General features: G+C 68.5%; 49 protein-coding genes and 1 CRISPR repeat array (2 of these 50 running past the window's edge). Of the genes, 23 read left to right on the top strand and 26 right to left on the bottom strand.

Going from position 1 to position 56,873, the window contains the following annotated elements; translation table 11 throughout:
- From BEI_RS17525 to BEI_RS17510, 5 genes are all read right to left on the bottom strand, one after another.
- A protein-coding gene (locus BEI_RS17525; RefSeq protein ID WP_097790704.1) for a metal ABC transporter ATP-binding protein crosses the window boundary here: on the bottom strand, nt 1-502 show its 5' portion. Its footprint begins 233 nt before the window's first position; only the first 502 of its 735 coding nucleotides appear in the window; it begins with the start codon at nt 500-502; its stop codon lies beyond the left edge, outside the window.
- Nucleotides 502-651, bottom strand: a complete 150-nt coding sequence (locus tag BEI_RS19180; protein WP_193765130.1) for a hypothetical protein — start codon at nt 649-651, stop codon at nt 502-504. Before BEI_RS19180 ends, BEI_RS17525 begins: the two co-directional genes overlap by 1 nt.
- A gap of 81 nt (nt 652-732) precedes the next feature.
- Nucleotides 733-1,392: a hypothetical protein gene (locus BEI_RS17520; protein WP_097790703.1), complete on the bottom strand. Its 660-nt coding sequence runs from the start codon at nt 1,390-1,392 to the stop codon at nt 733-735.
- Nucleotides 1,393-1,680: 288 nt separating this feature from the next.
- A complete protein-coding gene (locus BEI_RS17515; protein ID WP_227644511.1) occupies nt 1,681-2,295 on the bottom strand; it encodes an SAM-dependent methyltransferase in 615 nt (204 codons plus the stop codon).
- Nucleotides 2,296-2,337: 42 nt separating this feature from the next.
- Nucleotides 2,338-3,207: a WYL domain-containing transcriptional regulator gene (locus BEI_RS17510; protein WP_097790701.1), complete on the bottom strand. Its 870-nt coding sequence runs from the start codon at nt 3,205-3,207 to the stop codon at nt 2,338-2,340.
- A gap of 135 nt (nt 3,208-3,342) precedes the next feature.
- On the opposite strand from BEI_RS17510, the gene BEI_RS17505 reads away from it, so the two are divergent.
- The 9 genes from BEI_RS17505 (at nt 3,343) to BEI_RS17465 (ending at nt 19,604) form a co-directional block, all read left to right on the top strand.
- Complete coding sequence (locus BEI_RS17505) at nt 3,343-6,033, top strand: CRISPR-associated helicase/endonuclease Cas3 (protein WP_097791142.1); 2,691 nt, start codon at nt 3,343-3,345, stop codon at nt 6,031-6,033.
- Between the two features lie 12 nt (nt 6,034-6,045).
- Nucleotides 6,046-7,728: a type I-E CRISPR-associated protein Cse1/CasA gene (casA, locus tag BEI_RS17500; RefSeq protein WP_097790700.1), complete on the top strand. Its 1,683-nt coding sequence runs from the start codon at nt 6,046-6,048 to the stop codon at nt 7,726-7,728.
- On the top strand, nt 7,725-8,378 hold the full coding sequence (gene casB / locus BEI_RS17495) for a type I-E CRISPR-associated protein Cse2/CasB (RefSeq protein ID WP_097790699.1): 654 nt from the start codon (nt 7,725-7,727) through the stop codon (nt 8,376-8,378). The genes casA and casB overlap by 4 nt, the downstream gene beginning before the upstream one ends.
- Before the next feature lie 29 nt (nt 8,379-8,407).
- Complete coding sequence (gene cas7e, locus BEI_RS17490) at nt 8,408-9,481, top strand: type I-E CRISPR-associated protein Cas7/Cse4/CasC (RefSeq protein WP_097790698.1); 1,074 nt, start codon at nt 8,408-8,410, stop codon at nt 9,479-9,481.
- Nucleotides 9,482-9,490: 9 nt separating this feature from the next.
- Nucleotides 9,491-10,246: a type I-E CRISPR-associated protein Cas5/CasD gene (cas5e, locus tag BEI_RS17485; RefSeq protein WP_097790697.1), complete on the top strand. Its 756-nt coding sequence runs from the start codon at nt 9,491-9,493 to the stop codon at nt 10,244-10,246.
- Nucleotides 10,246-10,938 (top strand): type I-E CRISPR-associated protein Cas6/Cse3/CasE, encoded by a 693-nt coding sequence (gene cas6e, locus BEI_RS17480; RefSeq protein ID WP_097790696.1) that lies wholly within the window; start codon nt 10,246-10,248, stop codon nt 10,936-10,938. The genes cas5e and cas6e overlap by 1 nt, the downstream gene beginning before the upstream one ends.
- A gap of 27 nt (nt 10,939-10,965) precedes the next feature.
- Nucleotides 10,966-11,886 carry a type I-E CRISPR-associated endonuclease Cas1e gene (gene cas1e / locus BEI_RS17475; protein ID WP_097790695.1) on the top strand — a complete coding sequence of 307 codons (921 nt, stop codon included), beginning with the start codon at nt 10,966-10,968 and terminating at the stop codon, nt 11,884-11,886.
- A 1-nt stretch (nt 11,887) separates the two neighbouring features.
- Nucleotides 11,888-12,184, top strand: a complete 297-nt coding sequence (gene cas2e, locus BEI_RS17470; RefSeq protein ID WP_097790694.1) for a type I-E CRISPR-associated endoribonuclease Cas2e — start codon at nt 11,888-11,890, stop codon at nt 12,182-12,184.
- A 106-nt stretch (nt 12,185-12,290) separates the two neighbouring features.
- A CRISPR array of direct repeats spans nt 12,291-18,842; the repeat unit is 29 nt; unit sequence CCGATCCCCGCAGGCGCGGGGATAACCCG.
- 171 nt (nt 18,843-19,013) lie between these two features.
- Nucleotides 19,014-19,604 (top strand): DUF4202 domain-containing protein, encoded by a 591-nt coding sequence (locus tag BEI_RS17465; RefSeq protein ID WP_097790693.1) that lies wholly within the window; start codon nt 19,014-19,016, stop codon nt 19,602-19,604.
- Between the two features lie 99 nt (nt 19,605-19,703).
- Here BEI_RS17465 and BEI_RS17460 read toward each other — a convergent pair whose 3' ends face one another.
- The gene (locus BEI_RS17460; RefSeq protein WP_097790692.1) at nt 19,704-20,072 is read right to left on the bottom strand and encodes a DUF6746 family protein; all 369 of its coding nucleotides are present in this window, start codon (nt 20,070-20,072) and stop codon (nt 19,704-19,706) included.
- Between the two features lie 230 nt (nt 20,073-20,302).
- On the opposite strand from BEI_RS17460, the gene BEI_RS17455 reads away from it, so the two are divergent.
- Nucleotides 20,303-20,557 (top strand): hypothetical protein, encoded by a 255-nt coding sequence (locus BEI_RS17455; protein WP_097790691.1) that lies wholly within the window; start codon nt 20,303-20,305, stop codon nt 20,555-20,557.
- On the opposite strand, the gene BEI_RS17450 is transcribed toward BEI_RS17455, so the two are convergent.
- From BEI_RS17450 to BEI_RS17440, 3 genes are all read right to left on the bottom strand, one after another.
- Nucleotides 20,554-21,630 (bottom strand): C45 family autoproteolytic acyltransferase/hydrolase, encoded by a 1,077-nt coding sequence (locus BEI_RS17450; protein WP_097790690.1) that lies wholly within the window; start codon nt 21,628-21,630, stop codon nt 20,554-20,556. The two genes, BEI_RS17455 and BEI_RS17450, sit on opposite strands and share 4 nt — an antisense overlap.
- Before the next feature lie 83 nt (nt 21,631-21,713).
- Nucleotides 21,714-22,970 carry a dicarboxylate/amino acid:cation symporter gene (locus BEI_RS17445; RefSeq protein WP_097790689.1) on the bottom strand — a complete coding sequence of 419 codons (1,257 nt, stop codon included), beginning with the start codon at nt 22,968-22,970 and terminating at the stop codon, nt 21,714-21,716.
- A gap of 119 nt (nt 22,971-23,089) precedes the next feature.
- Nucleotides 23,090-23,827 (bottom strand): dienelactone hydrolase family protein, encoded by a 738-nt coding sequence (locus tag BEI_RS17440; protein WP_097790688.1) that lies wholly within the window; start codon nt 23,825-23,827, stop codon nt 23,090-23,092.
- Nucleotides 23,828-24,068: 241 nt separating this feature from the next.
- Between BEI_RS17440 and BEI_RS17435 the strand changes: the two genes are divergently transcribed.
- On the top strand, nt 24,069-25,283 hold the full coding sequence (locus BEI_RS17435) for an ABC transporter substrate-binding protein (protein ID WP_097791141.1): 1,215 nt from the start codon (nt 24,069-24,071) through the stop codon (nt 25,281-25,283).
- 257 nt (nt 25,284-25,540) lie between these two features.
- Here the strand turns inward: BEI_RS17435 and BEI_RS17430 are convergent, their stop codons facing one another.
- From BEI_RS17430 to typA, 7 genes are all read right to left on the bottom strand, one after another.
- A complete protein-coding gene (locus tag BEI_RS17430) occupies nt 25,541-26,842 on the bottom strand; it encodes a branched-chain amino acid ABC transporter permease (protein WP_097790687.1) in 1,302 nt (433 codons plus the stop codon).
- Nucleotides 26,842-27,846: a branched-chain amino acid ABC transporter permease gene (locus BEI_RS17425; RefSeq protein WP_097790686.1), complete on the bottom strand. Its 1,005-nt coding sequence runs from the start codon at nt 27,844-27,846 to the stop codon at nt 26,842-26,844. The genes BEI_RS17430 and BEI_RS17425 overlap by 1 nt, the downstream gene beginning before the upstream one ends.
- Before the next feature lie 31 nt (nt 27,847-27,877).
- A complete protein-coding gene (locus BEI_RS17420) occupies nt 27,878-28,582 on the bottom strand; it encodes an ABC transporter ATP-binding protein (protein ID WP_097790685.1) in 705 nt (234 codons plus the stop codon).
- A 94-nt stretch (nt 28,583-28,676) separates the two neighbouring features.
- Entirely contained in the window at nt 28,677-29,447 is a 771-nt protein-coding gene (locus BEI_RS17415; protein WP_097790684.1) for an ABC transporter ATP-binding protein, read from the bottom strand.
- A 43-nt stretch (nt 29,448-29,490) separates the two neighbouring features.
- The gene (locus BEI_RS17410; protein WP_097790683.1) at nt 29,491-30,933 is read right to left on the bottom strand and encodes a sodium-dependent transporter; all 1,443 of its coding nucleotides are present in this window, start codon (nt 30,931-30,933) and stop codon (nt 29,491-29,493) included.
- A 159-nt stretch (nt 30,934-31,092) separates the two neighbouring features.
- Entirely contained in the window at nt 31,093-31,413 is a 321-nt protein-coding gene (locus BEI_RS17405; protein ID WP_097790682.1) for a hypothetical protein, read from the bottom strand.
- A 120-nt stretch (nt 31,414-31,533) separates the two neighbouring features.
- The gene (gene typA / locus BEI_RS17400; protein ID WP_097790681.1) at nt 31,534-33,360 is read right to left on the bottom strand and encodes a translational GTPase TypA; all 1,827 of its coding nucleotides are present in this window, start codon (nt 33,358-33,360) and stop codon (nt 31,534-31,536) included.
- A gap of 506 nt (nt 33,361-33,866) precedes the next feature.
- On the opposite strand from typA, the gene glnA reads away from it, so the two are divergent.
- Nucleotides 33,867-35,273: a glutamate--ammonia ligase gene (gene glnA / locus BEI_RS17395; RefSeq protein ID WP_097790680.1), complete on the top strand. Its 1,407-nt coding sequence runs from the start codon at nt 33,867-33,869 to the stop codon at nt 35,271-35,273.
- Here the strand turns inward: glnA and BEI_RS17390 are convergent.
- Nucleotides 35,261-36,061, bottom strand: coding sequence for a ZIP family metal transporter (locus BEI_RS17390; RefSeq protein ID WP_338035684.1), 801 nt, complete (start codon nt 36,059-36,061; stop codon nt 35,261-35,263). The two genes, glnA and BEI_RS17390, sit on opposite strands and share 13 nt — an antisense overlap.
- Nucleotides 36,062-36,227: 166 nt before the next feature.
- On the opposite strand from BEI_RS17390, the gene BEI_RS17385 reads away from it, so the two are divergent.
- The 3 genes from BEI_RS17385 to glnG all read left to right on the top strand — a co-directional run bounded on the left by BEI_RS17385 (nt 36,228) and on the right by glnG (nt 39,693).
- Nucleotides 36,228-36,809 carry a DUF4124 domain-containing protein gene (locus tag BEI_RS17385; protein WP_097790679.1) on the top strand — a complete coding sequence of 194 codons (582 nt, stop codon included), beginning with the start codon at nt 36,228-36,230 and terminating at the stop codon, nt 36,807-36,809.
- Nucleotides 36,810-37,247: 438 nt separating this feature from the next.
- Nucleotides 37,248-38,294, top strand: a complete 1,047-nt coding sequence (gene glnL / locus BEI_RS17380; protein ID WP_097790678.1) for a nitrogen regulation protein NR(II) — start codon at nt 37,248-37,250, stop codon at nt 38,292-38,294.
- On the top strand, nt 38,287-39,693 hold the full coding sequence (gene glnG, locus BEI_RS17375; protein WP_097790677.1) for a nitrogen regulation protein NR(I): 1,407 nt from the start codon (nt 38,287-38,289) through the stop codon (nt 39,691-39,693). Before glnL ends, glnG begins: the two co-directional genes overlap by 8 nt.
- A gap of 288 nt (nt 39,694-39,981) precedes the next feature.
- Here glnG and BEI_RS17370 read toward each other — a convergent pair whose 3' ends face one another.
- Complete coding sequence (locus BEI_RS17370) at nt 39,982-41,802, bottom strand: aminopeptidase P family protein (protein ID WP_097790676.1); 1,821 nt, start codon at nt 41,800-41,802, stop codon at nt 39,982-39,984.
- A 196-nt stretch (nt 41,803-41,998) separates the two neighbouring features.
- Between BEI_RS17370 and BEI_RS17365 the strand changes: the two genes are divergently transcribed.
- Entirely contained in the window at nt 41,999-43,336 is a 1,338-nt protein-coding gene (locus BEI_RS17365; RefSeq protein ID WP_097790675.1) for a deoxyguanosinetriphosphate triphosphohydrolase, read from the top strand.
- Between the two features lie 6 nt (nt 43,337-43,342).
- On the opposite strand, the gene BEI_RS17360 is transcribed toward BEI_RS17365, so the two are convergent.
- A complete protein-coding gene (locus tag BEI_RS17360; protein WP_097790674.1) occupies nt 43,343-44,152 on the bottom strand; it encodes an ATP-grasp domain-containing protein in 810 nt (269 codons plus the stop codon).
- 70 nt (nt 44,153-44,222) lie between these two features.
- On the opposite strand from BEI_RS17360, the gene BEI_RS17355 reads away from it, so the two are divergent.
- A complete protein-coding gene (locus tag BEI_RS17355) occupies nt 44,223-44,999 on the top strand; it encodes a ribonuclease T2 family protein (protein ID WP_227644510.1) in 777 nt (258 codons plus the stop codon).
- A gap of 12 nt (nt 45,000-45,011) precedes the next feature.
- Here BEI_RS17355 and BEI_RS17350 read toward each other — a convergent pair whose 3' ends face one another.
- Nucleotides 45,012-45,920, bottom strand: coding sequence for a nuclease-related domain-containing protein (locus BEI_RS17350; RefSeq protein ID WP_097790673.1), 909 nt, complete (start codon nt 45,918-45,920; stop codon nt 45,012-45,014).
- Between the two features lie 173 nt (nt 45,921-46,093).
- On the opposite strand from BEI_RS17350, the gene BEI_RS17345 reads away from it, so the two are divergent.
- Nucleotides 46,094-46,987: an NAD-dependent protein deacetylase gene (locus BEI_RS17345; protein WP_097790672.1), complete on the top strand. Its 894-nt coding sequence runs from the start codon at nt 46,094-46,096 to the stop codon at nt 46,985-46,987.
- A 27-nt stretch (nt 46,988-47,014) separates the two neighbouring features.
- Here the strand turns inward: BEI_RS17345 and BEI_RS17340 are convergent, their stop codons facing one another.
- A complete protein-coding gene (locus tag BEI_RS17340) occupies nt 47,015-47,389 on the bottom strand; it encodes a translation initiation factor Sui1 (RefSeq protein ID WP_097790671.1) in 375 nt (124 codons plus the stop codon).
- A 278-nt stretch (nt 47,390-47,667) separates the two neighbouring features.
- On the opposite strand from BEI_RS17340, the gene BEI_RS17335 reads away from it, so the two are divergent.
- Nucleotides 47,668-48,051: a DUF6394 family protein gene (locus tag BEI_RS17335; RefSeq protein WP_097790670.1), complete on the top strand. Its 384-nt coding sequence runs from the start codon at nt 47,668-47,670 to the stop codon at nt 48,049-48,051.
- A 41-nt stretch (nt 48,052-48,092) separates the two neighbouring features.
- On the top strand, nt 48,093-49,826 hold the full coding sequence (locus BEI_RS17330) for an NAD-binding protein (RefSeq protein WP_097790669.1): 1,734 nt from the start codon (nt 48,093-48,095) through the stop codon (nt 49,824-49,826).
- A 93-nt stretch (nt 49,827-49,919) separates the two neighbouring features.
- Here BEI_RS17330 and BEI_RS17325 read toward each other — a convergent pair whose 3' ends face one another.
- From BEI_RS17325 to BEI_RS17305, 5 genes are all read right to left on the bottom strand, one after another.
- A complete protein-coding gene (locus BEI_RS17325) occupies nt 49,920-50,606 on the bottom strand; it encodes an HAD-IA family hydrolase (protein WP_097790668.1) in 687 nt (228 codons plus the stop codon).
- Between the two features lie 178 nt (nt 50,607-50,784).
- The gene (locus BEI_RS17320; RefSeq protein WP_097790667.1) at nt 50,785-51,816 is read right to left on the bottom strand and encodes a sodium:calcium antiporter; all 1,032 of its coding nucleotides are present in this window, start codon (nt 51,814-51,816) and stop codon (nt 50,785-50,787) included.
- 151 nt (nt 51,817-51,967) lie between these two features.
- A complete protein-coding gene (fba, locus tag BEI_RS17315; protein WP_097790666.1) occupies nt 51,968-53,032 on the bottom strand; it encodes a class II fructose-bisphosphate aldolase in 1,065 nt (354 codons plus the stop codon).
- A gap of 69 nt (nt 53,033-53,101) precedes the next feature.
- Nucleotides 53,102-54,265 carry a phosphoglycerate kinase gene (locus BEI_RS17310; RefSeq protein WP_097790665.1) on the bottom strand — a complete coding sequence of 388 codons (1,164 nt, stop codon included), beginning with the start codon at nt 54,263-54,265 and terminating at the stop codon, nt 53,102-53,104.
- Nucleotides 54,266-54,302: 37 nt separating this feature from the next.
- Complete coding sequence (locus tag BEI_RS17305; RefSeq protein WP_097790664.1) at nt 54,303-55,337, bottom strand: type I glyceraldehyde-3-phosphate dehydrogenase; 1,035 nt, start codon at nt 55,335-55,337, stop codon at nt 54,303-54,305.
- 184 nt (nt 55,338-55,521) lie between these two features.
- On the opposite strand from BEI_RS17305, the gene BEI_RS17300 reads away from it, so the two are divergent.
- From BEI_RS17300 to BEI_RS17290, 3 genes are all read left to right on the top strand, one after another.
- Entirely contained in the window at nt 55,522-55,980 is a 459-nt protein-coding gene (locus tag BEI_RS17300; protein ID WP_097790663.1) for an Hsp20/alpha crystallin family protein, read from the top strand.
- A gap of 30 nt (nt 55,981-56,010) precedes the next feature.
- Complete coding sequence (locus tag BEI_RS17295; protein WP_097790662.1) at nt 56,011-56,403, top strand: Hsp20/alpha crystallin family protein; 393 nt, start codon at nt 56,011-56,013, stop codon at nt 56,401-56,403.
- Between the two features lie 117 nt (nt 56,404-56,520).
- Nucleotides 56,521-56,873, top strand: the beginning of a protein-coding gene (locus tag BEI_RS17290; RefSeq protein WP_097790661.1) for a class I fructose-bisphosphate aldolase. 700 nt of this gene lie beyond the right edge of the window; only the first 353 of its 1,053 coding nucleotides appear in the window; its start codon is at nt 56,521-56,523; its stop codon lies beyond the right edge, outside the window.

Raw genomic sequence — 56,873 nt, 5'->3', positions numbered from 1 at the left:
CCACCGTCTCGCTGTCGACGTTGGCGAAGGGCTCGTCGAGCAGCAGCAACTCGGCCTCCTGCATCAGGGTGCGACCGAGCAGGGCGCGCTGGCGCTGGCCGCCGGAGAGCTCGCCGAGCTGGCGGTGAGCCAGGTGGGAGATGCCCAGCCGGGCCATGATCTCGCGGCCGCGGCGGTAGTGGGGGCCGCAGTAGCCCTTGAGGGCGCCATGGCTCGGCCAGGTGCCGGTCATGATCAGCTCCTCCACGCTCATCGGGAAGGAGAGATCCAGGGCCAGCTGCTGGGGCAGCCAGGCGCAGCGCTCCCGGGGCACGGTGCACTCCACCCGGCCGGCCACCGGATGCAGCATGCCCATGATGGCGGCGATCAGGGTGCTCTTGCCGGCGCCGTTGGCGCCGATCAGCGCGGTGATGGCGCCGTCCCGGAAGCTGCCGTCCAGGTGCTCGAGCAGCGTCTGGCCGCCCCGGGCGAGCTGGAGGTCGTGGAGCCGCAGGCGCGCCATCAGTGCCAGCCTCCCGCGGCCCAGGCCACCGCCAGCCAGAGGGCGGCCACCGGCGCCGCGGCCAGCAGCAGGCGGCGGCCCGCCGAGAGCGACATCAGCGAGAAGTGACAGGGCCCCTCGGGGCGGTGGCGATGGGGTCGATGCGCCATGGGGAACGTCTCCGAAAATCTGGCGGAGGTTATAACATAACAATATCAGGGCTCGCCAGCGTCGAGTGAGGCCGGCCGGACTCAGTAGCGGAGTACCACCCCCAACCGTTCGGGGGTGATCACCCAGGCGTATTCGCCCTCGAGCGTGAGGTCGCCCAGCGACAGCCGCGCCGGCTGGAAGCGGTTCACCGCCGCCAGTGCCTGACCCGGTTGGGTGCGCAGCTGCAGTTCCCCGACCAGCATGCCGGTGGCGAAGTTGATCGCGCCGTCCTCGGGGCGGTCGTCGCCGACGCCGATTGCCAGGCCCGCCACGCCGTTGACCGCCAGGGATCCCAACCGCGCGCGCCAGCCACGGCGCCGGCGCTCTTCCTCGGCCACCGCCTGGATCAGCCGGCGGGCGTCATCGAGATCGCCCGCGCCCTCCCGCAGTCGCCGATAGGCCGCCGGATGCGGCTGGCGGTCGAGCAGCAGGCCCCCCAGGGCGATGGCCGATTTCACCGTGCCCACCCGCGCGTCGAAGCGCTCGTCCGCATCATCGCCCTCGCTGGCCTGCCAGGCGTTCCACGCCAGGCTGCCGGCATAGATGCCCGTCCAGCTCAGCTGCCAGAGGTTGGCCTGCCGGGCACCCTGGGACAGGGCCTCCTCGTAGGCCTGCCACTCGGCCGATGGCGACTGAGCGAGGGCCGGAAGGGGCAGGCAGAACAGCAGCGGGGCGAGGGAACGCAGCAGGCGTCGCGGCATCGGCTATCTCCCGACTCGTTGGGCACTGGCATCCTAGCACCGAGGCGCATCGGAATGTCGGCCCCATGGCGGCAAGTGCCGCGTCAGGGACGACCTGACCGAGTCCCTGCCGGGCGCGCTACGCTGCCCGGCCTCCATCCCCGTATCCCGAAAGGAATCGGCTTGCCCGGCAAGACTCATCGGCGTTCCCTGCTCACCGGCCGCCTCGAGGTGGAGCGCCTGGACAGCGACGCCCTGGGCGATCTCGACATGGTCAGCGCCGGGGTGGTCTACCCCTTCTGACGGGGCTCAACGGGGCTTGCGGGCGATGAACTGGACCACCGCCCCGGGCCCGGTGTGCCCCTTGCCTTCCTGCACGTCGCGCTCGATCTCGCGGCTGAGCAGGATCTCGAAGTCGGCGAAGGCGGCGTCCAGCTCGGCGGCGGTCGGGGTGCGGTCCGGGGTGTCCGGGCCGCCGGTGTCGCGGGGCACCTGGTCCGGGGTGTAGGCCTCCAGCATGAGCAGGCCCCCCGGCCGGAGGGTGCGGGCCACCTGGCGGTGCAGGTGCGGCCGTCCGGCCTCGGTCACGTGGCAGAAGATCGACACCACGGCGTCGAAGGCCTCGGCCGGGAAGACATGCTCGGTGAGGTCGGCGTGCAGGAGCTCCAGGGCCACGCCCTTCGCCTCGGCCAGCCGGGCGGCCTTCGCCAGGCCGACCCGGGAGCCGTCCACCGAGGTGACCTCATGGCCCAGCCCGGCCAGGTAGACCCCGTTGCGGCCCTCGCCGTCGGCCAGGCACAGCACCCGTCGGGGCGCCGGGCCGAGCCCCTCGACCTGCTCGCGCAGGAAGTCGTTGGGCTCGGTGCCGTAGAGATAGTCCTCGCGGTCGTAGCGCTCGTCCCACATGGGAGTTTTCCCGTTCATGAACAATTCCCTATTCCTGTATCACTTGGATGGTGCCCCACCTCAGCCCCAGCGGATCCAGGGCGTCAGGGCCTCGCGGTTGGCGATCTCGATCTGCTGGGCACGGGGCTCCGCCTCCACATGGTGCGGGTTCACGCCCAGCTCGCGCAGGGCATAGAGCACCAGGGGCCCGCGGCAGTGCAGCGTCAGCTCGCCGTCGCGCATGCCGTAGTCCCTGGCCAGCATCTCGCGTTCCTCCGGGGGCAGGCGGCGATCGGGGATCAGGCTTACCGCGACCCGCGTCTGCCAGGCCTCGTCCTCCTCTCCGCCATGAGCCCCTAGCATGGGGCCATTATCCTCCGGCAGGCCGCGGAAGCGGCTCAACACGAAGTCCCGATAGTCGCGGTGCTTCTCGCAATAGGCCCGCACATGCCAGCGCCCGGCGGCGAACACCAGGGTGTGGGGCACCAGGATGCGCTCCTCGCCCCCGGGGCTGGTGAAGGAGGCGTAGGTTACCTCCAGCCGGCGGCCCGCCCGGGCCGACTTCACCAGCTCGCGCACCACGCCGGGGTCCACCGCCCGGCTCGGCAGCGGCAGCGATTCGGTATCCGCCGCCCCCAGGCCCAGGCCGGCGAAGGGCGAGTCCAGGTCCCGATGGGCGCCGAGCAGCTGCAGGTACTCCTCTACCCGGCCCCGCGTGAAGCGCGGACGGAACGCCGCCTTAGGCCGGAAGCCGCGGCGCGACTCGTCGTAGGCCAGGTTATCCGGCACCGCCTCGCGATAGCGCCGCAACACCTTCTGCGCCTGCTGTCGGCCGATGCCGAAGGCCGCACCGAGCTGCGAGGCCGCCACACGGCCCTCCCAGAACGCCAGGATCTCGATCAGCCGGTAGCGGGCCAGGGTGTCCCAGGGCAGGGTGACGTGATCGGGCATGAGGTCTCCTTCCTTGGTTGCCGACCCGGATCAGGACCGGGCTGAAAAGTATGGTGGATGCATCCCCAGGTGTGGCGAAGGTGAATGTAGAGTGCTTGTATGGAGGTGCAGGCGCAACGGATCCGGGAGACAGGGATGTCGTATTACCTCTACTGGGGCAAGGCTAAGCCGAGGGACGGGGACGATAGCTGTCATCTGTTGCCGTTTCACAGCCTGGATGTGGCAGCCGTGGGCTGGCTCCTGTTCAAACCGGGGCGGCCCTTGGCTCAACGGCTTTCAACATACCTGGACCTTTCCCCTGATGCCTTGCGGCGCCTCCTCGTCTTCCTGCTGGGGTTGCATGATCTTGGCAAGTTCGCGCGTGCCTTCCAGGGCGTGGCGCGGCCCGAGGACATCCCGCTGGTGCCCCCGATCGAGCGACTGGCCTATACCGAGCGCCACGATCGGCTTGGAGCCCTGCTATGGCAGGCACGTTGGATCGAATGGCTGCGGGACGGCACCTTGCAATGGCCTGGCGACATGCCGCCGCGACGCGAACGCCTCCAACTGAGTGAGACTCTGCGTGCCCTGTTGGCGCCGATGTTCGGTCACCATGGCCAGCCGGTGGAGCCCGGTCGGCTGGAGCTGACGGAGTTCTTCGGCGATGACGATATCGCTTCCGATAGCGAAGCGGCGCGTCGATTCGTCGCCGACTGGGCGGACCTGATCGAGCTCGACTGGCCGGTCGACAAGCTGGTCTCTAAGGAGTGGCGAGAGGCCTTCCTGACAGTGAGCTGGACGGTTGCCGGCTGGGCGATCCTCAGCGACTGGCTGGGCTCGAACCGTGACCGTTTTGCCTACTGCCAGGCGGCGATGCCGCTGGCCGAGTATTGGCCCAAGGCGCTCAGATACGCCGAGCGAGCGTTGGAGGAGGCGGGGTTCGCGCAACCTCCCGAGCCGGTGCCCTATGCCGGGCTGGCCGACTGGTTCGGCGACCAATCGGTCACGCCGACGCCCTTGCAGAAGGAGGCCGAATCCCTGTCGATCGGCGAGGGACCTCAACTCTTCATCCTCGAGGACGTGACCGGCGCCGGGAAGACCGAGGCGGCTTGCATCCTCGCCCAGAGGCTGCTGGCGGCGGGGCATGGCGAAGGGCTCTATTTCGCGTTGCCGACCATGGCGACCTCCAATGCCATGTATGAGCGCCTCGGCCACTTGCACCGGCGCTTCTATACCGAGGCGTCGCGTCCTTCCTGCGTGCTGGCTCACGGTGCTCGGGAACTGAACGACACCTACATGCAGGCCGTGGCCGCGGAGCAGCCGGAAGACCGGGACTACGCCGCCGACGACATGACGGCCACCACCCGCTGCAATCGCTGGCTGGCCGATTCGCGCAAGAAGTCGCTGCTGGCCGATGTGGGAGTCGGCACCGTCGATCAGGCGTTGATGGGGTTGCTCCCCTTTCGCCACCAGTCGCTGCGCCTGTATGGCTTGGCGCGCAAGGTGCTGGTCGTCGATGAGGTACACGCCTACGACCATTACATGCAGACACTGCTCAACCAGCTGTTGGCCCATCACGCCCGTCAGGGCGGTAGCGCCATCCTGCTGACGGCCACCATGCCACGCGCCATGCGTGAGTCCCTGGCTGCGGCATGGCGCGAGGGGTTGGGGCAGGCACCGGCCGCGCTTCAGGAGGAGGACTTCCCGCTGTTGACCCAGGTCGGTCATGACCTGAAGCGGGAGGTTCCGCTGGCCAGCCGTCCCGAAGTGTCGCGTGAGATAGGCATCGACTGGCTCGCCACGGAGGAACAGGCGGTCGATACCGTGATGGCGGCGATCGAGGCGGGGGAGTGCGTTGCCTGGGTGCGCAACACCGTGGACGACGCCATTCGTGCCTACGAGCAGGTATGCCGGCGTCATCCCGATCCCGAGCGCTGCCTGCTGTTCCACAGCCGCTTCGCGATGGTGGATCGTCAGCGGATCGAGTCTGACGTGATCGAGCGGCTGGGCAAGACCTCTACTCCCGACCAGCGACGCGGCCAGGTCCTGATCAGTACCCAGGTCTTCCAGGAATCGCTCGATTGCGATGTTGACCACATGGTCAGCGATCTGGCCCCCATCGACCTGCTGATCCAGCGCGCCGGACGCCTGCAGCGTCATGTACGCAGCCCGCGTCGCGCCCCCGTGCTTTCTGTGCTGGCTCCCGAGTGGAGCGATGAGCCGGATGCCCAGTGGCTGAAACGCACCCTGCCGGGTACCCAGGCCGTCTATCGCGATACGTCCTTGCTCTGGTTGACCCAGCGCGTGTTGCGGGAGCTGGGCGCGATTCGCATGCCCGATCAGGCTCGGACCTTGATCGAGAGCGTGTATGGCGGGGTCGTCGATCTGGTGCCGGATGGCCTGCAGGAGGCGCGCATCGAGCAACACGGCATGAACCGCGTGGCCGGTGCGATGGCGAACTTCAATGCCCTGACCTTGGAGCAGGGTTATCTCCGCCATCCCGAGGCCGATCAGTGGCAGGAGGAGCTGGAGATCGGCACGCGGCTGGTCGACGAGCCGACGCTGAATGTCGTGCTGCTCGAGCGCACGGCCGAGGGCGAGCTGACGCTATGGGCCGAGGGCGAGCGCCACGCCGCGATGCTCAGCCAGGTGAAGCTACGCCAGGGCCAGGCGGAGAAGCTGGCGGGTTTGCCGGGTGGCTATCAGGCCCAGTGGGAAGCCCTCCAGGAGCGCCACAAGGCATTGCGTTTCACGCAGCCTTGGCTGGTCGAAGCCGATACTACCTGTGGCTATGACTCTCACTGGGGGCTGGTCTTCTCGGCGTCTCCTGCAACAACGACAACCTAAAAGGAGGTTTGGGTGAATCTGCTCAATGATCCATGGTTGCCTTTCCGCACCAAGGAAGGTGTCACCATCTATCGGCCGCCCACAGCGATGGCCGATCCCGAGGTCGTCGATCTCGCCCTGCCCCGGGCCGATTTCCAGGGCGCGGCCTACCAGTTCCTGATCGGCCTGCTGCAGACGGCGTTGCCGCCGCAGGATCACGGTGACTGGCTGGATCGCTTTATCGAGCCGCCCGGCGTCGATGAGCTGGCAACCGCCTTCGCCCCCTTCGCCGATGCCTTCGAGCTGGATGGCGATGGGCCTCGCTTCATGCAGGACCTCGATCCGCTCGACGACGTCAAGGACGGCACGGTCAGCGGTCTGCTGATCGATGCGCCTGGGGCCAACGGCATCAAGAACAACACCGACTTCTTCGTCAAGCGTGGGCGCGCCGAGGCGATGTGCGAGGACTGTGCGGCACTGGCCCTGTTCACCATGCAGATCAATGCCCCTGCCGGTGGGGCAGGCATTCGTGTCGGCCTGCGAGGCGGCGGGCCGTTGACTACCCTGGTGCTGCCTGAGGCGGCCGATGCCAACCTGTGGTCCCGCCTGTGGCTGAACGTCATGACCCCCAGGGCGCTGACGCGATCCGGGCAGTCATGGCAAGCGCCTCGCGCAGATGACGACAGCCTGTTCCCGTGGACGGCGCCGACCCGGGTCAGCGACAAGAAAGGGACAGAGGTTTTCCCCGAGGGCATGCATCCGCTGCATCCCTACTGGTCGATGCCGCGCCGTTTCCGGCTGCTTTTCGAGGACGAGGCATGTCGCTGCGATATCTGTGGGCGTGAAGTCGTGCGCATCGTGCGTCGTATCCGCGCCAAGAAGCAGGGAGCCAACTACGGAGGGCCCTGGCTGCACCCGCTGACGCCCTATCGCCGCGACCCCAAGAAACCCCATGAACCACCGCTGTCCACCAAGGGACAGCCCGGTGGCCTGGGCTATCAGCACTGGTCAAACCTGGTGCTTCACGATGCCGACGCCAGCGGCGCCTTGCCTGCCCTGGCGGTGCAGGACTACGTCTCGCAGAAGGTGTTGGCCGTCGATGAAGAACGCCGAGCCGGGGAAGATATCGCGGCGCTGCTCAAGCATGCCCGGCTATGGGCCTTCGGCTATGACATGGACAACATGAAGCCCCGTGGCTGGTACAGCGTCGAGATGCCGCTGGTGGCCGTGCCTCCCGCACAGCAGGAGCGGTTGCGTGGCTGGGTACATAGCTTCACCGATCTGGCTCGTCAGGTTGCCTGGATGGTGCGCACCCAGGTCAAGAATGCCTGGTTCGATCGTCCCTCGGAAGCCAAGGGGGACATGAGCCATATCGATCAAGCATTCTACGACGCCACGCACGGCGCCTTCTTTAGCGCCTTGTTCGGTTTCCAGAAGACACTGGCGGAAGCCGATGACACGCCGCGTTTACCTTCCGAGGTGGCCGAGCAGTGGTATCGCATCCTGAAGCGCGAGGGGATGGCGCTGTTCGAGGAGCAGGCGCTGAGCGGGGCGCTGGAGGCGGCGGACCTGCAGCGTGCGACCGCGGCTCGGCGGCAATTACAGAGCTTTCTGGTCGGGCGCAGCAAGGGCAGCAAGGCCATTCGTCAATTTGCCGAAACCGGCGGCTTCGCCTTGATCGCCGAGCCGGCAACCACCGAAGAGGGCATGTCATGAGTGAAACGGAACTCACACCCGCAGCAGAGGCGCCACCGCGAGTGCCCGAGCGGTTGTATGCCATCGACCGCAGGAAAGCCGATGCCCTGCGGTGCTGGTGGCAGCGTTTGACGCTGTCCGCAGAGGCGTTGAAGGCCTATACGAATGTCCCGCCCTGGCCCAAGGGCATGCGGGCGACGTTGCGTCGCTGCGACACCATCGAGGCGGCCATGCTGACGGAGGCCTTTCGCCATCTATGGAATTTATTGCCGAAAGACGATCTTTCGGAACGGCAGCGCGACCAGCACTTGCAGACCTGGTCCTGTATCGCGCTCGTGGTGGCCGAGCTTCGCGAGGAAGCGCCCAAGATGCCGTTGGGAGCCGGTCTCGGTCGGCAGAAGCGTGAAACCGGTAAGCCGTACATGAGCGAGCTGCGCTTTCAGCAACTGATGACATCTCGCACGCCAGAGGAACTGGTGCAGCGCCTGCGCCGCGCCCTGGCGCTGATCGACAAGCGCGGCGTCAGCGTCGTGCACCTGGCCGACAACATCGCGCTGTGGTGGCGTGAATACCAAGGCGGGATCTCGTCGCAACCTACCCGACGCCTAGGCTTTATCTGGGCCAACGACTACTTCGGTGCCACGGCCGGCTATCGGCAAGACAACCAGTGATCCGTCAACCACGACAGGGAGCCAACCCCATGAGCGACTTCATTCAACTGCACCTGCTGACCGCCTATCCGCCGGCCAATCTCAACCGTGACGACCTGGGCCGCCCCAAGACCGCCATCATGGGTGGCGCCAAGCGCCTGCGTGTCTCGTCGCAGAGCCTCAAGCGGACCTGGCGGACCTCGGCGCTGTTCGAGGAGGCCGTGGGCCAGCATCGCGGCATGCGCACCAAGCAGGTGGGTGTCCAGGCCGCGAAGCGTCTGCAGGAAAAAGGCGTGAAAGAGAAGGACGCCCGTGCCTGGGCCACGGAGATCGCCAAGGTCTTCGGCGATGTGGCCAAGGGAGAGCTGGAAACCAGCCAGCTGGTTCACGTCGGTCCCGAGGAGCAGGCCGCGGTCGATGCCCTGGCCGACCAGCTGGCCGACGAGAATCGGGCGCCGGAGAAGGAAGATCTCGATCTGCTACGCCACAAGCCATCGGCCGTGGATATCGCGCTGTTCGGCCGCATGTTGGCGGCATCTCCGGCCTTCAATGTCGAGGCTGCCTGCCAGGTCGCTCATGCCATTACCGTGCATGCCGCCGAAGTCGAGGACGACTACTTCACGGCGGTGGACGACCTGAATACCGGCGACGAGCATCGCGGGGCGGCGCATGTCGGCGAGGCGGGTTTCGGCGCGGGTCTGTTCTACGGTTATGTCTGCATCGATCGCGGGCAGCTGATCGAGAACCTCGGCGGCGACGAAGCACTGGCCGATCGGGCCATCGCGGCCCTGGCAGAGGCCGCCGTGAAGACCTCGCCCAAGGGCAAGCAGAATAGCTTCGGCTCCCGCGCCCACGCCAGCTACGTGCTGGCCGAGAAGGGCGACCAGCAACCACGCTCGCTCTCGGCGGCCTTCCTGCGGCCCGTCCCCGGCCAGGATCAGGCGCTGGATGCCATCGGCCGGCTGGAGCGCCAGGCTCAGGCGTTCGATGATGCCTACGGGCCGGGCGCCGAACGGCGTTTCATCGTGGCCGCCGACCCTGACTATCGGGAACCGTGCCTGCGGGGAGATGTGGCCATGGGTAGCCTCCCCGAGTTGATCGACTTCCTGTCCAGCGAGCAGTAAGGAGCCGTCATGACGGACTATCTGGTCTTTCGGCTCTATGCGCCGCTTGCCAGCTGGGGCGAGGCGGCGGTGGGGGAGTCACGTCCCACCGCGACCTACCCGGGGCGCAGCGCCATCATCGGGCTGCTCGGTGCGGCATTGGGCGTACACCGGGATGACGATGAGGAGCAGCGCCGGCTGAGCGATAGCGTCGGCATCGCCATCAAGCAGCGCTCTCCCGGCAGCCTGTTGCGTGATTACCACACCGTGCAGGTGCCGGCCTCACAATCGAAGGTGACGTATCGCACCCGGCGGGATGAACTGAGTGCCCCGCGCAAGGTCATCAACACCATTCTCTCCAGCCGCGACTATCGCTGCGATGGACTCTGGACCGTCGCCATCTGGTTGACGCCTCAGGCGGAGCTAACGCTCGAGGACCTGGAAAGGGCGCTCCAGACCCCGTATTTTCCGCTCTATCTGGGGCGCAAGGCATGCCCGCCGGCGGCGCCGCTGGCCCCTCGATTGGAGGCGTTCGTCCAACTGCGAGACGCCCTGGATGCCAGCTTCCCTCCGCTATGCGGGAAGGATCAGGAGGAGGAGCGTAGGGCTCTGAGACTGCCGGAAAACGCGCTCTACGCCTGGGAAGGGAAGGCCGATTCCCTGGATGGCTACGACCAGGGCGTGGAGTCCAGCGAAGTCTGGGATGTGCCGCTCAATCGCCGTCGCTGGCAGTTCGGGCCACGTGCCGAATTCCGGCGCATTGTGCGGGCAAGGGAGGATGGCTGATGTATCTCTCACGCGTACGTGTCGATCTCAATGGCCTTTCCCGGGGAGCTCTGTTCGAGATCATGGGCGGTGGCGCCTACGCCGCCCACCAACTCCTCTGGCGGTTGTTTCCGGAGCATCAAGGCCAGCGGCCGTTCCTGTTTCGCCAGGAAATGGACGAACCCGAGGAAGGGGGAGCGCCAAGGGGCCTGCCGCTGTTCTATGTGCTGTCGGATCGCGAGCCGGTGCCGATCCCGGGACTGCTCGAGGCGCAGTGCAAGCCGTTTTCGCCGACGCTGGAGGCCGGGGAGCGGCTCGCCTTTCGCCTGCGGGCCAACCCCACCGTGGCGAAGTCGGTGGCGGGTAAGCGTGGGCAACGTGCCGATGTGCTGATGGCGGCAAAGTACCCCTTCGAGGCGGGCAAGGAGCGGACCAGCCAGGCCTGCATCGAGGCGATGGACGATGCCGCTCGTCAGTGGCTGGCGGAGCGTGCCGAGTCCTGGGGGTTCCGCTTGCCGGTCGAGCCGGAAGTCGGGGCCTATCGGCAGCATGCCTTGCCGAAGGACAAGGGCCGTCCTATCCGCTTCTCCAGCGTCGACTACGAAGGCTTGCTGGAGGTCGCCGACCCGGGGCGCTTGATAGAGACGCTGGCTCAGGGCATCGGGCGTGCCAAGGCATTCGGCTGTGGCTTGATGCTGATTCGCCGACCATAGCGACACTTCCCAGGCAGGGAGGCCAATATGGGCTTTATTCCGCTCAAGCCGATCCCCGAGAAGGATCGCATGTCGATGATCTTCGTCGGCATGGGACAGATCGATGTGCGAGACGGCGCCTTCGTCGTCATCGACGAGGTGAACGGGGAGCGCATGCATATCCCCGTCGGCTCGGTGGCCTGCCTGCTGCTCGAACCGGGCACCCGCATCTCGCATGCCGCCGTCAAACTGGCATCGGTCGTTGGAACCCTGCTGATCTGGGTCGGTGATGCGGGCGTGCGTCTCTACAGCGCTGGTCAACCGGGAGGTGCCCGCTCCGACAAGCTACTCTATCAAGCCCAGCTGGCGCTGGATGACTCGCTGCGGCTCAAGGTCGTGCGCAAGATGTTCGAGCTGCGCTTCGGCGAGCCGCCCCCCTCGCGACGCAGCGTCGATCAGCTTCGTGGCATGGAAGGCGCCCGGGTACGCAAGACCTATCAGCTGCTCGCCAAGCAGTATGGCGTTAAATGGGAAGGGCGTCGCTATGACCCGACACGCTGGGATGCGTCGGATGTGGCCAACCAGTGCCTGTCCGCCGCGACGGCTTGCCTTTACGGCATCACCGAGGCGGCGATCCTGGCGGCAGGCTATGCGCCGGCCATCGGTTTCCTGCACACCGGCAAGCCCCAGAGCTTCGTCTACGATATCGCGGACATCGTCAAATTCGAGACAGTGGTGCCCGCCGCCTTCCGTGTGGCAGCGCGCAATCCGGTGGCGCCCGAACGCGAGGTACGTATCGCTTGCCGAGATGCCTTCAAGCAAACCAAGCTGCTGCGGCGGCTGATCCCGATGATCGAGGAGGTGTTGGCGGCCGGCGAGATCGAGCCGCCGCCTCCGGCGCCCGAGGCCATGCCGCCGGCCATTCCCGAGCCGGAGTCTGTCGGAGACCAAGGACACCGGAGCAAATGATATGGCGATGTTGGTGGTGGTGACCGAGGCAGTGCCACCGCGCTTGCGTGGTCGGCTCGCCGTGTGGTTGCTGGAGATTCGTGCCGGCGTTTACGTCGGTGATGTTACCAAGCGCGTGCGCGAGATGATCTGGGAGCAGGTCAACGCCCTGGCCGAGGACGGCAATGTCGCCATGGCCTGGGCCAGCAACCATGAATCCGGCTTCGAGTTCCAGACCTATGGCGCCAACCGCCGCGAGCCGGTCGATCATGATGGGCTGCGGCTGGTGCGTTTTCTGCCGCCTCAGCCAACTGACTGATTTTTCAGGATCTTTAACAATGTAGTCTGGTTAAACAGTAAGCAAAATCGCTGGTGGAATTTCCGCCGGCGATTTTCTTCTTTATAAACAATTGACTACAATTAGTCCGATCCCCGCAGGCGCGGGGATAACCCGTCTGCATCGTGTGTCGCTCCTGCGGCTTTCCTCCGATCCCCGCAGGCGCGGGGATAACCCGATTGTCGCCTTTAGTGACTTCGTTAGCAGGAACCGATCCCCGCAGGCGCGGGGATAACCCGGTGCCGGTCAGGGCTCCCTTGGCGAGGTTGCGCCGATCCCCGCAGGCGCGGGGATAACCCGGCCGAGGGGGAGGTGGCCCGCCTGCTGGGCGACCGATCCCCGCAGGCGCGGGGATAACCCGATGCGGTTGATGAGGTCGCCACGCGGCAGGTCCCGATCCCCGCAGGCGCGGGGATAACCCGTCCACGCGCCCCCTCGGCGCGGACCTGTTCGACCGATCCCCGCAGGCGCGGGGATAACCCGATGAGAGCGCGCACAGGATTGACTACACTCTTCCGATCCCCGCAGGCGCGGGGATAACCCGACGAGACCTCCGCTGTCCGAGTGGCGCTTGAACCGATCCCCGCAGGCGCGGGGATAACCCGATCCTGATACTGCCCCCACCGGGGCCGGTGAGCCGATCCCCGCAGGCGCGGGGATAACCCGGGGTATCGTTTTTCAGTTCATTGTCTTGAGGTCCGATCCCCGCAGGCGCGGGGATAACCCGGTCTGAGGCCCGTTTTTCGTGCTCACATGACGCCGATCCCCGCAGGCGCGGGGATAACCCGCCGTCCAGTTCGGTGTGGATCAGGCGCCCACTCCCGATCCCCGCAGGCGCGGGGATAACCCGTGCTTGTTACCACAGGGCCGTGGTGGTCGGGTCCGATCCCCGCAGGCGCGGGGATAACCCGCCCGACAGGCGCGCATACCAGATTCTTGTCCGCCGATCCCCGCAGGCGCGGGGATAACCCGGCCACGGCGTCGATGCCGTCACGGCCGACGTGCCGATCCCCGCAGGCGCGGGGATAACCCGAACAGAACTGGCGGGCGGGCCCGGGCCGTGGCCCGATCCCCGCAGGCGCGGGGATAACCCGGCGAAACCGCCGTCATGGTAGCGCTGGACCCACCGATCCCCGCAGGCGCGGGGATAACCCGGCGTGGCCACCTGGCAGTGGGAAGCCCACCAGCCGATCCCCGCAGGCGCGGGGATAACCCGATTGCCGAGGCCCTGGGGAAGATCGAGGACCCCCGATCCCCGCAGGCGCGGGGATAACCCGGCAGGTGTACCGCTCAGTGAGTACCGAGCGGCCCGATCCCCGCAGGCGCGGGGATAACCCGACTTCATTCTCGGTCGCATTCTGGCCAAACGACCGATCCCCGCAGGCGCGGGGATAACCCGCGCTCCGACTGGATCGATGGCCCCAGTACCGTCCGATCCCCGCAGGCGCGGGGATAACCCGTCAGACATGATCAAGGACGACGAACGGGTCTTCCGATCCCCGCAGGCGCGGGGATAACCCGGGTACGTGTTCTGGTTCCCCGAAGATGACTTCCCGATCCCCGCAGGCGCGGGGATAACCCGCGGGCGAAGCGCCCGTCGCTCGGCGGGCTGGCCCGATCCCCGCAGGCGCGGGGATAACCCGGCGGACATGTCGGCGATCCGCTGGGCCTTGGCCCGATCCCCGCAGGCGCGGGGATAACCCGTCCTGCGCCATCAGGCCAGTGACGCGAGCATCCCGATCCCCGCAGGCGCGGGGATAACCCGGTTTCCTTACAATTAACGTTTAAAATCCTTTACCGATCCCCGCAGGCGCGGGGATAACCCGTACCTCGAGCACGAGATCCAGGACAGCGACGCCCGATCCCCGCAGGCGCGGGGATAACCCGGCGGGGATCATGAGGACGCCTCCTGCCCTTTGCCGATCCCCGCAGGCGCGGGGATAACCCGGCATCCGGCTCGTGGAAGCCCGGCAGGGGCGCCCGATCCCCGCAGGCGCGGGGATAACCCGGCTGTGGCCGATCACCACCCCGGACTGGCACCCCGATCCCCGCAGGCGCGGGGATAACCCGCTGCCGTTCCCGCTGCAGCTCGACATCCTGGTCCGATCCCCGCAGGCGCGGGGATAACCCGACACGTAGACGTTGTCCCCACCGGCCAGGCCCCCGATCCCCGCAGGCGCGGGGATAACCCGCCGTTATCAGAGCGCCCCTTCATCTTGCCGATCCGATCCCCGCAGGCGCGGGGATAACCCGAAATCGACCATTGGTCCCGCGCCGGTCGACACCCGATCCCCGCAGGCGCGGGGATAACCCGGTCTAGGTCGGACAGGATGATGCCTAGGTCTTCCGATCCCCGCAGGCGCGGGGATAACCCGTTTCAGAATTGCCAATATACAGATCGGTTATACCGATCCCCGCAGGCGCGGGGATAACCCGTTCTTTCTGCTCACCGCACCAACCCCGCTTAACCGATCCCCGCAGGCGCGGGGATAACCCGTGAGCCGTAACCCATTTGACAATGGCCGACTGACCGATCCCCGCAGGCGCGGGGATAACCCGACCTGGCTGGGCCAGGGCGGGGCGCTGGACGACCGATCCCCGCAGGCGCGGGGATAACCCGACTCGGGAGCGTTACCCGTCGGACGCACCACACCGATCCCCGCAGGCGCGGGGATAACCCGGGTCGGACGAGCCGCCCCGCCAGGAGCAGACACCGATCCCCGCAGGCGCGGGGATAACCCGCCTGAAGAAGTGATGTAGCGTCCACCGCGCCGCCCGATCCCCGCAGGCGCGGGGATAACCCGGCCATGTGCTGTTCTTCTACAAGCGGCTGGGACCGATCCCCGCAGGCGCGGGGATAACCCGATGGATACCGTCGCTCTGAATGCGCTGGCTGACCGATCCCCGCAGGCGCGGGGATAACCCGGCTTACGCACGCGGCGGGCGCATCAATGCCCCCCGATCCCCGCAGGCGCGGGGATAACCCGATGCCATCATCATCTATCGCGTGGTGCGTGCGCCGATCCCCGCAGGCGCGGGGATAACCCGTCGACAGGTCAATAGGAGGTGTCAAGCAGGCTCCGATCCCCGCAGGCGCGGGGATAACCCAGTGTGGCCTTGACGTCGGCGATGGATGTGAGGCCCGATCCCCGCAGGCGCGGGGATAACCCGATCGCCTCCGAGACGAGGTGAGAGCCCTGATCCCGATCCCCGCAGGCGCGGGGATAACCCGTCAGTGATGTGACCTTGGAAGAGGGACTTGCTCCGATCCCCGCAGGCGCGGGGATAACCCGGCCGATGACCTGACGGTGATCCTCACGGCCAGCCGATCCCCGCAGGCGCGGGGATAACCCGGCGTCGGCTGGGTGACGGGGGAATCAGGCGGCCCGATCCCCGCAGGCGCGGGGATAACCCGGTGACTGATACCGTTGCCGACATCGGGAATCCCCGATCCCCGCAGGCGCGGGGATAACCCGCCCCAGGCGAGAGCCCAGACCGTGAGGGTAGGCCGATCCCCGCAGGCGCGGGGATAACCCGCCGCCGATCGACGACGTGCTGGTGGGGCTGACCCGATCCCCGCAGGCGCGGGGATAACCCGGTCCCCGCGGTCAGCGCAGGACAGGAGACTGACCGATCCCCGCAGGCGCGGGGATAACCCGGCGCCGAGCCGGTGCCGATCAGCCCCAACCGGCCGATCCCCGCAGGCGCGGGGATAACCCGCACCGAACCGCCATAGGTGGGATGGCTGGGTTCCGATCCCCGCAGGCGCGGGGATAACCCGCGCTCAGTGATACACTTGATGGCCTGAGACTCCCGATCCCCGCAGGCGCGGGGATAACCCGCTGTGCCTGTTCTTCGGGTGCCGGACGGGGGACCGATCCCCGCAGGCGCGGGGATAACCCGGATGGCAAACACCACCTCATGGTCGACCAGCACCGATCCCCGCAGGCGCGGGGATAACCCGTCCAGCACCGCCTCCTTGGGGGCGTCATCGTTCCGATCCCCGCAGGCGCGGGGATAACCCGCCCGAGTCGGACATCACCTTCGAGCTGGATAGCCGATCCCCGCAGGCGCGGGGATAACCCGATCGACACCGAGGGTCATGAGTGCCAGGTGATCCGATCCCCGCAGGCGCGGGGATAACCCGCTGGCCCGGGACGGCGGCTGGCGACGCGAGCGCCGATCCCCGCAGGCGCGGGGATAACCCGGACCTCGAGGAGTTCCGCCGTGGCGAGCGCGCCCGATCCCCGCAGGCGTGGGGATAACCCGGACCGTATCAATTCGATGAACGCGGCGTTCTGCCGATCCCCGCAGGCGCGGGGATAACCCAAATCTCTGCCACGCTGAAAGAGGTGGTCAAGACCGATCCCCGCAGGCGCGGGGATAACCCGTCCGGCCTCATCGTGGTGGACCATTATGGTTCCCGATCCCCGCAGGCGCGGGGATAACCCGTCAATACTGATCGTCATGACGGCCTCGCGTGGCCGATCCCCGCAGGCGCGGGGATAACCCGAGCCGAGGGTAGGTCCAACGTATACAGATGGACCGATCCCCGCAGGCGCGGGGATAACCCGACGTGGTAGTCCTCGCCCTGGATCTTGGCGTCCCGATCCCCGCAGGCGCGGGGATAACCCGGCTGCTTACCCCGATAGACCGCCGACGAGGCGCCGATCCCCGCAGGCGCGGGGATAACCCGCCCAGCTTGGGCCACGACCCGCAGCGCCGCGACCGATCCCCGCAGGCGCGGGGATAACCCGCGCGAGAACGCGAGAGCGTCGATAAACCAGCCCCGATCCCCGCAGGCGCGGGGATAACCCGTGTCGCCCAGTAGCCCGACGCCACCACGTCTGCCGATCCCCGCAGGCGCGGGGATAACCCGCAGAGCGAGAAGCCGCCGGAGCGGCGCTATCACCGATCCCCGCAGGCGCGGGGATAACCCGTCGATCTCGATAGTGCTGGCCGAAGCGATCCGCCGATCCCCGCAGGCGCGGGGATAACCCGAGCTCGGCGTAGGTGGTGCGCGAGACGGCAGCCCGATCCCCGCAGGCGCGGGGATAACCCGTAATGCGGATATTTATAAGAGCGAGGCAGATGCCGATCCCCGCAGGCGCGGGGATAACCCGGCTTCCACGGTACCAGCCAGAGCGTTCAGCTCCCGATCCCCGCAGGCGCGGGGATAACCCGCTGCTGCCCTGGGAAAGCGCCGCCAGCTGCATCCGATCCCCGCAGGCGCGGGGATAACCCGCGCCAGATCGACTTCTCTACTCGAGCATTCGGCCCGATCCCCGCAGGCGCGGGGATAACCCGCGGCCAGTCACCAGCAGAGATCCTGGCCGAGGCCGATCCCCGCAGGCGCGGGGATAACCCGGGCGACGTAGCCACCGGCACCGCCTTCATTGCCCGATCCCCGCAGGCGCGGGGATAACCCGATGACCCGCTTTTTGTTGATCCAATTGTTAGTCCGATCCCCGCAGGCGCGGGGATAACCCGCTGGCGGCGCAGGCCATCAAAAGCGGCAGGGGCCGATCCCCGCAGGCGCGGGGATAACCCGGCCCCGGACAGGCCGCGCGTGACCGAAGCTGCCCGATCCCCGCAGGCGCGGGGATAACCCGCAGACCATCCTGGTGAAGCGGGAGGTCACCTACCGATCCCCGCAGGCGCGGGGATAACCCGGTCGCGGATGGTGAACGGCATCGGCAGCTGCCCCGATCCCCGCAGGCGCGGGGATAACCCGCGGGCAGCAGCGAAATGAGAGCGGGCATGACACCGATCCCCGCAGGCGCGGGGATAACCCGTCGGGCAGCTCGGAGACGGCCTTGATCGGCTGCCCGATCCCCGCAGGCGCGGGGATAACCCGGCGATGGGCGCCACCAAGCGGCAGGTGGTCGACCGATCCCCGCAGGCGCGGGGATAACCCGCTGACCAGCATTTTCAGCGGCGCAGCCGGGGCCCGATCCCCGCAGGCGCGGGGATAACCCGGAGGCTGACCCGTGGAAGGCTGGATTGTGCTGCCGATCCCCGCAGGCGCGGGGATAACCCGTTCTTATTACCGTTCGCGATATTATCGATGAGCCGATCCCCGCAGGCGCGGGGATAACCCGGCGCGGATCTCGCCGCGGCGCTTGTCGTCGTTCCGATCCCCGCAGGCGCGGGGATAACCCGGCGGCCCGCGACGTTCTCGGTCTGGATCTCAACCGATCCCCGCAGGCGCGGGGATAACCCGACTACGCCCCAGCCAGGGACGGCAACGACCGCCCGATCCCCGCAGGCGCGGGGATAACCCGCGGCCCCACATGCGGCCCAGGCTGACGATCCACCGATCCCCGCAGGCGCGGGGATAACCCGGCCGAGCCCGCCCACGTGCAGGACAACCGGCTCCGATCCCCGCAGGCGCGGGGATAACCCGGAGGCCGCCTGGATCGCCGCCAGCGGCGCCGCCCGATCCCCGCAGGCGCGGGGATAACCCGGATTCAGCGATAGATACCTGAAACTCCCGCGTCCGATCCCCGCAGGCGCGGGGATAACCCGGAGGGCTGGTCATGTCCCTACTGGGCAATCTCCCGATCCCCGCAGGCGCGGGGATAAACCGGAGAATTCCAACTGTTCGTTGACCAGTCCCCGCAGGCGCGGGGTTGATCCGTCCCCAGAGCGCTACCCGGAGCTGCAGCGCGCCCGATCCCCGCAGCCGCGGGGATACTGTACTCAAGCTCATACTCTAAGCCCTGCCCAAGGCCCGATGCTTCGCGGCTGCCTTTCCGGCCGCGACGTGGTTTCATGAACCTGATCGAGCCGTGATTAAGGAGAAGCGCCCATGACGACGACATCCCCCTATGAGAAGGCGCTGGCTGGCCTGGACGCCCTGCACGCGGAGGATCCCCGCCGGGTGGAGGTCGATGGCGAGTCGCTGCCCCTGGAGCTGTGGCATGCGGGTCGCATGACCGCCTGGCTGGAGCGGCTGGTGGAATCCCCGGACGAGCTGGTGCGCCTGGCGGTGCGCGGACAGCACCTGCAGCGCTGGCAGGTGCCCCGCGGCGACTACCCGGAGGGCCGGGTGGGCTACCTGACCTGGCGCCGCGACCAGGGCCAGCGGGCCGGCGAGCGGACCGCCGAGGTGATGCGCGAGGCGGGCTATGACGAGGCGTCGGCCGCGCGGGTGGCCAGCATGATCCGCAAGCAGGGCCTGGGCCGCGACGAGGGCACCCAGGCGGTGGAGGACTGCGCCTGCCTGGTGTTCCTGGAGAACTACTTCGCCGACTTCTCGAGGCAGGTCGACCACGATCACCTGATCCGCATCGTGCAGAAGACCTGGAAGAAGATGTCGCCCCGGGCGCACGAGCTGGCGCTGGGACTGCCGATGACGGCCGAGGCTCGCGCCCTGGTGGAGGAGGCCCTGGCGGGTTGAACCCGGGGAGCCTGCCGGGCCTGATGCCGATCCGCGGCGACGTCCGTGCGTCACCCCACGATCGGTCGTGTCCGACAGGCTCCTGGCCGCGGTCGGGTCTTAGTCCAGCAGCGGGGCCATGCCCTCCAGGTAGGCCGCGCCGTTGGTGCGCACCCGCTCCCGGTCGAAGGCCTCGGAGCCCAGGTGGACCTCCTCCAGGGTGCCTTCCAGCCGGTAGACCTCCTCGTGGATCCGCCCCAGGGCGTTCTCCATGGTGTAGGAGAGCCGGTGGATCCTGGCCAGGTCGGCGTCGCTGAGCTCGCCCTCCAGCAGCTCGGCGAGCTCCCGGTTGGCGTCGCCGGCGTTGGCCACGGCCTCGGCCATGGTCTCGGCGGGCTTGCCGCTGAAGTGATCGGCGCGCTCCTCGTCGGCCAGGGCGGGGGTGGCCACCAGGCCCGCGAGCAGCAGGGGAAACAGGTATCGACGCATGGAAACTCCTTGCAGGATTGTTGAGAACGTGTCGCGTTCGCATATGCTGTTCCGTCGTCTCCTCCCTGGCAACCCCCATCTGGCTGTCACTTGATCCGGGTCAGTCGGTCGCATCGCCGCTCTCTTCCCCCGTCCCCTGAGGCTTGTGGATGACTTGACAATGGCCGGCTTCGCCGCCATTGTTGCAATTGATAATCGTTATCATCAATTGCGTCTATCGGGAGGGCGGCATGGCCTATCACATCAGGACGGCGTTTCGCGGCAGCAACCCCACCCTGCAGATCTGCGACGTGAGCTCGGGCTCGGTGCGCATGGCCTGGGAGTACCCCCGGGAGGCGAGCCGGGACGAGGACCCGGAGCTGGCGGCGATGCGCCGGGAAGAGGCCATCCATGAGCTCTTCCGGCGGCTCTTCCTGCTCACCACCGAGCAGTACCTCAATGGCGAGCTGGACGTGATGCCGCGGCTCGGCGCCTGGCGCCGCTAAGCCTCGCCGGAATGCCGGGTGTCGCGGGGGAGGTGCACCTCGAGGACGTCGTCGCTCTCGCAGGGCTTGCCGTGGCGCAGGCTGAGCCGGCCCGCGGTGAGGTCCATCACCACGGCGAACAGCGTCTCCATGCGCTCCTCCGGGGACTGGTCCGGGTTGAAGTGCCGGCAGATCGACAGCGGGGCGTCCTCATGGTCGGCGAGGATCTCGAACAGCGCGCCCGCCTCGATGGGCTCGCCCAGCGGCAGCCGGTCGCGCAGCAGCCGGTCGATGCGGGCGAGCCGGGGGCGGGAGTCGGGGCGCGGGAAGTCCTCCACCTGGCAGGTGGCGGTCTCGGCATAGAGGTGATTGGTGTGGGTGACGGTCCCGCCGCGGGGCTCGAGGACTCCCGGCAGTCCGGGGTGAACCTCGAAGCCGGTGGCCTGGCCCACGCCGCCGGCGATCAGGAAGTGGGCGGGCGCGCAGACCCGGTCCTGGGTGGCCACCCGGACGGCGCGGTCGAATGTCTCGGCTTCGAGGATCTTGCGCAGCGCCACGTGGATGGGCAGGCCTTCGCCGCAGGTCCGTGAACGGATGGCGTTGAGGCAGACCCCGATGCCCCGGTCGTTCAGGCCGATCTTGGCCACCATGCCGGCCTCGCCGACGCTGACCAGCGCCGGGGCATCCTCGGGGCGCAACTCCAGGGCCACGACGTTGTGCAGCTGGTCGGTGCGCCAGTCCCAGTTCTGGGCCAGCCACTGGCGACCGTCGCGGTTCAGCGAGAAGGCGGTGCAGCCGCCGCTGGCCTGGGTCAGCGAGATCTCGCTGCGGCAGTTGAGGGTGACGATGTCGCCAAGCTCCAGGCCGGCGCCCCGGGCGATGCCGTCCATCTCGTCGAGGATCGCCGGGAAGCCCCGCTCGATCATCGGCAGGAAGCGCTCGGCGGCGGTACGCGCCTCGTCCCAGCCGATGCCGACGAAGTCGCGGAACAGCCGGTCGTAGACCTCGAGGCTGTGGGTGATCAGGGCGGCGTGGGTTCGGCCGTGGGCCTCGCCGATCTCGCCGCGATTCCCGGAGAAGACGTTGAGCTGCATGGTGACCTCACGGCAGGGGGCTCGTGAGATCACTCTAGCATGGGGAAAAGACGCCGCGCCGGATGGGCCGGCGCGGCAGGGGATCAGCTCTTGCGGGCGGCGTCGTAGACGGCCCGATCCAGCTCGCCTTCGCTCTGGCCGACCAGGGTGGTGACCATCAGGTCGCCGGCCACGTTCACGCTGGTGCGGGCCATGTCGAGGATGCGGTCGATGCCGGCGATCACCGCGATGGCCTCCAGCGGCAGGCCGATCTGGGCCATGACGATGGACAGCATCACCAGGCCCGCCCCCGGTACGCCGGCGGTGCCGATGGAGGCCAGGGTACCGGTGGCGATGATCATGCCGTAGTCCATGAGGCTCAGGTCGACGCCGAGCAGCTGGGCGATGAAGACCGCGACCACGCCCTGGTAGATGGCGGTGCCGTCCATGTTGATGGTGGCCCCCACCGGCAGCACGAAGCCGGCCACGCCCTCGGAGACGCCGAGGTTCTTCTGGGCGCAGCGCAGCGAGACCGGCAGGGTGCCCGAGGACGACGCCGAGGAGTAGGCCACCACCAGGGCGTCGAGGATCCCCTGCAGGTAGCGCACGGGGTTCAGGCGGCCGAGCAGGGCCAGCAGGCCGGAGTAGACCAGCAGCACGTGCACCACGCTGGCCAGGTAGGCCACGCCGATCACCTTGGCCAGGGGCAGCAGCACCTCGAGGCCGTAGTTGCCGGCCACATGCGCGATCAGGCCGAAGACGCCGAAGGGCGCCAGGGCCATGACGAAGTTCGTCAACTTGTACATGGCCTCGGCGAAGCTCTCGAAGACCCGCCCCGCCGGCTCGCCCTTCTCGCCGATCAGGGTCAGCGAGATCCCGAGCCCGATGGCGAAGACGATGATCTGCAGGATGTTGCCGCTGGCCAGGGCGTCGATGGGGTTGCGCGGCACCAGGCCGACCAGGATCTCCACCAGGCTCGGCGCCTCCTTGGCCTCGACGCCGGACTCGAAGCTCATGTCCAGGCCCGCGCCGGGCTGGAAGAGCCAGGAGGCGAGCAGGCCGATGGCGATGGCGAAGGCCGTGGTCACCAGGTAGAGCACGATGGTGCGGGCGCCGATGCGGCCCATCTTCTGCGGGTCGCGCATGGCGGTGATGCCCACCACCAGGGTGGAGAACACCAGGGGCACGATCAGCATCCTGATGGCGTTGATGAAGATATCGCCCAGCGGCTTGAAGACGCTGGCGTCCTCGCCCAGCAGGGCGCCGGCCAGCACGCCGAGGACCAGGCCGGCGAGGATCTTCTGCCACAGGGGAATGCGCCGCCAGAGGCTGTCGCCGGCGGCCGTCGCGGAATGGGACAAGGGAGACTCCTTTCTGAAAATGAGGCGCTTGGATAGTGGATATCAATAGCGGTAGGCGATTTTACAGAAAGGAATCATGCATGACTTGCAGAAATGTGCCTGAAATTACCGTGAGCGGCTCACAGCGTCTCGTCGAGCAGGGCCTGGAAGGCCGCCCAGGACTTCTCGTCCGCCCGGGCCTGATAGCGCTCGGTGTCGAAGACGGTGAAGGCATGGGGGGCCCCGGAGTAGATCTCGATCTCGTAGGGGACCCCGGCCGCCTCGAGCTGGCGGGAGAGCGCGACCACGTCCTCCAGGGGGATGGCCTCGTCTGCGCCGCCATGGGCGACCAGGATCGGCGGGGTGTCGGGACCGTAGCCCTGGCCCGCGGGCGTCGCCAGGCCGCCATGGAAGGTGGCGTAGCCGTGAACGTCCCGCGCCTCGCCACTTCGGGCCAGCTCCAGCACCACGGCGCCGCCGAAGCAGTAGCCCATCACCACGGTGGGCAGGGCCGCCCCCTGGGCTCGGGCCACCGTCAGGCCGGCCAGGGTCAGCGCGCGCATGCGCTCGCGATCCTCGTAGAGTCGGGCCGTCTCGGCCTTGCGGGCCGCGGTCTCCACCGGCCGGTTGCCCTTGCCGTAGAGGTCCAGGGCGAAGGCGTCGTAGCCCTGGGCGGCCAGCATGTCGGCGCGGCGGCGCTCGTAGTCGGTGAGCCCGTCCCAGTCGTGGATGATCAGCACCGTGCCCCGGGCCTCGTCGTCGGCCGGGGCGAAGTAGCCGGTGAAGGTTTCCTCGCCGACGCCGTAGTCGAGCGGCTGACCGGCCTGGGCGACAAGGGGGAGGGCGGCGAGCAGCAGTGGCAACAGGGGGCGTGTCATGGCGACCTCTCGGATCGGCGGAAGAGGCTCTCAGTATAGGACGGCAGGCTGCATCAGCGTTGAAGCACCCGTTCGATCTCTGATGCGAGAGGCTTCTTCCTTGCTGATCAAGGTGTTGCAAGCCGGGAAATGAGCGACAGCGTTGGCAGGAGGGGGTTGTGTTTTGTCCGCCGTCCTTCCAGATTGGTGGGGTGTGTGATCCATGCAGTTCATGATCCGAGCAACCAGAGCGAGACCAACAATCATGAAGAAACGCGTTCTAGCGACGGCGGTGGCCGCGTCCACCCTGGCCCTTTCCGGCATGGCCCAGGCCGAGGTCAAGATCGGCTTCCTGGGCGGCTTCACCGGGGGCATCGAGAGCCTGACCCCGCCGATCTTCGACGGCGCCAACCTGGCGGTGCAGCAGATCAACGAGCAGGGCGGCGTGCTGGACGGCCAGGAGATCGTCATGCCCACCGGCGATACCACCTGCTCCGATGCCTCGGCGGCCTCCAACGCGGCCGACCGCATGGTCAACACCGAACAGGTCACCGCCATCGTCGGCGCCCTGTGTACCGGTGCCACCGTCGCCGCGGCCAACAACGCCGCCATTCCCGGCGGCGTGACCATGGTCTCCCCGGCCTCCACCGCGCCGGCGGTCACCGAGCTGGACGACAACGACCTGGTCTTCCGCACCGTGCCGTCCGATGCCTTCCAGGGCGAGATGCTCGCCAAGCTGTTGCTCGACAAGGGCATCCAGGAAGTCGCCGTCACCTACGTCAACAACGACTACGGCCGCGGCCTGGCGGATGCCTTCGTCGCGGCCTACGAGAGTGGCGGCGGCACCGTGCTGGAGAACCTCGCCCACGAGGACAACCGCGCCGACTACCGCTCCGAGCTGGGCACCCTGGCGGCCACCGGCGCCCAGACCCTGGTGGTGCTGGCCTATGCCGATACCTCCGGGCAGACCGTGCTGCGCCAGGCCTACGAGAGCGGCATGTTCACCCAGTACGTGGGCGGCGACGGCATGGTCGGCGACAGCCTGGTCGACGCCATCGGCGCCGACGTGCTCGAGGGCATGATCGCCACCCGCCCGGGCAGCCCCGAGCTCCCCGGCACCGCCATGTTCAACCAGCAGGCCCAGGCCGCCGGCATCGACCCGAGCGCGGTCTTCGCGGCCCAGGCCTACGACGCCGCCTTCCTGCTCGGCCTGGCCATCGAGCAGAACGGCAACGCCGAGCGCGAGGGCCTCAACCAGGCGCTGCGCAGCGTGGCCACCGCCCCGGGCGAGGTCATCCTGCCCGGCGAATGGGAGAAGGCCAGGGAGCTGATCGCCGCCGGCACCGAGATCAACTACGAGGGCGCCTCCGGCACCCACGAGTTCGACGCCAACGGCGACGTGCCGGGCGTGGTGCAGGAAATGGTCGTCGAGGACGGCACCTTCACCATCCAGGGCTACGTCGACGCCGACGACTGATCGCCGCTACTCAAGGCGCACCGAAGGCCCCGGCGGGTAACCGCCGGGGCCTTTTCCGTCAGGGGCGAGGGGGCAGGAGTGAGGCGTAAGGGGTAAGGAGTCAGGATTGAGGAAGAGGACGTAGGGAGATAAGCGACAGCGCATCTACCGTAAGGTGGGTGCGCCCGCAGGCTCGCTTACCCACCCTCGCCCCTCGCACCTTGCCAACGAAAAGGCCCCGGGGGGTGCCCGGGGCCGGAAGGGGAGGCGGCGGTACCTCAGTCCACGTGCTTGACCTTCTCGGGCAGCAGCCCCTTGGGCGCGAAGCGCAGCACCAGGGTGATCAGCAACCCGATGACGAACACCCGGGCCTGCAGCGCCCGGCTGTCCAGGCTCGCCGGGGCCTCCCAGCCGAAGGCGCCCTCGCCGAAGTTGACCACCAGCTCCATGACGAACAGCGCCAGGGGCTCGGACATCAGCCAGATGACGTAGACCGCCAGGGCGCCGAAGATGGTGCCCAGGTTGTTGCCGGGCCCGCCGAGGATGACCATCACCAGCACCAGGAAGGTGTGGTTCAGCGGCAGGTAGCCCTGGGGGTCGAAGAGGCTGTTGAAGCTGGCCAGCACGGCGCCGCCGATGCCCATCAGGATGCAGCCCAGCACGAAGATCTCGAGACGACGCTTGTTGATGTCCTTGCCCATGGCGGCGGCGGAGATCTCGTTGTCGCGGATGGCGCGGATCATGCGGCCCCAGGGAGCATGGTAGGCCCGGTGGAGCAGGAAGAAGATCACCGCGATCATCACCGCCGTCACCGAGAAGTACAGTGCCCGGGCCAGGGTGAAGCCCACCTCGGCGGGGCCCGGCACCGGCCAGGGCAGCTGCGAGTACGTGGCGGTGCCGCGGGTCAGCCAGTCCGAGTTCTTGAGGAAGGCCTTGATGATCTCGGCGATGCCGATGGTGGCGATGGCCAGGTAGTCGCTGCGCAGGCCCAGGCAGACGTGGCCGATGAAGTAGCCCACGCCGCCGGCGAGGGCGCCGCCGATGATCCAGCCCACCCAGGCGGGCAGGCCCAGGCCGCCGATGAAGCCGGCCTGGTCCTCGATCTGGCCCGCCACGTCGCGGAAGGCGCTGATCACCACCAGGTAGAGCACCACGGCCAGCACCACGGTGATCAGGGTGCGCAGCCGTTTCGGCACGCCGAGCCGGTCGAGGCGCGAGGCGCCGACGACCAGCAGCACGGCGCCGACGATATAGGCCAGCACCACGCCCAGCTCGCCGGGCAGCTCCGAGCCCCAGAAGGCCTCGTTGACCGGCACGCTGAAGAACATGGCGCAGAAGCCGCCGAGGGCCACGAAGCCCATGACCCCGGCGTTGAACTGGCCGGCATAGCCCCACTGGATGGTCAGGCCCAGGGCCAGGATGGCATAGCAGGCGGCCTCCACCAGCATGCGGGTGCTGTAGGCGGCGCCCATGACGCCGTAGACGCCGAGCACGGCGACCAGCAGGGCCACGAAGAGAATGACCTCGCGCAGCGGGAAGCGGCGCGGGGCGGCGACGGTATCGGTGCGTGTCGTGCTCATCAGATCACCTTGCCCTTGAAGATGCCGGTGGGGCGCCACACCAGGATGGCGACGAGGATGAAGAAGGGCACCACGATCTTGTACTCGGTGCCGACGAAGGCCAGGTTGCCCGCCTGGGCCAGCCAGTCGGGCAGGCTGTCACGGAAGGGCCGCAACAGGACGCTCCAGTTGAACACCGCCAGGGTCTCGGCGAAGCCCACCACGAAGCCGCCGGCGATGGCGCCGTAGGGATGCCCCACGCCGCCGACGATGGCCGCGGCGAAGATCGGCAGCAGCAGGAAGAAGCTCAGGTCGGGCTTGAAGGTCACGTCCAGCGAAAGCAGGGTGCCGGCGATGGCCGCCAGGCCGCCGGCGATCACCCAGGTCACCGCGACGATGGTGTTGGTGTTGATGCCCGAGGCCTGGGCCAGCGCCGGGTTGTCGGACATGGCGCGCATGGCCTTGCCCAGCCGGGAGCGGGACAGGAAGAAGTGCAGCCCCACCACGCAGACGATGGTCAGCACGAAGAGATAGAGCTGGGGCTCGGTGACCACCACCGGCACGCGCACGCCCTCGATCGGCAGGGCGAGGCGGAAGATCTCCTTGCGGTCGTCCACGTAGAGGCTCTCGCCGCCGGTGCCGGCGAACAGCCGGATCAGGCCCTGCAGCATCAGGGTCACGCCCAGCGAGCCGATGACCATGACGATGGGCTTGACCCCGTGGGCGCGCAGCGGCTTGTAGAAGGCCCGGTCGATGCCCACCGCCAGGGCGGCGGTCAGCACGATGGCCAGCGGCAGCATGATCAGCGGCGTGGGCACGCCGATGGCGGCGCCGGCCTGGGGAAAGAGGGTGGTCAGCAACAGCACCATGAAGGCGCCGAAGGTCATCATGTCGCCATGGGCGAAGTGGGCGAAGCGCATGATGCTGAAGATCAGCGTCACGCCCACCGCGCCGATGGCGTAGATCGAGCCGGTCACGCTGCCGGCGATCACCACGTTGTTGATGAAGAAAACGAGTTCGTTCACGGGACGTCTCCGATGTTCCGTCGTGGCGGGCTCAGCCGCCCAGGAAGCTCTTGGCGACCTCGGGGTCGGCCAGCAGGGCCGCGCCGGTGTCGGTGAAGCGATTCTGGCCGGCGGCCAGCACGAAGCCCTTGTCGGCGATGGCCAGCGCCTGCTTGGCGTTCTGCTCGACCATCAGGATGCCGACGCCGGCGGCGTTGACCTCCTTCACCCGCTCGAAGATCTCGTTCATGTACAGCGGTGACAGCCCCGCGGTGGGCTCGTCGAGCAGCAGCAGGTCGGGTTCGGGCATCAGCGCCCGGCCCATGGCGACCATCTGCCGCTGGCCGCCGGAGAGCTCGCCGGCGGGCTGGTGGCGCTTGTCGTAGAGCGGCGGGAAGAACTCGTAGACCCGCTTGAGCATGCGCTTGACGTTGGCGGGCTTGAGGTAGGCGCCCATCTGCAGGTTTTCCTTCACCGTCAGGCTCGGGAAGACGTTGTATTCCTGGGGCACGAAGCCCATGCCCTTCTGGACGAGCTTGTTGGGCGGCAGGTTCTGGATGGGCTCGCCGCGCAGCAGGATCTCGCCCTGGTTGACATGGAGCAGGCCGAAGACGGCCTTGAGCATGGTCGACTTGCCGGCGCCGTTGGGGCCGAGCATGACGCCGATCTCGTCGGCCTCGATGGCCATGTTCACCCCGTTGAGGATGTTCATGCCGCCGTAGCCGCCATGCACGTCGCGTGCGTCGAGTAATGGCATAGGGGGTAGTCTCTGCGTTGTCGTTATCGGGCGGGATCCGGCCGCCCGGCCTTTGTTGTTGTGCCGAGATGGAACTCGGGCGACGTCGAGGCCCTCAGGCCGCGGGAGAGCCGAAGTAGGCCTCGATGACCTCGGGGTTGTTCTGGATCTCCTCGATGGTGCCCTGGACCATGACGCTGCCCTGGGCGAGCACGATGACCGGGTCGCAGAGCCGGGCGATCATGTCCATGTCGTGCTCGATGACCAGGAAGGTGTAGCCCATCTCGCGGTTGAGCCGCTCGATGTTGCCGACCAGGTCGCCGAGCAGGGTGCGGTTGACCCCGGCGGCGATCTCGTCGAGCAGCACCACCTTGGCGTCGGTCATCATGGTCCGGCCGAGCTCGAGGAGCTTCTTCTGCCCGCCGGAGAGGTTGCCGGCGAGCTCGTTGCGGACGTGGTGCAGGCCCACGAAGTCGATGACCTCGAGGGCCCGGCGGCGCACCTCGGCCTCCTCCAGGCGCACCAGCCCGGGCTTGAACCAGGTGGAGAAGAGGTTCTCGCCGGCCTGGCGGGGCGGCACCATCATCAGGTTCTCCAGCGCCGTCATGTTGGAGAACTCGTGGGCGATCTGGAAGGTGCGCAGCAGGCCCTTGTGGAACAGCGTGTTGGCCGGCTGGTTGGTGATGTCCTCGCCGTCGAAGACGATCTGGCCGCTGTCCAGCGGCAGGGCGCCGGCGATGATGTTGAACAGCGTCGACTTGCCGGCGCCGTTGGGGCCGATCAGGCCGGTGATGGAGCCCTGCTCCACCTGGATCGAGCAGTCGTTGATGACCTGCAGGCCGCCGAAGGCCTTGTTGACGTGCCGGACGTCGATGATGGCTGACATGTCACACCTGTGCTGTGTTGTTCGTTGTTGTGGGGGCGCGGGATCACGACTCCTGGCGTTCGGCCAGGAAGGTGCGGCCGGCGGCGAAGGCGCCGACGATCACCACGGCGCCGATGGTCGGGATCCAGTACCCCTCCACCTGGGGGATGGTGCGCAGGAAGACGAAGGCGACCGCGGCCGGGGCCACGAAGCGCACAAGGAAGCGCCAGACGCTGAACCAGGTCTCGTTGGTGCGCATCTCCTTCATCACCTCGCCGTGGGTCAGGGCCCAGCCGGCGAAGAGCGCGATCAGCAGGCCGCCGAGCGGCATGAAGATGTTGGTGAGCAGCTCGAGCAGGCCGAAGGCGCTGCGCCCGAAGAGGCTGTGGAAGACGGTGCCTTCGGCCATCAGGTTGAAGCTGAACACCGTGAGCAGGCCCAGCGCCCAGCTGGCCACCACCATGGCGGACACGGCCTGGGGGCGGGTGAGGTCGAAGCGCTCGACCAGGAAGGCGGCCACGGGCTCGATCAGCGAGATCGAGGAGCTGATGGCGGCGCCCAGCACCAGCACGAAGAAGACGCCGCCGAGCAGGGCGCCGCCGGGCATCTCGGCGAAGGCCAGGGGCAGGGTGATGAACATCAGCCCCGGCCCCTCGGCGGGATCCAGGCCGGCGCCGAACACCAGGGCGAAGATCGCCAGGCCGGCGATCATGGCCACGGCGGTGTCGACCACGGCGATGGTGAAGGCGGTGCGGGTCAGGGAGGCCTCGCCGGACATGTAGGCGCCATAGGCCATGATGGCCCCCATGCCGAGGCTCAGGGTGAAGAAGGACTGGCCCATGGCTTCCAGCCAACCCTCGAGGCTGAGGTCGGCGAGGTGGAAGGTGAACAGGAAATCCGCGGCGCCTTGCAGGTCGCCGATGGCCGCCGCGTAGACCAGCACCACCATGAGGATCACGAACAGCGCCGGCATCAGGATGCGCAGGCCGTTCTCGATGCCGCGGTGGATGCCCAGGCCGACGATCAGCGCCGAGGCGCCGATGAACAGGGTGTGATAGAGGGTCAGCAGCGGCGGCGAGGCCAGCAGGGCGTCGAAGCCCGCGGCGATGGTCTCGGCATCGGCGCCCTCCAGGCTGCCGGTGAGCATCTTGCCGGTGTAGTGGATCGCCCAGCCGGCGATCACGGAATAGAAACTGAGGATGATGAAGGCCGAGGCGGCGCCCAGCCAGCCGATGGATTCCCAGCCCCGGGAGGTCTTGTGGGTGCGGGTCAGGAAGCGCATGCCCATGATCGGGCTGCGCCGACTGTTGCGGCCGAGCATGATCTCGGCGATCAGGATGGGGATGCCCACCGCGAAGATGGTCAGGGCGTAGATCAGGATGAAGGCGCCCCCGCCGTTCTCGCCGGCCAGGTAGGGGAAGCGCCACAGGTTGCCGAGCCCCACCGCCGAACCGACGGCGGCCAGCAGGAAGGTTCCCTTGTGCGTCCAGACGTTGTGCGTGCTCATCGGGTGTCCGCAATAGCGTGCCGGCCTTGTGGGCCGAGATGTCCTGCGCTGGGATGTCCAGCTCGCTGGTCGTCACTTTGCGACATCGAACGGCCGCTTGACTAGTCGACTTGCGTTTAGGGGGCGTTGGCGATGCCGGATGGTAATCCGGGCCGCGACTCAGTCCCGATCGTCCTCGCCCTCCTCGGGGTGCCGGGGTTCCATGGCCCGATAGGCGTCGGGCAGCCGGACCATGTCCCCGAGCTCCAGGTCGCCGACGCTCTGCTTGCGACGCCCGTTGTCCTTGGCGATCAGCGCCACCACCTCGCCGATGCTGGTGTCGTCGACTCGGGCCTCGACCCTGACGCGGACCGTGAAGCCGCGGAAGAGCGCGCTGATGATGCTGCCCACATGGGGTTCCGGGGTGTCCTGGGGATGGTCGGCATAGTAGTCCAGCACGCTGGCGCGGCCGGGCTCGTCCCACTCGACGTGCTTGTGCATCGGGCTGGTCTCCACGGGGTCAAGGCAGCTTCAGCATAGCTCCCGCGATGCTGCCGGGGCCACCAGCAACGAGCCCGCCGAAGGGGCGGGCTCGTTGCTGCGTCGATGCGAAGGGCGCGCTTACTTCTTCTTGGCGCGCTTGCGCTCGTTCTCGGTGAGCAGCTTCTTGCGCAGGCGGATGTGGTTGGGGGTAACCTCCACCAGCTCGTCGTCGTCGAGGAACTCGATGGCCTGCTCCAGGGTGAAGCGCACCGGCGGGGTCAGCACCAGGTTCTCGTCGTTGCCGGAGGCGCGCATGTTGTCGAGCTTCTTGGCCTTGGTGGGGTTGACCACCATGTCCTCGGCGCGGTTGTTGATGCCGACCAGCATGCCCTCGTAGACCTCGGTGCCGTGCTCGACGATCAGCTTGCCGCGATCCTGCAGGGCGAACAGCGCGTAGGCCAGGGCCTTGCCGCTGACCATGGAGACCAGCACGCCGTTGCGACGCTCGATGGAGGCATCGGGCTTGAGCGGCCCGTAGTGGTCGAAGCGGCTGGTGAGGATGCCGGTGCCGGAGGTCAGGGTCAGGAACTGGCCGCGGAAGCCGATCAGCCCGCGGGCGGGGATGATGAAGTCCAGGCGGACCCGGCCCTTGCCGTCCGGGTTCATGTTCTTGAGCTCGCCCTTGCGGTAGCCGAGCTCCTCCATGATGGCGCCCTGGTGCTGCTCCTCGCAGTCGATGATGACTTCCTCGTAGGGCTCCTGCTGCTCGCCGTCGATCTCGCGGACGATCACCTCGGGGCGGCCCACGGCCAGCTCGAAGCCCTCGCGGCGCATGGTCTCGATCAGCACCGAGAGGTGCAGCTCGCCGCGGCCGGAGACGATGAACTTCTCCGGGCTGTCGCCCTGCTCGACCCGCAGCGCCACGTTGTGGATCAGCTCCTGGTCGAGGCGATCCTTGATGTTGCGGCTGGTGACGAACTTGCCGTCCTTGCCGGCGAAGGGCGAGTCGTTGACCTGGAAGGTCATGGACACGGTGGGCTCGTCCACCGACAGCGGCGGCAGCGCCTCGACGGCGGCCGGGTCGCAGAGGGTGTCGGAGATGGCCAGGTCATCGATGCCGGTGATGCAGACGATGTCGCCGGCGGTGGCCTGTTCGGTCTGGACCCGCTCCAGGCCCAGGTGGGTCATCACCTGACCGATCTTGCCGCGGCGCTCCTTGCCTTCCTTGGTGACCACCACGACCTGCTGGTTGGGGCTGATGGCGCCGCGGGTCACGCGGCCCAGGCCGATGACGCCCACGTAGCTGTTGTAGTCCAGCGCCGAGATCTGCATCTGCAGCGGGCCGTCGAGCTGCACCTTGGGCGGCTCGACGATGTCGACGATGGCCTCGAACATCGGCGTCATGTCGTCGGCCAGCTGGTCCGGCTCGGGACCGGCCACGCCGTTGAGCGCCGAGCAGTAGATGATCGGGAAGTCGAGCTGCTCGTCGCTGGCGCCGAGGTTGTCGAAGAGGTCGAAGATCTGGTCGATGACCCAGTCCGGGCGCGCCCCGGGACGGTCGATCTTGTTGACCACCACGATGGGCTTGAGGCCCTGGTCGAAGGCCTTCTGGGTGACGAAGCGGGTCTGGGGCATCGGGCCGTCGACGGCGTCGACCATCAGCAGCACCGAGTCGACCATGGACATGACCCGCTCGACCTCGCCGCCGAAGTCGGCGTGTCCGGGGGTGTCGACGATATTGATGTGGTAGTCGCGGCCTTCGGGGTCCTGCCAGCGGATCGCCGTGTTCTTGGCCAGGATGGTGATGCCGCGTTCCTTCTCCTGGTCGTTGGAGTCCATGATCCGCTCCTGCCCCTCGGCCTTGCGGTCCAGGGTGCCGGACTGCTGGAGGAGCTTGTCGACCAGGGTGGTCTTGCCGTGGTCGACGTGAGCGATGATGGCGATGTTGCGAAGATTCTCGATCACGACGGGATCCTGCTGGGAAAAGTGGGGCCGCATTATAGGGTCAGGACCGGGGCGCTACCAGCCTTGTCGACGGCAGAGTGCGGCAGGCCGGGCCGGGGCCCATGGATTCAAGGACCTGGAGAAGTGCCGAGGGTTCCGTCGGGTGGCGCGGGGACAGGAATCCGGAATGCACTCGTTTGGTGCATCGGGATGTCGCGTGCGCCACATGAGGGCATTTTTTCCGCGCCAGAGGCCGCCAGGAACCGGGCGGACGATGGCGCTCGACACTGCACTCTCCTGGGGCATAATTTTTTCTCCTTTTTTAACAGCTGGTTATGGGTGGGGAGGCGGCGATGCCCGGCATCTTGGCACGCCTCCTGCTTTATCTTGGCCAGTGCCATGATCGTGCATGGCGTCGTGGGCAGGCCGCCCACGGCATGCTACAACGTCGACTGGACACAACCGCCCGGCGACAGACAACAAGCGGATTACCCGATAACCAGCCTTATTCAGTAGTGGAGGACCACATGTCCGAGAAGACGCTCGCCCTGATCGAAGAGCATGATGTGAAGTGGGTCGACCTGCGTTTCACCGACACCCGCGGCAAGGAGCAGCACGTCTCCATCCCGGCCCGGGACGTGGACGAGGAGTTTTTCGAGAACGGTCAGATGTTCGATGGCTCCTCCATCTCCGGCTGGAAGGGCATCAACGAGTCCGACATGATCCTGCGCCCGGACGACGGCACCGCCTTCCTCGACCCCTTCACCGAGGATGCCACCCTGGTACTGCGTTGCGACATCATCGAGCCGGCCACCATGCAGGGCTACGAGCGTGACCCGCGCTCCATCGCCAAGCGTGCCGAGGCCTACCTGAAGTCCACCGGCCTGGGCGACACCGCCTTCTTCGGCCCCGAGCCCGAGTTCTTCATCTTCGACGAGGTGCACTGGAAGGCCGACATCGAAGGCGCCATGTACAAGATCACCTCCGAGGAGGGCGCCTGGGCCACCGACCGTCCCTTGGAAGGCGGCAACCTGGGCCACCGTCCGCGGGTCAAGGGCGGCTACTTCCCGGTGCCCCCGGTGGACAGCTTCCACGACATCCGCAGCGCCATGTGCAACACCCTGGAGGCCATCGGCCAGCAGGTCGAGGTGCACCACCACGAGGTGTCCAACGCCGGCCAGAACGAGATCGGGGTGAAGTTCAACACCCTGGTCAAGAAGGCCGACGAGGTCCAGGAAATGAAGTACGTGATCCACAACGTGGCTCACGCCTACGGCAAGACCGCCACCTTCATGCCCAAGCCGCTGGTCGGCGACAACGGCAGCGGCATGCACGTCCACCAGTCCTTCTGGAAGGACGGCCAGAACCAGTTCGCCGGCGACGAGTACGCGGGTCTCTCCGAGATGGCGCTCTACTACATCGGCGGCATCATCAAGCACGCCCGGGCCCTGAACGCCTTCACCAACGCGTCCACCAACTCCTACAAGCGTCTGGTGCCGGGCTTCGAGGCGCCGGTGATGCTGGCCTACAGCGCCCGCAACCGCTCCGCGTCCATCCGCATCCCCTACACCGCGAGCCCCAAGGGCAAGCGTGTCGAGGCCCGCTTCCCGGATCCGACCGCCAACCCCTACCTGTGCTTCGCGGCGATGCTGATGGCCGGCATCGACGGCATCAAGAACAAGATCCACCCCGGCGACGCCATGGACAAGAACCTCTATGACCTGCCGCCGGAAGAGGGCAAGTCCATCCCCACCGTGGCCAACAGCCTGGATCAGGCCCTGGAGTCCCTGGACAAGGACCGCGCCTTCCTGACCGAGGGTGGCGTCTTCACCGACGAGATGATCGATGCCTACATCGAGCTGCTCGAGGAGGACGTGGAGCGCCTGCGCATGACCACCCATCCGGTCGAGTTCGACATGTACTACAGCTGCTGAGTCCGCGCGGCGCCCTGGGCGCCGCGCCCCGGCACCAAGAGGCACGCCCCCGGGCGTGCCTCTTTTCGTTTCGTCAGTGAAGCAGCATGTGCCCGCCGATGCCCAGCGCGAACCCCAGCACCGCGCCCAGCGGCGGGCCCCAGTGGCGCTCGAGCCGGGCCTGGGGGGGCGAGGTCCTGGAAGACCGAATAGAGGATGCCGCCGGCGGCGAACAGCATGATCGCGCCCACGGCGGCGGGGTAGGCGGCCAGCCACCAGTAGCCGCTCAGGCCGGCCAGCGGCCCCAGCCAGGCCATGGCGAAGAACAGCCCGAGCAGGCGACGGCGGGAGTAGGGCGTGCCGTCGCGGAGCTCCCGGTAGGCATTGAAGCCCTCGGGCAGGTTCTGCAGCGCCATCAGCAGGGCGAGCAGCGCTCCGCCGCTGCCGCCGTAGGCGAAGGCCGCCCCCAGGGCCATGGCCTCGGGGACGAAGTCGGACAGCATGGCGGCGAGCTGGCTGGCCGGAGTGCCGCTTCGGGCGAAGCCGATATCCAGCCCCATGAACGCCAGGCCGCCGGCCAGGAAGCAGAGCATGGCAGGGGCCAGGCTCAGGTCGTCGAAGCTGTTGGGGACCAGCACCAGGGCCACCGCCGAGAGCAGGGCCCCGCCGCCGAAGGCGATGATCCCGTGGCGCAGCTCCGTCTCCAGCCAGTTCGGCCCGATGCGTTCCTCCAGGGCGATCCAGCCCCCCAGGGGCATCGCCATGCCCGCCGTCAGCGTCAGGGCCGCGACCGTCTGCCAGGCTTCCATGCCGTCTCCTCCGCGCTTCGCCGTTTCACGCCCATCCTAGCCGGATACGAGGAGAGCGCGAAGGCGTATTCCTTGGCCGGCCACTTCTGGACTAGGCTTGGAGGAAACGGCGTCGCCGTGGCTAATTAAGCGGAGCCGGCGCACTTCGGTCACCCAGGAGAGACCCATGAAGCAGGCAGTCGTGATCTTGGCGCTGGGGCTGGTGATGAGCCTGCCGGCCGCCGCCCAGACCATCTACCGGACCACCGATGCCCAGGGCAACGTGATCTTCACCGATGATCCGGCGCGCGGCGGCGAGAAGGTCGAGCTGGATCCCCTCACCGTGGTGCCCGCCCGGGAACGCACCGCACCACGAGCGCCCGTGGTGCAGGGCGGCGGGGTCCCGGCGCGGACCACCGCCGAGCCCGGGCAGCCGTTCATGCCCTATGACATCTTCTCGATCCTCTCGCCGGAACAGGAGACGACGCTGCCGACCGGTGCCGCCGGCAACGTCCAGGTGCGGCTGGGCATCCGCCCGGAGCTGCGCGAGGACCATCGGGTGCGGCTGCTGCTGGATGGCCAGGTGAGCCAGTCGGCCATGCACACCGATACCTTCATGCTGTCCAACCTGAACCGAGGCGAGCACGTGATCCAGGCCGAACTGCTCGATGCCTCCGGCGCCGTGCGGCATCGGACCACCCCGGTCACCCTCTACGTGCAGCGCGCCAGCGTCAATCTGCCGCAGAACCCCAACAACCCCGGCGGTTAGCTGCCCCCTCGCCGGCCACATCCGCCGCTGTGTCCGGACGGCTCCCCGAGGCCCTGCCATGCCCCGCCGCGTGACGACGGGCGTTTCGATGCCTTCGATCATGCCGAACGGGTGAAGGAAGGCAGCGCCTTCCGGCACTCCGACCGGGTCAGCGGCGACCTGCCGCCGGAGGAGGAGCCTTCCGAGCGGGGCCCCTTTCCACACCCGCATCCTCATCCGCCCCACCGGCCCGATGCCCCTCCCGGGGACGCGCCTCATCCCTGAGCCGCTGCCCGGGAGTGCGTGCACCAAAGCGGTGCACTAAGATGGTGCATGGGACGGGGGATGGATCCCGTCCCGGCCCCGGCAGGGCGCCTTCTCCAAAGTGGCGCGCTTCTTGCAGCAAACAAGGGGGATACGCCCCGGGGCGATCCTTCCTTTCAATGCCGGGAATGCACCATGTATCAACGCCTGATGGAACATCTCACCACCGCCGTCCTGCTGCTCGACGGCGAGCTGCGCCTGCGCTGGATGAACCCGGCGGCGGAGGCGCTGCTGGCCCTGAGTCGGGCCCGGGTGACCGGGCTGGTCCTGCCGGATCTGGTGAACGGCGAGGAAGACATCGGTGCGGTGCTCATCAAGGCCCGTGACGAATTCCATCCCTTCACCCAGCGCGAGGCGCGCCTGTTGCTGCCGACCGGCGAGGCCCTGACCGTGGACTACACGGTGACCCCGCTGTCGGCGGACGAGCTGCTGCTGGAGATGGAGCCCCGGGACCGCCTGCTGCGCATTTCCCGGGAGGAGGCCCTGCAGACGCGCCAGGAAACCATCAAGGTGCTGGCCCGGGGACTGGCCCACGAGGTCAAGAACCCCCTGGGCGGCATCCGCGGCGCCGCCCAGCTCCTGGAACGGGACCTGGAGAGCCCCCAGCTCACCGAGTTCACCCGCATCATCGTCGAGGAGGTCGACCGGCTGCGCGACCTGGTGGATTCCATGCTGGGCCCCAACCGGGTCAACCGCCACGAGCCGCTCAACATTCACAAGGTGCTGGAACGGGTGCGCGCCCTGCTGGGGGTGGAACACCCGGAGGTGATCATCGAGCGGGACTACGATCCCAGCCTGCCCGACCTCACCGGCGACGAATCCCAGATGATCCAGGCCATCCTCAACGTGGCGCGCAATGCCGTGGAGGCCATGACCGAGGCCGGCGTCGCCGGCCCCACCCTGGTGCTGCGCACCCGCGCCCGCCGGCAGTTCACCCTCGGCGCCGAGCGCCATCGGCTGGTCTGCGAGGTGGGCATCATCGACAACGGCCCCGGGATCCCCGAGGCGCTCAAGGAGACGCTCTTCTACCCCATGGTGTCCGGCCGTGCCGAAGGCAGCGGCCTGGGGCTGTCGATCGCCCAGTCGATCCTGCACCAGCACCAGGGGTTGATCGAGTGCGATTCCGAGCCGGGCCACACCGAGTTCCGACTGCTGATACCGCTGGAGAGAGCCCATGACTGAAGCCGCTCGCGTCATGGTCGTCGATGACGACCGCGCCATTCGCTGGGTGCTGGAGCGGGCCCTGGCCCAGCCCGACCTGGCGGTCGAATGCGTGGAACGGGCCGATCGGGTGCTGGAACGCCTCCTCGAGGATCCGCCCGACGTCCTGGTCACCGATATCCGCATGCCGGGCATCGACGGCCTGGACCTCATGGCCCGGGTGCGCGAGGCCCATCCGGAGCTGCCGGTGATCGTGATGACCGCCCATTCGGACCTGGACAGCGCCGTGGCCTCCTACCAGGGCGGGGCCTTCGAGTACCTGCCCAAGCCCTTCGACGTGGACGAGGCGCTGGCCCTGGTCCGCCGGGCCGTGGCCCATGCCCGCGAGCGCCAGCGCCCGGTCCATGCCCCGGATGGCCTGGACACCGAGATCATCGGTGAGGCGCCGGCCATGCAGGAGGTGTTCCGCGCCATCGGCCGCCTCGCGCAGTCGCACATCACGGTGCTGATCAACGGCGAATCCGGCACCGGCAAGGAGCGGGTCGCCCAGGCGCTGCACCAACACAGCCCCCGGGCCGGCAAGCCGTTCATCGCCCTGAACATGGCGGCGATCCCCCGGGACCTGATCGAGTCCGAGCTGTTCGGCCACGAGAAGGGCGCCTTCACCGGGGCCACCGCCCAGCGGCAGGGCCGCTTCGAGCAGGCCGACGGCGGCACCCTCTTCCTCGACGAGATCGGCGACATGCCCGCCGAGACCCAGACTCGCCTGCTGCGGGTGCTGGCCGACGGCGAGTTCTACCGGGTGGGCGGCCACACCCCGGTGAAGGTGGACGTGCGCATCATCGCCGCCACCCACCAGGACCTCGAGCACCTGGTCGACGAGGGGCGCTTCCGGGAGGACCTCTTCCACCGCCTGAACGTCATCCGGGTGCACCTGCCGCGGCTCGCCGACCGGCGCGAGGATATCCCGCGCCTGGCCCGCCACTTCCTGGCCGAGGCGGCCAAGGAACTGTCCACCGACGTCAAGGTGCTGACCCCCGAGGCCGAGGCGCACCTGACCCGGCTGGCCTGGCCGGGCAACGTCCGCCAGCTGGAGAACACCTGCCGCTGGCTGACGGTGATGGCCTCGGGACGCGAGGTCCTGGTGGAGGACCTGCCGCCGGAGCTGCGCGAGGGCGACGAGGGCGGCGCCGCCGGCGACTGGCGGCTGGCCTTCCGGGACTGGGCGGACCGGGCCCTGGCCGCCGGCCATACCCACCTGCTGGAGGAGGCGGTGCCGGACTTCGAGCGCATCCTGATCGAGACGGCGCTCAAGCACACCGGCGGGCGCAAGGGCGAGGCCGCCGAGCTGCTGGGCTGGGGGCGCAATACCCTGACCCGCAAGCTCAAGACGCTGCTGCCGGAGATGGCGGAGGATTGAGGGAAGAGGGGCTTACTGCCGAGTGGCAAGTACCAAGTAGCGAGTGGAAAGTGACAAGGGGCGCCGGCCAACACCGGGGCTCCTTGTCGTCTCGGCGCGAAGGACAAGCGAGCCTGCGAGGGCATCCGGCAGGCGGTTCGCGCCACGCGCCATAGGATGGATAAGCGTTAGCGCATCCACCGATTACGACCAGGCGCCGAGTAGCAAGGGGCGAGTGAGAAGGGGAGGGGCACCTCGTAGTGAGGTGCCCCTGTCGTTGGGGGACGGCTCAACGGTCGGGATGGCCCCCTATCGGTCGCGGTCGAGTGGCCGGGTGCGCTTCTCCAGCCAGGCCAGGGCCTGGCCCTCCAGCTTGGGGGCGAGGCGTTCGCGGACCTCGGCATGGTAGGCGTCGAGCCAGTCGGCCTCGGCGGCGTCGAGCAGCGTGACGTCGATGCAGCGGGTGTCGATGGGGCACAGGGTCAGCGTCTCGAAGCGCAGGAAGTCGCCGAACTCGCTCTCCTCGGCCGGGCGGTTGGCGGCCAGGTTCTCGATGCGGATGCCCCACTGGCCCGGCCGATACACGCCGGGCTCGATGGAGGTGATCATCCCCGGCCGCATGGCGGTATGGGGCGCCGCCGGCGCGGACCAGGCGATCACCTGGGGGCCCTCGTGGACGTTGAGGAAGTAGCCGACGCCATGGCCGGTGCCGTGGCCGTAGTCGCGGCCGCTGGCCCACAGCGGTGCCCGGGCGATGGCATCGAGGTGCGGCGAGGGAATGTCCCGCGGGAAATGCGCCCGGGACAGGGCGATGGTGCCCTTGAGCACCCGGGTGAAGTCCTCGCGGTGGGCGTCGGTGATGGTGCCCACCGGCACGACGCGGGTGATGTCGGTGGTGCCGCCGTGGTACTGGCCCCCGGAGTCGATCAGCAGCAGGCCGTCGCCCTCGATGACGCTGTGGGCCTCCGGGGTGGCCCGGTAGTGGGGCAGGGCGCCGTTGGCGTTGAAGCCGGCGATGGTGGCGAAGCTGCGACTGACGAAGCCGGGACGGGCGGCCCGGGCGGCGGTGAGCTTCTCGTCCACGGTCAGCTCGGTGACTCGCCCGCCCCGGGCGAGGGCGTCCTCCAGCCAGGCGAAGAACTCGCACAGCGCGGCGCCGTCCTCCTCCATGACCTCGCGAACGTGGGCCAGGTCGGCGTCGCTCTTGCAGCCCTTGGCCAGGGTGCTGGGCTGGTAGGCCTCGACCAGGGTCGCGCTCTCGGGCAGCGCCCGGCGGGTACCCAGGGTGAGCTTGGCCGGGTCGAGCAGCACCCGCGCGCCTTTCGGCAGCTCGCCCAGTCGGCGATGCCAGTCGGCGTAGTCCGCCACCGCGATGCCGTCGGCCGCCAGGGCCTCGGTCAGGGGAGCGTCGAGCTTGTCCGGCGCGACGAACAGGGTGGCCGAGTCACGCCCCACCAGCAGGTGGGCCAGGAACACCGGGTTGAACTCCACGTCGGCGCCGCGCAGCTGGGTCAGCCAGGCGATGTCGTCCAGGGTCGAGATGGGGTGCCAGTCGGCGCCCCGCTCGGCCATGGCCGCGCGCAACCGCGACAGGCGCTCGGCGCGGGACTCGTCCAGGTAGGCGGGAGGATGGGCGTAGAGCGGTGCCTCGGGCAGCGCCGGGCGGTCCGGCCAGATGGCATCGAGCAGGTCCAGGTCGCCGCGCAGCCGGATGCCCGCCGGGGTCAGGTGCCGCTCGAACTGGCGGGCGCTGGCCAGCGACACCACGTCGGCGTCGAAGCCGACCGTGGCACCGGCCTCGAGGTGCTCGGCCAGCCAGCGCACCGGGGCATCGGCCTGGCCGGGCTGGAGCTTCATCAGGTCGATGCCGCTGCCCGCCAGCTGGGCCTCGGCCTGGACCCAGTAGCGGCTGTCGACCCAGACCCCGGCCGCCTCCTGGGTGACCACCAGGGTGCCCACCGAGCCGTCGAAGCCGGACAGCCAGGCGCGGCCGGCCCAGTGCTCGGGCAGGTACTCGGAGTTGTGGGGATCGGAGGACGGCAGCCACCACGCATCGATGCCATGCTCGCGCATGGCGTCGCGCAGGGCGGCGAGTCGGGCCGCGGGGGTCGAGGGGGCTTGGCTGGGCATGATGGGCTCCGGTTCTGGGTGGACGGTGCCGGGCCGGCCGCACGACCGGCCCCGGGGGAGGATCGGCTCGCCCCGGTACGCAAAGGGAAAGGTGATTCTAGCAGCCCGCTGGCGGGCTGTGCTGGCCGGTGCCCGGTGGCGATGGCAAAGCGCCGCGCCCCGGTGCCAGAATGGAGGCCTCAAGGAGAGAATGCCCATGACGCAGATGACCTGGGAGCGGCTGCTCGACCCGGCCCGGCTGCACGACAAGCGCGGGGTGGCTCGCGACGAGGTCGGCCGCAGCCCCTTCCACAAGGACCACGACCGCATCGTCTTCGCCGGTTCCTTCCGTCGCCTGGGGCGCAAGACCCAGGTGCACCCGCTCACCGACAACGATCATATCCACACCCGGCTGACCCATTCGCTGGAAGTGGGGTGCGTGGGCCGCTCGCTGGGCATGAGCGTCGGCGAGGAGCTGCGCCATCGCCTGCCCGAGTGGATCACCCCGGCGGACCTGGGGGTGATCGTCCAGGCCGCCTGCCTGGGCCACGACATCGGTAACCCACCCTTCGGCCATGCCGGCGAGTACGCCATCCGCGACTGGTTCAAGCGGGCCGAGGTCGACGGCAGCGGCTTCCTGGAGGGATTGAGCGACGCCGAGCGGGCCGACCTGCTCACTTACGAGGGCAACGCCCAGGGCTTTCGCATCGTCACCCAGATCGAGTACAACCAGTTCCGCGGCGGCATGCGGTTGACCGCGGCGACACTGGGCACCCTGCTCAAGTATCCCTGGACGGTGGCCCATGGCGGCAGCGCGGGCAAGTTCGGCTGCTACCAGAGCGAGACGCACCTGCTCGACGAGGTGGCCGGCCGGCTGGGCCTGCTGCCCCGGGGCGATCAGCGCTGGTGTCGCCACCCCCTGGCCTGGCTGGTGGAGGCCGCCGACGACATCTGCTATGCGCTGCTGGACCTGGAGGACGGCCTGGAGATGGGCATCCTGGGGTTCGACGAGGTCGCCGAGGTGCTGATCCAGATCGCCGGCGGCGAGCCGCCGGACTTCCCGACCATGCAGCAGCAGGGGGTCTCCCAGCGCCGCCGGGTCGCCGCCCTGCGCGGGGCCGCCATGGAGCGGGCGGTGACCGAGGTGGCCAAGGTGTTCGTCCAGCACGAGGGCGAGCTGCTGGGCGGCCGCCTGGAGCAGGACCTGCTCGAGCTCTGCCACCCGGACCTGGACTGGGGGGTGAAGTCCGCCAAGCAGCTGGCCCGGGAGCGCATCTTCCGCAACGAGCGCAAGGCCAAGCTGGAGATCGGGGCTCATACGACGTTGGGGATCCTCCTCGAGGCCTTCATCGGCGCCGCCCATGAGCTGCACCACACCGGGCGCTCCACCTTCAAGCACCAGCGGGTGCTGGCGCTGATCGGCGAGAACACGCCACGTCCCTCCTGGTCGCTCTACGACAGCTACCGGCGCATGCTCGACTTCATCGGCGGCATGACCGACCACTATGCGGTGGACCTGGCCCAGGAGATGGGCGGGCGCCTCAGGGGCGACTGACGGCGCTCAGGCCGTCATCTGCAGCGGCGGCTCCCCGTCCGGATCCCGATCGTCGTCGCCCAGGCCCAGGACGCGCTGGATGGCCGCCCCGATACGGCGGCTGCTGTCGGCGATGCCCTGGTTGCCGAACAGCCGGTTGAACTCGAAGACGTAGGGATGGCCGTCGACCATGGCGATGTCGAAACCGGCGTGGTCGATGTGGAGCGCCCGGGCCAGGCGACGGGCCAGGGCGAGGGCCGCCTCGGGGATCGCGGCATGTTCGATGCGCCCGCCCTGGCTGACATTGGCCCGATAGCCGCCCAGCGGGGTGTGGCGCCAGTAGGCGGCGATCACCTCGCCGCCGACCAGCACGATGCGCAGGTCGCGGTCGATGGGCAGGCGGGCCTGGGCATAGAGCACCGGCTCCTCGGCGACATGCTCGATCAGCGTCGCCCGGGAGTCGATCAGCCGCACGCCCTCGCCCATGGCGCTCTTGATCCGCTTGGCGATGAAGGGATAGCCGAACCGCGCCTCGACGTCGTCGAGCGCGGCACGGGAGGCGCCGCGGATCTCGGTGGGCGGCACGTGCTCGGGGCACACGGCCTGGAAGGCGCGGGTCTGCTGGACCTTGTCGTGGCCCAGGTGGTAGCTGGCCAGGCTCGGGAAGATCCGCGCGCCGAGGCCGTAGACCAGGGCGTTGACCTGCCAGTACTCGGGGAAGAGCAGCCAGTCGGCCTGGCGGATCTCCTCCAGGTGCTCGTACATGCGCTCCGGCTTGATATAGCGCACGCCCGGGATGCCGAGGGTGCGAAATACGTCGAACGTGATGAGTTTCATGGCGATGAAAAGGGCATCTCCTGCGAAGGCGACGGATTATTATCCGCCGGCACCTCGCTGGCAAGCGTTATTGTGCACCCCCCGGCGCGCCGTCGTCCTGGCGCTCGGGCTGGGGTTGGCCCTGGTGATCGGGGCCGGAGAGCCCCGAGCCGATGGGCTGGCTCTCGAAGGCGTCGATCACCATACCCTGGCGCTGACCTGGCATCCCGGCTTCTGCGCCAGCCGCTCGCGGCCGCCGCGGGAGTGCCGCGAGCCGAGGTTGCGCCGGGGCACCGAGGACGGCTTCGTGCTGCACGGCCTCTGGCCGTCGCGCCCGGCCCGGCGGGCGGAGCGGGGCGTGACGCGTCGGGAGTGGCGGCGACAGGGCTGTTTCCTCGAACGACCCCGGCCGGACGGCGGTTTCTGCCGGGCGCACCCGGCACTGGCGCTTCCCGAGGCGCTGGGGGGGGAGCTGGACCGGTACATGCCCGGCCGGGCGAGCTGCCTGGACCGATACCAGTATGCCAAGCATGCCGCCTGCCTGGCGCTGCCGGCCGAGGCCTACTTCGCGACCGCGCTGGCGCTCCAGGCGGCGGTCAACGACAGCGCCTTCGTCGACTTCGTGGTGCAGCACCGGGGCGGAGAGGTGGCGCGCAACGCCCTGATCGGCGCCTTCGAGGCCGCCTTCGGCCAGGGCACGGGGCGAGCGTTGCGCCTGGTGTGCCGGGGACGCGGCCAGCGGTTGCTGACCGAGGTGCGCATCGGCATCGAGGCCGAGGCCCTGGAACGCTTCCCCGCCGCCGATACCCTGGTGCGGCAGGCGAGGGGCCGCTGTGCGGCGCGGGTCCGCATCGCGGCCTTCGAGTGAGGTCGCTCGAGATCAGGCGGGGTCCGTGGCCACGGCGGGAGTCGCCTCGCCGGCGCGTCGGTGGAGGGCGGCGATCACGGCGTCGTGAGTGGCATCGTCGAGCACGCCCAGGCGTTGCTCGGCCAGCCGATCGGCCAGGGCGTCGCCGCTGACCACCAGCAGGTCCTCGGCCGCCTCGGCCTCGGCGATCCGCCAGCCCGGCAGGGCCAGCACGCCCTTCACCGGCACCACCCGGCCCAGCTCCCGCTCCAGCCACACCGACAGCCAGCGCACCGCGCGACGCGTCTCGCGCATGGGGCGCCGCTCGAACCCGTTCGGGAAGCGAAGCCGCTCGCGCTCCACCGTGACCCGGTTGTCCTCCTCGCCGGAGGGCAGGACGGCCGGGGTGCGGCCCCGGGTTTCGATGACGAAGACGCCGTGGGGCGTCACCGCGACGTGGTCCAGGGTATCGTCGGCGCCGGGCACGTCGTGAAAGACGTAGTAGGGATGGGCCTCGGGGCGGATCAGCCGCTCGAGCTCCTGGCCCACCGCCAGTTCGCAGGCCAGTCCCAGCTTGAGTCGGCGAATGCGCTGGAAGTCGCGGATCAGTCGGAAGCAGAACACCAGCACCAGCACCGCCGACAGGGCCCCGTAGAAGGTCCATTCGAGCCAGTTCTGCTGCGGGGCGAAGAGCATGCGCCCCATGCCGTAGACCAGTGGCACCATGATGACGATGGGGCCCAGGGCGCCGTTGAGGAACAGGCCGGCGAAGGCGCGGTCGAGACGGTTGCGCAGCGACTGTCCGGGCTCGCGCAGCGGGTGGGCGTCGAAGGGGGAACTGACCCGGGCGTCATGGAGGTTGCGCAGGGCCACCACGATCACCGCGGTGGCTGCCAGGGGGAAGAGGAAGATCAGGGGAAGCAGGTATTCCAGCCAGGCCATCGGGAGTCCTTGCCCGTGGGTAACCCCTGCATTCTAGACAACCTTGGGCCCCCGGGGCCATGCTCGGTTCGTACGAGGGGCCGGTCGCGAGGGGCAAAGCGTGAAGGGTGAAGAGACAGGCCACGAACCGCCAAATTTGAGTGAGGGGTTAAAGGCGAGGAGTGAGGAGCGAGATGAGCGATATCGAGGGCAACCCGAGCCCTTCCGGCCCCGGCCTCGAGGCCCTGGTAGACTTCGTGGCCCGCACGCCACGCCTGGCCGTGCTTACCGGCGCGGGCATCAGCACGGCCAGCGGCATCCCCGACTACCGGGACGATCAGGGCGACTGGAAGCGCTCGCCGCCGATGCGTCATCAGGTCTTCATGGCCAGTCATGCCGCCCGCCAGCGCTACTGGGCCCGGGCGCTGATCGGCTTCCGTGCCCTGCAGGAGGCCCGGCCCAATGCCGCCCATCGTGCCCTGGCCCGGCTCGAGGCCTCCGGTCGCGTGGCCGGGGTCATCACCCAGAACGTCGATGGCCTGCATCGCCGGGCCGGTTCGCGGCGGGTGATCGACCTGCACGGCCGTGCCGACCTGGTGCGTTGCATGGGCTGCGGGGCGACGCGGATGCGACACGACCTGCACGCCGAACTGGCCCGGCGCAATCCCGACTGGCTCGAGGCCGGTGCCCGGGCGGGCCCCGACGGCGACGCCGACCTGGAGGCGGACTTCACCCGCTTCCGCGTGCCGGCCTGCACCCGCTGCGGCGATGGCATCTGGAAGCCCGACGTGGTGTTCTTCGGCGACAGTGTGCCCAAGGCCCGGGTGGCCGACGCCTTCGCGCTGCTGGAAGAGGCCGACGGGCTGCTGGTGGTGGGCTCGTCGCTGATGGTCTATTCCGGCTTCCGCTTCGCCCGGGAGGCCGCCCTGGCTGGCCGGCCCGTGGCCTGCCTGAACCTGGGGCGGACCCGGGCGGACGATCTCTACTCGCTCAAGGTCTCGGCCAGCGCGGAGACGGGGCTGACCGCGCTGCTCGAGGGGCTTGAGAAAGTGGTGCCCGGTCCAGCCGATCGGTCCCGATCCGTGTAGCCGAGCACGGTCACTGCTCGGACCTGGCTAGCCGCCGGCCAGCTTGACCTTGAACCCCTGCTTCTCGAGTTCGACCTTGAGGATCTCGCGCTGGTCGCCCTGGATCTCGATCACCCCGTCCTTGAGGGCGCCGCCGGTCCCGCAGCGCTTCTTGAGGGTCTTGGCCAGGGCCTTGAGCGCCTCGGCCTTCAGGGGCACGCCCTCGATCAGGGTCACGCCCTTGCCCTTGCGGCCCTTGGTCTCGCGGCGCAGGCGCACGATGCCGTCCAGGCTCGCCAGGCGCGCGTCCTCGGCCGCCTCGGCGCACCGGCAGTCGGCGAGGGGCTCGCGACACTCGGGGCAGATATCGCCGTGTTCGGTGGAGTAGACCAGGCCGCGCAGCTGGTCCTTCAGGGATGCCATGGGGCCTCCTGGATGGTGCGGATGATGCCTCGATGATACGGGGCGGAATGCCGGCGGTCGATCCGGTCGACACCCTGCCGGCCGATCGTTCGGTCGATGTCCCGCGGCAGGATCTCCCGGCCATGCTCGAGTTGGCCTGTCCTCGGTCGGGGCCTCGAACGACGAGCCCGGGGGCTGCCGGATGCCGGCCGCTGCCTGAACCCATCGCCGTAGTGGCGTTCGCGGTCACCGGGGGCTGATGCCTATACTGACGGCGCGTCCCGGCCAGGAGCAGGTCCGTGAATCTCGAACGCGTCGTCTTCGGCTTTTTCATCATCCTTACCCTGAGCCTCAATTACGCGTTCGTGGTGGGGGGCGTCGAGACCCCTGAGCACCATAATGTCTGGATTCTCACGTTCACCATCATCGTCAATCTGGTCGCGATCGGCCTGAAGCTGGGGGATCGCTCCCAGATCGGGGCGCTGCTGCTGGCGTCCGGCCTGGTGGCCGGGTTTCTGCTGATCACGGCCCGTGTCGTCTGGATCGTCGCGGAACCCGCTGGCGGGGGCGGGCCGGGACCTGCCGACATGGCCGATATCGTCTCGATCGCGACGGGAGCGCTGGTCGCGAACATCGTCGCGACGACGATCCTGGTGGGCGATACGCTGCTCTCGCGTCGCTAGCGCGGTCGCGATCCGGGACAGGCAGGGGGAGGGTTGAACGCATGACGCCGACCTCCGATCTCGACCGCGTGACGATGATCGTCCTGCGCTACATGCGCCGGCCGCTGTTCGCGCTGCTGTTCGTGTACTCGGTGGGCATCCTGGGCATGGCCCTGATGCCAGGCCAGGTCGTCGATGGCGAGACGACGCGCATGAACCTCTTCCATGCCTTCTATTTCTTCACCTACACGGCGACCACGACCGGGTTCGGCGAACTGCCGAACGGCTTCAGCGACGAGCAGCGCCTGTGGACCATCTTCTGCCTCTATACCGGCGTCATCGCCTGGTTCTACGCGATCGGCTCGCTGATCGGCCTGGTGCAGCATCCCCATTTCATTCAGGCCATGGACCGGTTCCGGTTCGCCCGCAAGGTCGAGCGTAACGTGGCCCCTTTCGTCATCCTCTGCGGTTTCGGCGATACCGGCAGCCTGCTGGCGCGGGGCCTGAGCGACCACCATATGCGCGCGGTGATACTCGACTCCGACCTGGAACGCATCAAGGCTCTGGGCGTGCGCGACTACACGGTCCCGATGCCGGGACTCCATGCGGATGCCAGCGCGCCGAAACACCTCCTGGCCGCGGGGGTAGCACACCCGGCATGCCGGGCCCTGGTCACGCTGACGAACGATGACGACGTCAACCTCAAGATCGCGGTGATGGCTCGGCACCTGAATCCTCGTCTCCGGGTCATCTGCCGTTCGACCTCGGCCCGCCACGAGGCCAACCTGCGGGCGCTGGACAACGTGACGGTCGTCGACCCGTTCGAGATCTTCGCCCAGCTCGTCTACTGGGCGATCGCACGGGCCGAACTGCACAACCTCAATGCGTGGTTCGTGGGCGTGCGTGGCGTCGAGCTCGGAGCGCCGTTACAGGTCCCGCGGGGCGACTGGGTCCTGTGCGGGTATGGACGGATGGGGCACTGCATCCATCGCCACCTACAGGCCCATGGCATCGGCGTGCGCATCATCGACCAGGACGTGGACGCCTCGGAGGTCGGAGAAGGGACGGTCGTGGTCCAGGCGCACGCCGATCATTCCGCCCTGGGGGCGGCGGGGATCGGCGACGCGGCCGGGGTCGTCGCCGCGACGGACCATGATTCCGACAACCTCAATACGCTGCTGGCGGTGACGGCCTTCAATCCGGAGGCGTTTCGCATCGTGCGCCAGAACAGTCACGAGAACCAGGTCGCGTTCGATGCCGCCCGGGCCGACCTGGTCCTCCAGCACAGCCTGACGACGGCGCGCCGGATCCTGAAGCTGCTGATCTCGCCCCTCGTCCAGGAATTGATCGACTGGCTGGCCGACCGCGAACCGGTCCTGACGGAAGAGCTGGTGGCTCGTCTCCAGGTGGCGATGGGGGCGGCTCCCCCGCACCTGTGGTCGATCAGGCTGGTCCCGGGGGAGGCCCCGGCCGTGACCGACTACCTGGCCGATGAGGGGGCGATCACGCTCGGTGCGCTGTGTCGCGATGCGCGGGCGTTCCCGTCGAAGCTCCCGTGCGAGGCCCTCGCGATCCGCCGGGCGGGCCGGTCGATCATGCTGCCGAAGGGGGAACGTCCCCTCGAGGCCGGCGACGAGATTCTGTTCTGCGGCGTCCAGTGGGTGGAGCCCATGCTGCAGGCGACGCTCCACAATCCCTATACGCTTCGTTACGTCGTCACCGGGGTCGATGAGCCGCGCGGGTACCTGTTCACCTGGTTCAAGGACCGGTTCAGGGGGGCATCGAAGCGAGCGTGAGGCGAACCGTCCAGCGTCGGCCGCTGCCCTGACTCCTGGGGGCCATCGGGCTGCCAGCGCGATGGGGCATGCGAGTCGCCTGTGCCGGAGGGCTCAGGCCTGGGAGGCGGCCAGGGTGCGGTCCTGCTCCAGCCGGCGGATCACGGTGGGCAGCTGGAACATGCTGGTGATGGTCAGGGCACCCTCCGGGGTCTCCTCGGCGTCGGGGAAGCGGTTGAGGTGGATCACCGTCATGCCGGCGGCCAGGGCCGCCTTGACCCCGACGATGGCGTCGTCGATGGCCACGCAGTCCTCGGGGGCATAGCCCATCATCGCGGCGGCATGGCGGAACAGGCAGGGGTCGGGCTTCCAGCACTGGGCCTCGTAGGCGCTGAACAGGTGCCGGCCGAAGACCGCCTCGAGCTCGGTGGCGATCAGCGAGGTGCGGATCTTGTTCACCGGGCCGTTGGAGACCACCCCCATGGGGTGGCCGGAGAGGGCGGCCAGGGCCTCGGTGGCGCCGGTGATGGGCGTGAGCTCGGTGGCCAGCCGGCGGTTGAGGTTGGCGCGCATGTCGCGTTCCAGGACCTCCAGGCGCTGGGCATCCACGGTGCCGTGGCGCCGCTCCAGCTCGGCGACGATGTGGCGGAAGCGGGCGCCGCGAAACTCGCCGGTGTAATCGCTGGCGCGGAAGGGCAGGCCCACGGCGGTCAGGCTGGTCTCCATCTCCGAGGCCAGCAGCGGCTCGCTGTCGACCAGGGTGCCGTCGCAATCGAAGAGCAGGCAGAGTGGGCGTGCCATCACCGTCACCTCGCGGGTGTCTCAAATCAGCTACAGGGCTATTGTGTCATATCGGCCGCGTTCATCCTTAGTTTAAGACGAATTTTTCGACTTTGTGAACAGTGTTTTTCAATTCAACATTTGGTGCACGGTTGCGCCGTGCCGGTGTCGGCGGGCCGTTGCGTCGCCCATGGCCGCCTCAAGGTGAGGCGACGACCAGCATCAGCGCCCCGGCCAGGTAGCAGCCGGCGATGGCCAGGCTCTCGAAGCCGATGCGCCCCGGGCCCAGGCGCTCGCGATGGATCATGCCGACCATCAGGATGGCGGTCATCAGCAGCGACAGCGCCACCCACAGTGCCACGCCGTCGGGGATGGCGTGGTAGATGGAGCCGCCCCGGTAGGCGAGGTCCGAGGCGGCCATGAAGAGGGTGTCGAAGGCATTGCCGCCGATGATGCCCGCCACCGCCAGGGTCAGCGCCCCCCGGCGGACCGCCGCGATGGTGGTGACCAGCTCCGGCAGCGAGGTGACCACGGCGGTCATCAGTGTCCCGACCACCGACTGGCCGAGGCCGGTCTCCGCGGCGATCACCGCCGCGGCCCCTTCCATCAGCCAGCCGCTCACGCCCAGCGCCAGGGCCAGGCCCGCGAAGCTCAGCCACAGGGCCAGGGCCGAGCGAGCCAGGGCGCGCGGGTCCGGCAGGTCCGGGGCGGTCTCCCGGGTCTGGGCGGGCCGCCACATGGGCTGGTCCCGGGTGCGCTCCGCCAGCCGCAAGCCGAAGAGGTAGACGAGCACCATCAGCGGGGTGACCGGGTGGACCGCCAGCAGGGTCCAGTCCGGGGCGAAGCGTCCCACCAGCACCAGCGCCAGCAGGCACAGCAGCAGCCCGCCCTGCAGCAGGTTGCCGAGGGAGGCCGCGGCGTGCTCCAGGTTGGCGCGGCGGTAGACCAGGTCGGCGACGGTCAGGAAGAGGGTCTGCACGGCGATGCCGCCCAGCGCGTTGCTCATCGCCAGGACGGGGCGGTCGGCCAGCGCCGCGGAGACCGACAGCACCAGGCCCGACAGCGAGGTGGCCATGCCCATCAGGACGGCGCCGGCGATGGCCTCGCCGAGCCCGGTGCGGTCGGCCAGGTCGTCGACGATGCGGGCCAGTTGGGTGCCCGCCACGCCGATCACCAGGGTGCGGGAGGCGAACCGGGTGAAGGCGACGCCCAAGGGCATGGCACTCAGCATCGACGCCCCCCGGATGCAGGAGCAGGAGTGGTGACGCGGCCTTCCATGGTGGCCTCCTCGGTTGTCGGCGTGTTCGCCGCTTGAGGGTAGGGCCTGGAACGCGAAAGGGCGACCTCTCGGGCCGCCCTTTCAGGATCTGCCAGGCAGGGGATCACTTCACCCGCGGGTCCAGCTCGCCGCGCTCGTAGCGCAGGAACATTTCCTCGAGGTTGATCGGCTTGATCTTGCTGGCCTGGCCGGCGGTGCCGAAGGCCTCGTAGCGGGCCTTGCAGACGTCCTTCATGGCCGCGGTGCTGACCTTGAGGAACTTGCGCGGGTCGAACTCGGCCGGGTTCTGGGCCAGGAAGCGACGCACGGCGCCGGTGGAGGCCAGGCGCAGGTCGGTGTCGATGTTGACCTTGCGCACGCCGTGCCTGATGCCCTCGACGATCTCCTCGACCGGCACGCCGTAGGTCTCGGGGATGGCGCCGCCGAACTCGTTGATCACCTCGAGCCACTCCTGGGGCACCGAGGAGGAGCCGTGCATCACCAGGTGGGTCTCGGGGATGCGGGCGTGGATCTCCTTGATGCGCTGGATGGAGAGAGTGTCGCCGGTGGGCGGCTTGGTGAACTTGTAGGCGCCGTGGCTGGTGCCGATGGCGATGGCCAGGGCGTCCACCTGGGTCGCCTTGACGAACTCGGCGGCCTCTTCCGGGTCGGTGAGCAGCTGGTCGTGATCGAGCTTGCCCTCGGCACCCACGCCGTCTTCCTCGCCGGCCATGCCGGTCTCCAGACTGCCCAGGCAGCCCAGCTCGCCCTCCACGGAGACGCCGCAGGCATGGGCCATCTCCACGGTGCGGCGGGTGACCTCGACGTTGTAGGCGTAGTCGGCCGGGGTCTTGCCGTCTTCCTTGAGCGAGCCGTCCATCATCACCGAGGAGAAGCCCAGCTGGATGGAGCGCTGGCACACGGCGGGGCTGGTGCCGTGGTCCTGGTGCATGACCACCGGGATGTGCGGGAACTCCTCGACGGCGGCGAGGATCAGGTGGCGCAGGAAGGGCGCGCCGGCGTACTTGCGGGCGCCGGCGGAGGCCTGGACGATCACCGGGGAGTCGGTCTCGTCGGCGGCCTCCATGATGGCGCGCATCTGCTCGAGGTTGTTGACGTTGAAGGCCGGCACGCCGTAGCCGTGTTCGGCGGCGTGGTCCAGCAGTTGGCGCATGCTGATCAGTGCCATGGAGTCACCTTATGTTGCGTGGGGAGCGCGGCGGGCCGGCGCCGCGTCCGTCTCGATAGTGTCAGGGGATTAGCGGGCCGCGGCTTCCAGGGCGGCCACCGCCGGCAGGGTCTTGCCTTCCACGTACTCGAGGAAGGCGCCGCCGCCGGTGGAGATGTAGGAGACCCGATCCGCGATGCCGTACTTGTCGATGGCGGCCAGGGTGTCGCCGCCGCCGGCGATGGAGAAGGCCTCGCTCTCGGCAATGGCCCGGGACAGGGCCTCGGTGCCATGGCCGAACTGGTCGATCTCGAACACGCCCACCGGGCCGTTCCACAGGATGGTGCCGGCGGCCTTGAGCTGCTCGCCGAGGCGGGCGGCGGTCTCGGGACCGATGTCGAGGATCATCTCGTCGTCGTTCACCTGGTCGACGGGCTTGGTCACGGCGGAGGCCTGCTCGGAGAACTCGGTGGCGACCACCACGTCGGTGGGCAGCGGGATCTCGACCTTGGCCATCAGCGCCTTGGCCGCCTCGATCAGGTCGGCCTCGTGCAGCGACTTGCCGACGTTGTAGCCGGCCGCGGCGATGAAGGTGTTGGCGATGCCGCCGCCGACGATGATCCGGTCGCACTTCTCGGACAGGGCGTTGAGGACCTCGAGCTTGGTGGAGACCTTGGAGCCGCCGACGATGGCGGTCATCGGCCGCTTCGGGGTAGCCAGCGCCTTCTCCAGGGCCTCGAGCTCCTGGGCCAGCAGCGGGCCGGCGCAGGCCTCGGGGGCGAAGCGGGCCACGCCGTGGGTGGAGGCCTGGGCGCGGTGGGCGGTGCCGAAGGCGTCCATCACGTAGACGTCGCACAGGGCGGCGTACTGCCTGGCCAGCGCCTCGTCGTCCTTCTTCTCGCCCGGGTTGAAGCGCACGTTCTCGAGCAGCACCACCTCGCCCTCCTCGAGGGCGAGCTCGGTGCCCAGGTAGTCCTTGACCAGGCCAACCCGGCGCTCGAGCAGGCCACCCAGGTGGTCGGCCACCGGGGCCAGGGAGAACTCCTCCGCCGGCTCGCCCTCGGTGGGGCGTCCCAGGTGGCTCATCAGCATCACCTTGGCACCGGCCTCGAGCGCCGCCTCGATGGTCGGCAGGGCCGCCCGCAGGCGAGCATCGCTGGTCACCTTGCCGTGCTTGACGGGCACGTTCAGGTCCTCGCGGATCAGCACCCGCTTGCCGCGGAGGTCGAGGTCGGTCATCTTGCGCACGTTCATGGAAGCAGATTCCTCGTCTGGGAAAGCCGAAGGGGGATCAGGCGTCGGAGGGTGGCACCGGGCCCAGCCGGGCGATGCGACCGGTGACGTCGAGCATGCGGTTGGCGAACCCCCACTCGTTGTCGAACCAGCACATCATCTTGATCAGGCGGCCGCCGGCCACCCGGGTCTGGGTGGCGTCCACGATACCGGAGCGCGGATCGTGGTTGAAGTCGACCGAGGCCATGGGCTCCTCGGTATAGCCGAGCAGGCCCGCGAGCCGTCGCCGACTGGCCTCGCGCAGCAGGGCGTTCACGGCGCGGGCCGAGGTGTCGGTGCGCACGCAGATCGACAGGTCCATGGCCGAGACGTTGATGGTCGGGACCCGCACGTGCAGGCACTCGAAACGCCCGGCCAGGTGCGGCATCAAGCGGTTGATGCCGCGGCCCAGGCCGGTGTCCACCGGCACGATCGAGTGCATGGCGGAGCGGGTCAGACGCAGGTCGGTCTGGTGGTAGGCATCGATCACCGGCTGGTCGTTCATTGCCGAATGGATGGTAGTGGTGACGCCGTGCTCGATGCCCAGGGCCTCGTCCAGCACGGTGAGCACCGGCACCAGGCAGTTGGTGGTGCAGGAGGCGGCGGAGATCACGCGGCAGCGCGGGGTCAGGTCGGCGTCGTTGATGCCGCTGACGATGGTGGCGTCCACGTCGCTCTCGGCGGGCTGGGAGAACAGCAGCCGCCCGGCGCCGGCCGCCAGGTGGGCCTCGGCGGTGGCCCGGTCCTTGAAGCTGCCGGAACACTCCAGCACCAGGTCGATGCCGAGCTCGTCCCAGGGCAGGGCGGAGGGGTCGCCCTCGGAGAGCACCCGGATGGGATGGTCGTCGATCACCAGGTGGTCACCCCGCACCTCGACCCGGCCGGGAAAGCGGCCATGGGTCGTGTCGTAGCGGGTCAGGTAGGCGATGGTATCGAGCCCGGAGAGCTCGTTGATGGCCACCACCTCCAGCTCCGGCGCGTCGCGCTCGACGAGCGCGCGCAGCACGCACTGGCCGATGCGGCCGTAACCGTTGATGGCGATGCGTAGGGCCATGGCGTTGCCTGGGACTCCTGGCCGGTGGGCGGAAACCCGCGATTCTAGCGCAATTCGCCGTCCGCGTCGCGGCCGTGCCGGGGGACTTGAAAACCGTCCGGGTGCTCCTATCTAGGATGATGAGAGGGCGACATTCGCCGCCTTCCGTCTCGAGTCATCACAGAGGTGACAGGAGGTGTTCGACATGTTCGGAGATCTCAGGCGTTTCGATCCTGCGTGGGCGCCCGGGGGCGACTGGTTCCGGCGCTTCTTCGACGAGATGTGGCCGGACCCGGGAGCCGCCGACATCCGGTCGGTGCCCCGGGGCAGCTTCCCGATGATCAACGTGGGGCGCACCGACGATGCGGTGCGGGTCTATGTGTTCGCGCCCGGGCTCGCCGCCGAGGAGCTCGAGGTCAGCCTGCAGGACAACGTGCTGACCGTCAGCGGCCGTCGGGGCGGCGGGGCCGAGGCGGACACCGGCGAGCGCCGTACCCACTTCCGGCGCGAGCGGGCGGCCGGCGAGTTCAGCCGATCCGTGTCCCTACCGGAAGGCCTGGACCCCGACCGGGCCGAGGCCCGTTTCCGCAACGGCGTGTGCGAGGTGGTCCTGCCCAAGCGCGAGGAACTCAAGCCCCGCCGCATCGATATCCAGGCGTCCTGAAGACGGTGCATCCCGAGGAGGTGAGTCGTCATGAGTGAAGTCGCCAAGCGTGAAGAGAACCGTGCCCCGACCGAACGTCGAGAGCGGCGGATGGATGCCCTGCTGCCGCCGGTGGATATCTACGAGGAGGACAATGCCCTGCACCTGATCGCCGACATGCCCGGGGTGCAGCGGGACACCCTGTCCATCGAGGTCAACGACAACGTGCTGAGCCTGGAAGGCGAGGTGGCGCTGGAGGTGCCCGAGGGGCTGACCTCGATCTATGCCGAGGTGCGCGCCCAGCGCTTCGCCCGCCGTTTCACCCTCAGCCACGAGATCGACATGGACGCCATCCAGGCGAGCATCGACCAGGGGGTGGTGCACCTGATCTTGCCCAAGAAGGAGACCCACCGACCCCGCCGCATCGACGTCAAGCCGGCCTGACCGGGCCTTCCCGGTTCGCCCCCGTCCTCGGGGGCGATTTCCTGTCGGCGCCATGCCCGGTCGCGCTCGATCCTCTACGCTGGAACCATGCCGAGGACACAACGGGGGGGAGCGGGCATGACCGATATCGAATGGTTGCTGGGCGAGGAGGCCGAATCCCTGCTCGGCCACGTCTGCGAGGGCGTGCGCCGGGAGGCCCTGCATCTGCCGGGGCCGGACTACGTCGACCGGGTGCTGGCCCAGGGGGATCGCGGTCCGGCGGTGCTGCGCAACTTTCAGGCACTGATGAACCATGGCCGCCTGGGCGGGACCGGTTACCTCAGCCTGTTGCCGGTGGATCAGGGCATCGAGCATTCCGCCGGGGCCTCCTTCGCGCCCAATCCGCGCTATTTCGATCCGGCCAACATCGTCGAGCTGGCCCTCGAGGGCGGCTGCAACGGGGTGGCCTCGACGCTGGGCGGCCTGGCTTC

This window comes from Halomonas beimenensis, from assembly GCF_002549795.1.
Taxonomy (GTDB): Bacteria; Pseudomonadota; Gammaproteobacteria; order Pseudomonadales; family Halomonadaceae; genus Halomonas; species Halomonas beimenensis.
The sequence above is the reverse complement of the archived record's forward strand: the minus strand, read 5'-3'. Positions and strand labels throughout refer to the sequence as shown.

Bases quoted from the DNA above. Each gene is read 5' to 3' on its own strand.
- BEI_RS19180 (WP_193765130.1), bottom strand. From the start codon at position 651: ATGGCGCATCGACCCCATCGCCACCGCCCCGAGGGGCCCTGTCACTTC.
- BEI_RS17520 (WP_097790703.1), bottom strand. From the start codon at position 1,392: ATGCCGCGACGCCTGCTGCGTTCCCTCGCCCCGCTGCTGTTCTGCCTG.
- BEI_RS17515 (WP_227644511.1), bottom strand. From the start codon at position 2,295: ATGAACGGGAAAACTCCCATGTGGGACGAGCGCTACGACCGCGAGGAC.
- BEI_RS17510 (WP_097790701.1), bottom strand. From the start codon at position 3,207: ATGCCCGATCACGTCACCCTGCCCTGGGACACCCTGGCCCGCTACCGG.
- BEI_RS17505 (WP_097791142.1), top strand. From the start codon at position 3,343: ATGTCGTATTACCTCTACTGGGGCAAGGCTAAGCCGAGGGACGGGGAC.
- casB (WP_097790699.1), top strand. From the start codon at position 7,725: ATGAGTGAAACGGAACTCACACCCGCAGCAGAGGCGCCACCGCGAGTG.
- cas7e (WP_097790698.1), top strand. From the start codon at position 8,408: ATGAGCGACTTCATTCAACTGCACCTGCTGACCGCCTATCCGCCGGCC.
- cas5e (WP_097790697.1), top strand. From the start codon at position 9,491: ATGACGGACTATCTGGTCTTTCGGCTCTATGCGCCGCTTGCCAGCTGG.
- cas6e (WP_097790696.1), top strand. From the start codon at position 10,246: ATGTATCTCTCACGCGTACGTGTCGATCTCAATGGCCTTTCCCGGGGA.
- cas1e (WP_097790695.1), top strand. From the start codon at position 10,966: ATGGGCTTTATTCCGCTCAAGCCGATCCCCGAGAAGGATCGCATGTCG.
- cas2e (WP_097790694.1), top strand. From the start codon at position 11,888: ATGGCGATGTTGGTGGTGGTGACCGAGGCAGTGCCACCGCGCTTGCGT.
- BEI_RS17465 (WP_097790693.1), top strand. From the start codon at position 19,014: ATGACGACGACATCCCCCTATGAGAAGGCGCTGGCTGGCCTGGACGCC.
- BEI_RS17460 (WP_097790692.1), bottom strand. From the start codon at position 20,072: ATGCGTCGATACCTGTTTCCCCTGCTGCTCGCGGGCCTGGTGGCCACC.
- BEI_RS17455 (WP_097790691.1), top strand. From the start codon at position 20,303: ATGGCCTATCACATCAGGACGGCGTTTCGCGGCAGCAACCCCACCCTG.
- BEI_RS17450 (WP_097790690.1), bottom strand. From the start codon at position 21,630: ATGCAGCTCAACGTCTTCTCCGGGAATCGCGGCGAGATCGGCGAGGCC.
- BEI_RS17440 (WP_097790688.1), bottom strand. From the start codon at position 23,827: ATGACACGCCCCCTGTTGCCACTGCTGCTCGCCGCCCTCCCCCTTGTC.
- BEI_RS17430 (WP_097790687.1), bottom strand. From the start codon at position 26,842: ATGAGCACGACACGCACCGATACCGTCGCCGCCCCGCGCCGCTTCCCG.
- BEI_RS17420 (WP_097790685.1), bottom strand. From the start codon at position 28,582: ATGCCATTACTCGACGCACGCGACGTGCATGGCGGCTACGGCGGCATG.
- BEI_RS17415 (WP_097790684.1), bottom strand. From the start codon at position 29,447: ATGTCAGCCATCATCGACGTCCGGCACGTCAACAAGGCCTTCGGCGGC.
- BEI_RS17410 (WP_097790683.1), bottom strand. From the start codon at position 30,933: ATGAGCACGCACAACGTCTGGACGCACAAGGGAACCTTCCTGCTGGCC.
- BEI_RS17405 (WP_097790682.1), bottom strand. From the start codon at position 31,413: ATGCACAAGCACGTCGAGTGGGACGAGCCCGGCCGCGCCAGCGTGCTG.
- glnA (WP_097790680.1), top strand. From the start codon at position 33,867: ATGTCCGAGAAGACGCTCGCCCTGATCGAAGAGCATGATGTGAAGTGG.
- BEI_RS17390 (WP_338035684.1), bottom strand. From the start codon at position 36,061: ATGGAAGCCTGGCAGACGGTCGCGGCCCTGACGCTGACGGCGGGCATG.
- BEI_RS17385 (WP_097790679.1), top strand. From the start codon at position 36,228: ATGAAGCAGGCAGTCGTGATCTTGGCGCTGGGGCTGGTGATGAGCCTG.
- glnL (WP_097790678.1), top strand. From the start codon at position 37,248: ATGTATCAACGCCTGATGGAACATCTCACCACCGCCGTCCTGCTGCTC.
- glnG (WP_097790677.1), top strand. From the start codon at position 38,287: ATGACTGAAGCCGCTCGCGTCATGGTCGTCGATGACGACCGCGCCATT.
- BEI_RS17370 (WP_097790676.1), bottom strand. From the start codon at position 41,802: ATGCCCAGCCAAGCCCCCTCGACCCCCGCGGCCCGACTCGCCGCCCTG.
- BEI_RS17365 (WP_097790675.1), top strand. From the start codon at position 41,999: ATGACGCAGATGACCTGGGAGCGGCTGCTCGACCCGGCCCGGCTGCAC.
- BEI_RS17360 (WP_097790674.1), bottom strand. From the start codon at position 44,152: ATGAAACTCATCACGTTCGACGTATTTCGCACCCTCGGCATCCCGGGC.
- BEI_RS17350 (WP_097790673.1), bottom strand. From the start codon at position 45,920: ATGGCCTGGCTGGAATACCTGCTTCCCCTGATCTTCCTCTTCCCCCTG.
- BEI_RS17345 (WP_097790672.1), top strand. From the start codon at position 46,094: ATGAGCGATATCGAGGGCAACCCGAGCCCTTCCGGCCCCGGCCTCGAG.
- BEI_RS17340 (WP_097790671.1), bottom strand. From the start codon at position 47,389: ATGGCATCCCTGAAGGACCAGCTGCGCGGCCTGGTCTACTCCACCGAA.
- BEI_RS17330 (WP_097790669.1), top strand. From the start codon at position 48,093: ATGACGCCGACCTCCGATCTCGACCGCGTGACGATGATCGTCCTGCGC.
- BEI_RS17325 (WP_097790668.1), bottom strand. From the start codon at position 50,606: ATGGCACGCCCACTCTGCCTGCTCTTCGATTGCGACGGCACCCTGGTC.
- BEI_RS17320 (WP_097790667.1), bottom strand. From the start codon at position 51,816: ATGCTGAGTGCCATGCCCTTGGGCGTCGCCTTCACCCGGTTCGCCTCC.
- fba (WP_097790666.1), bottom strand. From the start codon at position 53,032: ATGGCACTGATCAGCATGCGCCAACTGCTGGACCACGCCGCCGAACAC.
- BEI_RS17310 (WP_097790665.1), bottom strand. From the start codon at position 54,265: ATGAACGTGCGCAAGATGACCGACCTCGACCTCCGCGGCAAGCGGGTG.
- BEI_RS17305 (WP_097790664.1), bottom strand. From the start codon at position 55,337: ATGGCCCTACGCATCGCCATCAACGGTTACGGCCGCATCGGCCAGTGC.
- BEI_RS17300 (WP_097790663.1), top strand. From the start codon at position 55,522: ATGTTCGGAGATCTCAGGCGTTTCGATCCTGCGTGGGCGCCCGGGGGC.
- BEI_RS17295 (WP_097790662.1), top strand. From the start codon at position 56,011: ATGAGTGAAGTCGCCAAGCGTGAAGAGAACCGTGCCCCGACCGAACGT.